Origin of the sequence: Aridibaculum aurantiacum (genome assembly GCF_017355875.1) — a bacterium.
GTDB lineage: Bacteria > Bacteroidota > Bacteroidia > Chitinophagales > Chitinophagaceae > Segetibacter > Segetibacter aurantiacus.
In genome coordinates this window covers 927143-984813 of record NZ_JAFEWC010000003.1, presented here as the reverse complement: position 1 = coordinate 984813, position 57671 = coordinate 927143, and the positions used below count along the sequence as shown (strand labels likewise).

General features: G+C 43.1%; 45 protein-coding genes (1 of these 45 cut by a window edge). 19 read left to right on the top strand and 26 right to left on the bottom strand.

Annotated features, from left to right (window positions below):
* Positions 1–65 precede the first annotated feature (65 nt).
* From J4N22_RS17845 to J4N22_RS17825, 5 genes are all read right to left on the bottom strand, one after another.
* Positions 66–278, bottom strand: coding sequence for a hypothetical protein (locus tag J4N22_RS17845; RefSeq protein ID WP_207496832.1), 213 nt, complete (start codon positions 276–278; stop codon positions 66–68).
* Positions 279–464: 186 nt separating this feature from the next.
* The gene (locus J4N22_RS17840) at positions 465–1115 is read right to left on the bottom strand and encodes an outer membrane beta-barrel protein (RefSeq protein ID WP_207496831.1); all 651 of its coding nucleotides are present in this window, start codon (positions 1113–1115) and stop codon (positions 465–467) included.
* Between the two features lie 295 nt (positions 1116–1410).
* Positions 1411–3315, bottom strand: a complete 1905-nt coding sequence (gene dnaK, locus J4N22_RS17835) for a molecular chaperone DnaK (RefSeq protein WP_207496830.1) — start codon at positions 3313–3315, stop codon at positions 1411–1413.
* 205 nt (positions 3316–3520) lie between these two features.
* Positions 3521–3760 (bottom strand): hypothetical protein, encoded by a 240-nt coding sequence (locus J4N22_RS17830; protein WP_207496826.1) that lies wholly within the window; start codon positions 3758–3760, stop codon positions 3521–3523.
* A 145-nt stretch (positions 3761–3905) separates the two neighbouring features.
* Positions 3906–4781 carry a cyanophycinase gene (locus J4N22_RS17825; RefSeq protein ID WP_207496824.1) on the bottom strand — a complete coding sequence of 292 codons (876 nt, stop codon included), beginning with the start codon at positions 4779–4781 and terminating at the stop codon, positions 3906–3908.
* Positions 4782–5098: 317 nt separating this feature from the next.
* On the opposite strand from J4N22_RS17825, the gene J4N22_RS17820 reads away from it, so the two are divergent.
* Positions 5099–5497 (top strand): SPW repeat domain-containing protein, encoded by a 399-nt coding sequence (locus J4N22_RS17820; protein WP_207496823.1) that lies wholly within the window; start codon positions 5099–5101, stop codon positions 5495–5497.
* 310 nt (positions 5498–5807) lie between these two features.
* Positions 5808–6305 (top strand): DUF2243 domain-containing protein, encoded by a 498-nt coding sequence (locus J4N22_RS17815; RefSeq protein WP_207496822.1) that lies wholly within the window; start codon positions 5808–5810, stop codon positions 6303–6305.
* Here the strand turns inward: J4N22_RS17815 and J4N22_RS17810 are convergent.
* From J4N22_RS17810 to hisG, 5 genes are all read right to left on the bottom strand, one after another.
* Positions 6302–7216, bottom strand: a complete 915-nt coding sequence (locus tag J4N22_RS17810) for an isoaspartyl peptidase/L-asparaginase family protein (protein ID WP_207496821.1) — start codon at positions 7214–7216, stop codon at positions 6302–6304. The two genes, J4N22_RS17815 and J4N22_RS17810, sit on opposite strands and share 4 nt — an antisense overlap.
* Before the next feature lie 65 nt (positions 7217–7281).
* Entirely contained in the window at positions 7282–9960 is a 2679-nt protein-coding gene (gene cphA, locus J4N22_RS17805) for a cyanophycin synthetase (protein ID WP_207496820.1), read from the bottom strand.
* Positions 9961–10320: 360 nt separating this feature from the next.
* Positions 10321–11391, bottom strand: a complete 1071-nt coding sequence (hisC, locus tag J4N22_RS17800; protein ID WP_207496819.1) for a histidinol-phosphate transaminase — start codon at positions 11389–11391, stop codon at positions 10321–10323.
* A gap of 180 nt (positions 11392–11571) precedes the next feature.
* Positions 11572–12870, bottom strand: a complete 1299-nt coding sequence (hisD, locus tag J4N22_RS17795) for a histidinol dehydrogenase (RefSeq protein ID WP_207496818.1) — start codon at positions 12868–12870, stop codon at positions 11572–11574.
* Between the two features lie 9 nt (positions 12871–12879).
* Complete coding sequence (gene hisG, locus J4N22_RS17790) at positions 12880–13731, bottom strand: ATP phosphoribosyltransferase (protein ID WP_207496817.1); 852 nt, start codon at positions 13729–13731, stop codon at positions 12880–12882.
* 264 nt (positions 13732–13995) lie between these two features.
* On the opposite strand from hisG, the gene J4N22_RS17785 reads away from it, so the two are divergent.
* The gene (locus J4N22_RS17785; RefSeq protein ID WP_207496816.1) at positions 13996–16395 is read left to right on the top strand and encodes an alpha/beta hydrolase family protein; all 2400 of its coding nucleotides are present in this window, start codon (positions 13996–13998) and stop codon (positions 16393–16395) included.
* A gap of 337 nt (positions 16396–16732) precedes the next feature.
* Here J4N22_RS17785 and J4N22_RS17780 read toward each other — a convergent pair whose 3' ends face one another.
* Entirely contained in the window at positions 16733–19225 is a 2493-nt protein-coding gene (locus J4N22_RS17780) for a M14 metallopeptidase family protein (RefSeq protein ID WP_242692273.1), read from the bottom strand.
* Between the two features lie 111 nt (positions 19226–19336).
* On the opposite strand from J4N22_RS17780, the gene J4N22_RS17775 reads away from it, so the two are divergent.
* On the top strand, positions 19337–19738 hold the full coding sequence (locus J4N22_RS17775; RefSeq protein ID WP_207496814.1) for a hypothetical protein: 402 nt from the start codon (positions 19337–19339) through the stop codon (positions 19736–19738).
* 98 nt (positions 19739–19836) lie between these two features.
* On the opposite strand, the gene J4N22_RS17770 is transcribed toward J4N22_RS17775, so the two are convergent.
* Positions 19837–21531, bottom strand: coding sequence for a peptidoglycan DD-metalloendopeptidase family protein (locus tag J4N22_RS17770; RefSeq protein WP_207496813.1), 1695 nt, complete (start codon positions 21529–21531; stop codon positions 19837–19839).
* A gap of 128 nt (positions 21532–21659) precedes the next feature.
* The gene (locus J4N22_RS17765; RefSeq protein WP_207496812.1) at positions 21660–25154 is read right to left on the bottom strand and encodes a TonB-dependent receptor domain-containing protein; all 3495 of its coding nucleotides are present in this window, start codon (positions 25152–25154) and stop codon (positions 21660–21662) included.
* Positions 25155–25320: 166 nt separating this feature from the next.
* On the opposite strand from J4N22_RS17765, the gene ggt reads away from it, so the two are divergent.
* Positions 25321–27045 carry a gamma-glutamyltransferase gene (gene ggt, locus J4N22_RS17760; protein ID WP_207496811.1) on the top strand — a complete coding sequence of 575 codons (1725 nt, stop codon included), beginning with the start codon at positions 25321–25323 and terminating at the stop codon, positions 27043–27045.
* A gap of 35 nt (positions 27046–27080) precedes the next feature.
* Here ggt and J4N22_RS17755 read toward each other — a convergent pair whose 3' ends face one another.
* The 3 genes from J4N22_RS17755 to J4N22_RS17745 form a co-directional block, all read right to left on the bottom strand.
* Complete coding sequence (locus J4N22_RS17755; protein WP_207496810.1) at positions 27081–27656, bottom strand: hypothetical protein; 576 nt, start codon at positions 27654–27656, stop codon at positions 27081–27083.
* A 60-nt stretch (positions 27657–27716) separates the two neighbouring features.
* Complete coding sequence (locus tag J4N22_RS17750; protein WP_207496809.1) at positions 27717–28925, bottom strand: porin; 1209 nt, start codon at positions 28923–28925, stop codon at positions 27717–27719.
* 102 nt (positions 28926–29027) lie between these two features.
* Entirely contained in the window at positions 29028–29984 is a 957-nt protein-coding gene (locus J4N22_RS17745; protein WP_207496808.1) for an endonuclease/exonuclease/phosphatase family protein, read from the bottom strand.
* A 117-nt stretch (positions 29985–30101) separates the two neighbouring features.
* Between J4N22_RS17745 and J4N22_RS17740 the strand changes: the two genes are divergently transcribed.
* Entirely contained in the window at positions 30102–30827 is a 726-nt protein-coding gene (locus J4N22_RS17740) for a hypothetical protein (RefSeq protein WP_207496807.1), read from the top strand.
* On the opposite strand, the gene J4N22_RS17735 is transcribed toward J4N22_RS17740, so the two are convergent.
* The 4 genes from J4N22_RS17735 to J4N22_RS17720 form a co-directional block, all read right to left on the bottom strand.
* Positions 30820–31707 carry a DMT family transporter gene (locus J4N22_RS17735; RefSeq protein ID WP_207496806.1) on the bottom strand — a complete coding sequence of 296 codons (888 nt, stop codon included), beginning with the start codon at positions 31705–31707 and terminating at the stop codon, positions 30820–30822. The two genes, J4N22_RS17740 and J4N22_RS17735, sit on opposite strands and share 8 nt — an antisense overlap.
* A 112-nt stretch (positions 31708–31819) precedes the next feature.
* Positions 31820–32581, bottom strand: coding sequence for a polyprenol monophosphomannose synthase (locus tag J4N22_RS17730; protein ID WP_207496805.1), 762 nt, complete (start codon positions 32579–32581; stop codon positions 31820–31822).
* 82 nt (positions 32582–32663) lie between these two features.
* Positions 32664–33434 carry a 3'-5' exonuclease gene (locus J4N22_RS17725; protein WP_207496804.1) on the bottom strand — a complete coding sequence of 257 codons (771 nt, stop codon included), beginning with the start codon at positions 33432–33434 and terminating at the stop codon, positions 32664–32666.
* A 12-nt stretch (positions 33435–33446) separates the two neighbouring features.
* Positions 33447–34805: a UDP-N-acetylmuramate--L-alanine ligase gene (locus tag J4N22_RS17720; RefSeq protein ID WP_207496803.1), complete on the bottom strand. Its 1359-nt coding sequence runs from the start codon at positions 34803–34805 to the stop codon at positions 33447–33449.
* Between the two features lie 221 nt (positions 34806–35026).
* Between J4N22_RS17720 and ytxJ the strand changes: the two genes are divergently transcribed.
* The 4 genes from ytxJ to J4N22_RS17700 all read left to right on the top strand — a co-directional run bounded on the left by ytxJ (position 35027) and on the right by J4N22_RS17700 (position 38930).
* A complete protein-coding gene (ytxJ, locus tag J4N22_RS17715) occupies positions 35027–35359 on the top strand; it encodes a bacillithiol system redox-active protein YtxJ (protein WP_207496802.1) in 333 nt (110 codons plus the stop codon).
* A gap of 86 nt (positions 35360–35445) precedes the next feature.
* On the top strand, positions 35446–36087 hold the full coding sequence (locus tag J4N22_RS17710) for an NAD(P)-dependent oxidoreductase (RefSeq protein ID WP_207496801.1): 642 nt from the start codon (positions 35446–35448) through the stop codon (positions 36085–36087).
* Positions 36088–36300: 213 nt separating this feature from the next.
* Entirely contained in the window at positions 36301–37509 is a 1209-nt protein-coding gene (locus J4N22_RS17705) for a family 1 glycosylhydrolase (protein WP_242692272.1), read from the top strand.
* Between the two features lie 128 nt (positions 37510–37637).
* Positions 37638–38930: a bifunctional folylpolyglutamate synthase/dihydrofolate synthase gene (locus J4N22_RS17700; RefSeq protein ID WP_207496800.1), complete on the top strand. Its 1293-nt coding sequence runs from the start codon at positions 37638–37640 to the stop codon at positions 38928–38930.
* A 145-nt stretch (positions 38931–39075) separates the two neighbouring features.
* Here the strand turns inward: J4N22_RS17700 and J4N22_RS17695 are convergent, their stop codons facing one another.
* The 3 genes from J4N22_RS17695 to J4N22_RS17685 form a co-directional block, all read right to left on the bottom strand.
* Positions 39076–40152 carry a spore photoproduct lyase family protein gene (locus tag J4N22_RS17695; protein WP_207496799.1) on the bottom strand — a complete coding sequence of 359 codons (1077 nt, stop codon included), beginning with the start codon at positions 40150–40152 and terminating at the stop codon, positions 39076–39078.
* Positions 40153–40238: 86 nt separating this feature from the next.
* Complete coding sequence (locus tag J4N22_RS17690) at positions 40239–40739, bottom strand: hypothetical protein (protein WP_207496798.1); 501 nt, start codon at positions 40737–40739, stop codon at positions 40239–40241.
* A gap of 10 nt (positions 40740–40749) precedes the next feature.
* Entirely contained in the window at positions 40750–41910 is a 1161-nt protein-coding gene (locus J4N22_RS17685; protein WP_242692271.1) for a zinc-dependent alcohol dehydrogenase, read from the bottom strand.
* A 287-nt stretch (positions 41911–42197) separates the two neighbouring features.
* On the opposite strand from J4N22_RS17685, the gene J4N22_RS17680 reads away from it, so the two are divergent.
* The gene (locus tag J4N22_RS17680; RefSeq protein ID WP_207496797.1) at positions 42198–44123 is read left to right on the top strand and encodes a UGSC family (seleno)protein; all 1926 of its coding nucleotides are present in this window, start codon (positions 42198–42200) and stop codon (positions 44121–44123) included.
* Between the two features lie 419 nt (positions 44124–44542).
* On the top strand, positions 44543–45091 hold the full coding sequence (locus J4N22_RS17675; RefSeq protein ID WP_207496796.1) for a hypothetical protein: 549 nt from the start codon (positions 44543–44545) through the stop codon (positions 45089–45091).
* 2021 nt (positions 45092–47112) lie between these two features.
* On the opposite strand, the gene J4N22_RS17670 is transcribed toward J4N22_RS17675, so the two are convergent.
* The 3 genes from J4N22_RS17670 to J4N22_RS17660 form a co-directional block, all read right to left on the bottom strand.
* Complete coding sequence (locus J4N22_RS17670) at positions 47113–48609, bottom strand: glycogen-binding domain-containing protein (protein WP_207496795.1); 1497 nt, start codon at positions 48607–48609, stop codon at positions 47113–47115.
* Positions 48600–49565: an aspartyl protease family protein gene (locus J4N22_RS17665; protein WP_207496794.1), complete on the bottom strand. Its 966-nt coding sequence runs from the start codon at positions 49563–49565 to the stop codon at positions 48600–48602. The genes J4N22_RS17670 and J4N22_RS17665 overlap by 10 nt, the downstream gene beginning before the upstream one ends.
* 164 nt (positions 49566–49729) lie before the next feature.
* On the bottom strand, positions 49730–50839 hold the full coding sequence (locus J4N22_RS17660; protein WP_242692270.1) for a flavin monoamine oxidase family protein: 1110 nt from the start codon (positions 50837–50839) through the stop codon (positions 49730–49732).
* A 393-nt stretch (positions 50840–51232) separates the two neighbouring features.
* On the opposite strand from J4N22_RS17660, the gene J4N22_RS17655 reads away from it, so the two are divergent.
* The 7 genes from J4N22_RS17655 to trpA form a co-directional block, all read left to right on the top strand.
* On the top strand, positions 51233–52660 hold the full coding sequence (locus tag J4N22_RS17655) for an anthranilate synthase component I family protein (protein WP_207496793.1): 1428 nt from the start codon (positions 51233–51235) through the stop codon (positions 52658–52660).
* A 170-nt stretch (positions 52661–52830) separates the two neighbouring features.
* Entirely contained in the window at positions 52831–53409 is a 579-nt protein-coding gene (locus J4N22_RS17650) for an anthranilate synthase component II (protein WP_207496792.1), read from the top strand.
* A gap of 51 nt (positions 53410–53460) precedes the next feature.
* Positions 53461–54462, top strand: a complete 1002-nt coding sequence (gene trpD, locus J4N22_RS17645; RefSeq protein ID WP_207496791.1) for an anthranilate phosphoribosyltransferase — start codon at positions 53461–53463, stop codon at positions 54460–54462.
* Positions 54462–55259: an indole-3-glycerol phosphate synthase TrpC gene (gene trpC, locus J4N22_RS17640; RefSeq protein ID WP_207496790.1), complete on the top strand. Its 798-nt coding sequence runs from the start codon at positions 54462–54464 to the stop codon at positions 55257–55259. The genes trpD and trpC overlap by 1 nt, the downstream gene beginning before the upstream one ends.
* Positions 55249–55896: a phosphoribosylanthranilate isomerase gene (locus tag J4N22_RS17635; protein WP_207496789.1), complete on the top strand. Its 648-nt coding sequence runs from the start codon at positions 55249–55251 to the stop codon at positions 55894–55896. Before trpC ends, J4N22_RS17635 begins: the two co-directional genes overlap by 11 nt.
* Before the next feature lie 67 nt (positions 55897–55963).
* Entirely contained in the window at positions 55964–57166 is a 1203-nt protein-coding gene (gene trpB / locus J4N22_RS17630; RefSeq protein WP_207496788.1) for a tryptophan synthase subunit beta, read from the top strand.
* 23 nt (positions 57167–57189) lie between these two features.
* Positions 57190–57671: the 5' portion of a tryptophan synthase subunit alpha gene (gene trpA, locus J4N22_RS17625; RefSeq protein WP_207496787.1), read on the top strand. Its footprint extends 286 nt past the window's final position; only the first 482 of its 768 coding nucleotides appear in the window; it begins with the start codon at positions 57190–57192; its stop codon lies beyond the right edge, outside the window.

The window sequence follows — 57671 nt, the reverse complement described above, 5'->3', positions numbered from 1 at the left end:
GGCTTGTATTCCAGCATTGAAGTTTGGCTAAACTAAAAGTACCTGCCAGGGCAGGTACTTTCTAATTATTCGGCTAATGGATTTCTCCTGGTTGGAATTACTGTTAGTTCGTCTTCGCTTAGGTAAACCCAAAAATCGTACAGGGTGTAAATATCACCCGGCTCTTTTGGAGCACCGTCAGCTACATATCTTTCGTAAGGACCAAGCAGCTCGCCATCATATTTTATTTTGTCTAGCTTTTGATCCAATGTCAGCTTTTTGAAGCTATCTATATCCATGTTTACATTTTTTTCGTGTTGGCAAATATATACAAGTTCATTTCTTATAAATCAGTGTCTGCTATAGAAGCCCGGATGTTTTTGTACCTGCACAGATATCTTATTATACAATGGAAGAAACATCTAAAAGAAAAGCCCCGCCGATAAGGGCAGGGCTTGTAACAGTTAGTTATTGGTCAACAAAGATTATTCTCTTGAACCGAAAGGAAACCTAACACCTACATTGAAATTGAAATGAGCAGGGATAGGATTTTGTACATAAGCATTTTGAACCTGGTTTGCAGGAAGACGAATACCAGCTTCAGCAAAAATGACAGGAGTACCAATGGTGTACTGTGCACCAACGCCTAGATTTAAAGTAAATCCATTGATCTTTTCAGTTTCCATTTGGTCTTCAGCAGTATAGCCAGAAGGAACATCTTGTTTTGCTTTTTCTTCAACTTTTGCAAAAACAAGAGAAGCGCCCACAGGAATATATCCCTGGAAATTAGACTCGCTGTTACCAACCAAACGATAATGGGTAGCGATAGAAACTGTAGAGAATTTCAGGCGTAATTCAGAATCGATGCTTCTTCTTTCGCCAGCATTGTTGCGAACACTAATGGTTGAAGGTTCAGTGATAGCAAATCCTTTGGTGAAACCTACAGTAAAACCAAGGCGCTCGTACAAACCATAGTTAACTTCTACTTTTACTCCAGGAGCAGAGCGTTGAAGATCGCCTTTGTACATAGTGTAGTCACCAGAGATACCGGCAGAAAAATCTGACAAAGAAATTTGAGCGAAGCTCGCAGCAGACATGATGATGCCTGCACACGCAAGGGCTAGGTGTTTTTTCATAAACAGGGTTGTTGTTGTTTTAGTGGGGCAAATAAAACACTAACATTTATATAAAACCCATATTTGAAAATCTATAATTTTCCACAGCTCCTCCCGCTTTGGGAGAATACTTGCGCTTCCATTTTTGAGACAATTACAATGGAATGAGCTTCCACTTCAAAATCTTCTAAATTGACCCTACCCTATTCCCAAGATTTTATATTCTTATAAAAGGGAAACTGTCTTGGGAAATAGGCAAAAATAAAAAAGCCCACCTGTTGCCAGGCGGGCTCATACTTTATCTTACCTTATCAACTTATTTCACTTCTTCAAATTCAGCATCGGTAACTGTTTCGCCACCAGCATTGCCACCTTGTGGGCCTTGCTGACCATTAGCTCCAGGTTGACCGCCTGCTTCTTGAGTAGCTTTATACATATCCTCGCTGGCTGCAGTCCATGCATTGTTCAAATCAGCCATTGCTGTTTCGATCTGTGCAAGATCCTGTGTTTTATGAGCCTCTTTCAATTTCTCTAAAGCAGACTCAATGTTTCCTTTCTTGTCGCCAGGAATTTTATCTCCGTATTCTTTCAACTGCTTTTCAGTCTGGAATATCAAGCTATCAGCCTGGTTGATCTTTTCAATCTTTTCACGCGCTTCCTTATCAGCAGCTTCGTTGGCTTTAGCCTCATTCTTCATCTTTTCAATTTCCTCTTTGCTTAAGCCGCTACCTGCTTCAATACGGATATTGTGCGACTTGCCGGTTCCTTTATCCTTAGCGGTTACATGTAGTATACCGTTAGCATCAATATCAAATATTACTTCAATTTGAGGAACACCGCGTGGAGCTGGTGGAATACCATCCAGGTTGAACATACCCAGGCTCTTGTTTTGAGAAGCCAAAGGACGCTCACCTTGCAGTACATGAATTTGCACACCTGGTTGATTATCGCTGGCAGTAGAGAAAACTTCTGTTTTCTTAGTAGGAATGGTTGTATTTGATTCGATCAGCTTTGTCATTACACCACCCATTGTTTCTATACCTAAGCTTAGCGGCGTTACGTCAAGTAGCAATACATCTTTTACTTCACCGGTAAGTACCCCACCTTGAATAGCTGCACCTATAGCAACCACTTCATCAGGATTTACACCTTTATTAGGCTTGCGACCGAAGAATTTCTCAACGATCTCCTGCACCTTAGGAATACGTGTACTACCACCCACCAGTATTACTTCATCAATTTGAGATGTAGAATAACCTGCGTCTTTAAGCGCTTGCTCACATGGCTTCAAGCAACGGCTAAACAGGTCATCAGAAAGTTGTTCAAATTTTGCACGGCTAAGCTTCTTTACAAGGTGCTTAGGCACTCCATCGATAGCAGTGATGTAAGGCAGGTTGATCTCAGTTTCAGAAGAAGAACTCAGTTCAACCTTTGCTTTTTCAGCTGCTTCTTTTAAACGCTGCCAGCTCATTGGATCTTTACGCAGGTCAACGTTCTCGTCTTTTTTGAATTCTTCTGCCAGCCAATCCATGATCACCCTGTCGAAATCGTCACCACCTAAGTGCGTATCACCATTGGTAGATTTTACTTCAAATACACCATCACCAAGTTCAAGGATAGAAATATCGAAAGTACCACCACCAAGGTCGAAAACCGCGATCTTCTGGTCGCTGTGCTTTTTGTCAAGACCATATGCCAATGCTGCAGCAGTAGGTTCGTTGATGATCCTGCGAACGTTCAATCCTGCAATCTCACCTGCCTCTTTGGTAGCCTGACGCTGTGCATCATTAAAATAAGCCGGAACAGTAATAACAGCTTCGCTCACCTCTTGTCCAAGGTAATCTTCTGCAGTTTTTTTCATTTTCTGCAGTGTCATAGCGCTTATTTCCTGTGGCGTATATTGACGGCCATCTATATCCAAACGAACGGTATTATTGTCACCTTTTACAATCTTATAGCTAACATGACCCATTTCATCTGTCACTTCTTCGTATTTGTGACCCATGAAACGCTTCACGCTCATGATGGTTTTTTGCGGGTTAGTAATAGCCTGACGCTTGGCAGGATCACCCACTTTCCGCTCTCCGTTGTTCAAAAAGGCAACGATACTAGGTGTAGTACGCCTACCCTCATCGTTGGCAATAACCACCGGCTCGTTTCCCTCCATTACGGCCACGCAACTATTGGTGGTTCCAAGGTCAATTCCTATAATCTTTCCCATTGTTTATTCTTTTAGTTTAAGCTTTAATTGGTCCGTAACAGAAGTCAATCACCATGCCAATGGGAGAAAGGTGAAAAAATGGCAGAAGGCTCTATCTATTGCCTCGCCTTTCAAGGCGAGGAACCAATGAAACACAGGACATAAAAAACGGAGCCTGCTCGTTTAAACAGGCTCCGTAGAAAGTTTTCTTTGTTAAGAGAAAAATCTAATCGTGTCCTTCCAGTTTCACTAGTTTGTTATACAAACCCATGATCAGGATATTGGTTGGCCAGTGACCAACAAAGTTACTTGCCTTTTGTTTTCCGGCTATTTGCAATGCTGCAGAGATAGCCATGAAACCAACACCTATCCAAAGGAATAAATCTGAAGGTAGCTTCGCTGTTTGCTCTTCAATAGCGGTTGCTACTGGTCCTTCTGAATGTTGTGGATTGTTGTTTGTTGCCATACGAACAGTTTTTAGTTATTTAAATTTTTATGAAAGCAAACATTCAATTTCCTTGCCATGGCAAGAGGAAGAAGATGAGGATAATCAAAGCGTTATCGTAGTCATTGTTTCCGATCCTTGTTACTCATCTTTATCACCACCAACCTTATTTATGTGGTGGATTGGTTAGCGGGATCTCAAATTTTTCACCAGCACATAATAAGTGCACACGTATATCGCGGATAGCTATAGGTGTAGTAGGAGAAAAATCTGCAATGTTGGTGCTCTTAATATTAAAACCATCGATGATGGTGATTAGTCCAGATCCAATCACTTCTACATGAGCACCTGCTCTTACAATGATAGCAGTGTCTTCATCTATACCAATACCTATGGATGTAGGATTAGTAGCAATTACCTGGGCTATTCTTACAAACCTGCTGCGATCCACAAAGTGTGTATCAATACATACATCTTTCAAAAACTCAAGGCCTGTTGTTATTTTGATTTCGCCAGCTATTTGTTGTATTTCTTTATTACCTGCATATATCATTGGTGTAGACAAAGCCATAGCACCAGCACTTGTTCCACCAACAACAAAATCGGAGTTAATATATTTTTCCTTTAGCTGGGTAAGAAAAGATGTTCCTCCATATATAGAAGTAAGCAACAACTGGTCGCCGCCAGTTATAAAAAAAGCGTCTGCTTTATCTATACGTTCTGTCAGATCTTCATCCAAAACCTGCTGCCGCACAGTGTGGTGGATCTGTCCAACTTTTTTTACGCCTAGTTTAGTAAAAGCTTCTTTGTATTCACTAAAACTTTCTTCTGGTAAACTCGTGGGAGTGGTTACTACTTCTATTACCGGATCTTTTTTATTTACAAGCTTCACAAAAGTTTCCAGGATCTCCATCCTGTGTTCTTTCTCTGTTTCCTCTGGTCTTTTAACTTCCTGCCCTTTATTTTCCCTGCCGCCTATTATTAATAAAGTTCCTTTGGGAACCGGGCACGGATTCTCAATTTGCTTTACATTTTTTGCCATGCTGTTGTATTTCTATTAGCATCTTCAACTTTTGCGCCTGCTGCTATTATATGGTTAAACAAATAATTCCAATCAAATTGACAATTTCGCAGGTATTAAAATAAATACTGTTCAAATAATTCAACAATGTGCTGAATTATTACATCAACTTAAATTCACTAAATAACTCTGGTAATAATTACGAAATTCAGCAATGTATTATCAATCAACTCATTGATGTTTAATAGTGATTTTTGAATGCTTTTTATTGAATTGAAGGAGCTTCTACTACCACAGGTGGCATATTTATGGTTCTATCTAAGAAAAACGTATATACTATGAGAATGATAGGAACAAAGACCCACGGATATATGGATTATATCATGGGTCTGCTACTGATCGGAGCACCATGGATACTAGGATTTGCAGCTGGCGGTGCGGAAACATGGGTACCTGTAGTACTGGGTGCGGGAGTGATATTATATAGTTTGATGACTGATTACGAATTAGGAACTACCCGCAGTATCTCTATGCGTACACACCTGATGCTGGACCTAATGGGTGGTATTTTGCTGGCGGTTTCACCATGGCTGTTTGGTTTTGCTGAAACTGTTTGGGCACCACACCTGATCTTCGGTATCCTGGAAATTGGCGCATCGCTGATGACCAAGACACATCCTTCGAATGAGCGTACAACGCACACCAGGATGCATCATAGAACTGCAGGTGCGCACTAGTATTAAATTGAATTTAAATTGAGCCCGGTACAGCCGGGCTTTTTTTATGCGCAGGAATAAAAATTGAATAATGATTAATACAATTATCCCGCATGAAATGGATATTCCTGATTTTAGCATGTTTTATTTATTCTTCCTCGTCAGCCTGCACCACCTGTAATTCACCAAATGCAATTGCCATACGCTCAAATATTTTTGGTGAAGACTTTTATTCAAATATTTTAATTACGGTTTTACCATTTATTGTTTTTAGCATCATCGTGATTTTGATATACCGTGGCGGCATTACCAACCAAACTAAAAAAAGCATATGAATTTCAAACCCTTAATAGCTGCAGGTACATTACTAGGAATAGGAATGGGCGGCTTTGTTGACGGAATTGTTTTTCACCAGGTTTTGCAAACGCATAGCATGCTGTCGGCAAAGCTGCCACAAGACGAACTGGTAAACGTAAAGACCAGCATGGTTTGGGATGGTTTGTTTCATGCCTTTACCTGGTTAGCCACTGCCATAGCAATAATATTATTGTGGAATGCAGGTAAGAGAAGTGATGTACCGTGGTCAGGTAAAACTATGTTTGGCGCTTCGGTAATGGGCTGGGGCATCTTTAACCTTGTGGAAGGACTAATAGATCATTATGCACTGCAAATACACCATGTAGTGGAGATCTACGGTTTGTCTATTTACGACCACTTGTACCTGGCTTCAGGTATTATATTCATCATCATTGGGAGGATGATAATCAAAAAGGAAGTGCTGACACCAAAGCTAGGGCCAGCACTATCCAATAACTCTACTTCTGATTAATATATTTCGACTGAACCTTCTTCTGAATTGGATTTCCAGCCGCGGTGCATGCGTTCGCTGTTGAAGGCCATTGCTATGTCTCCTTCTTTATTAATAGCAATCAGCCCCATATCACCACCACTGCCTTTAGCTTTTGTATGAATAAGATAATTTGCTGCATCCTTCAATGGAAGTCCTTTATATTCTACTAATGCAGCTACATGAAACGCCGCCACATATCTTATGTTGAATTCACCATCGCCGGTAGCAGATACCGCACAAGTTTCATTATCCGCATAAGTCCCCACTCCTATCATTGAGCTATCACCAATTCTTCCTGGTGCATTGCATTCTGTACCACCCGTAGACGTAGCAGCAGCAATATTTCCATCTTTATCTAAGGCTACTGCCCCTACTGTTCCATGCATAGAGTTATTGAATCTTTCACCCTGCTCTTCCAGTTCCTGCTTCTTTTGTTCGTACTGCTCATAAGCATGATCTGTAACAAAATAAGCTGTAGGTTCTTTTGGTGTACCTGCGCCCTCTGCAAACATAAGCGCGCCACTATCTCCCAGATAAATATGTTGTGAGTCTATCATTACATGCTTGGCAAGTGTCACCGGGTTTTTTATTTCTCTTACTATTGCCACTGCCCCACTTTCAGCTGTCTTACCATTCATAATGCTGGCGCACATTTCTATGTCTCCTAGAGCATTGATAGCAGAACCGCGACCTGCATTAAATAGCGGATTGTTCTCCAAAATATTTACAGCAGCTTCTACTGCCTCCACTGCTGTTCCTCCTTTTTCTAAAACAGCATAGCCAGCGTCCACCGCTTGCTGAATGCCTTGCTTGTATGCTTCCTGGTTTTGTTGTATGAATTCCGAATCTGGTCCGGCTCCTCCGTGTACTGCTATTGCTATTTTTGCCATAATTAATATCTATAAAAAAGCTGTGCTACCCGTTAGGCCAGCACAGCGTCAATGAAAATCAGTTTTTACATAGCTACATTTTTAAGGAAAGGAAAACGCTGCATAGGTGTAAGCTTTGCAGGCTTACGTTTGATTGATTTTTCCTGCTGCAGGTATTCATTAGCTATCTCTATTGCTTTAAAAATCTTGTCGGTGAAGAAGGCAATGAAATAGCCTTTTTCCGCATTAACAATGGCTGTTCGCAGCGACATCTGTTCATCCGCAATCATTGTCATCTTTTTATTCTTAGTTACGCTTTTCACGCCCGCTGCTATAAGTTCAAAAATCTCATCCTTAGTTCTACCTCTCAGGTCATCATCCATCCGCACTACAATCTCATCAAATATTTTTGCTGCTTCCTGTCCTAATGCCACCAGGTCTTCATCTCTACGATCGCCTACACCGGCAATTACTCCTATCTTCTTAGTTGCTTTTACAGATTGAATATATTTTCCTACTGCACGTATGCCATGAGGATTGTGTGCATAATCGATCATCAAAGTGAAGTTGCTATACTCAAACATATTCATGCGTCCAGGCGTTTGTTCGGCTGAAGGAACAAAAGTGGTGAGTGATTGCCTGATGCTCTCAATGCTAAAATTGCGTGCATAACATGCCAATACTGCACCTAATACATTAGCTATATTGAAATCTGCTTTTCCATCAAAAGTGATCGGTATACGACTGGCACGTTCAACTTTTATCTTATTTTTTCCATCGATCAAGGTGATATAACCTCCGCTGTTCACTGCAGCCAATCCACCTTTACGGCAATGCTGTTTTATGCGTGGGTTATTTTCATCAAGTGAGAAAAAGGCCACTTTGCAAGACAGATCTTCTGCCATTGCATACACAAGGTCATCATCAGCATTCAAAATGGCATAACCTTCTTCTTTTACCGTATCAGCTACCACAGCTTTTACTTTAGCCAACTTTTCAAGAGTATCAATACCATTCAATCCAAGATGATCTTCTGCTACATTGGTGATAACAGCTACATCACATTCATCAAAGGCCAATCCATTGCGCAGCATACCGCCACGTGCACATTCCAGTACGGCCATCTCTACACTTGGATCTTTCAAAATGAATTGAGCAGACCGTGGACCAGAACAGTCACCCTCTACTAGTTTCTCTCCTTGTATGTAAATGCCCTCAGTGGTAGTGTAGCCTGTAGTAAAACCTTCCTGCTGGCACATGTGCGCCAACAATCTTGTGGTGGTAGTTTTACCATTGGTACCTGTAACAGCAATGATTGGAATGGTAGCTTCTGTGCCTTTAGGGAAAAGCATATCAATGACAGGTGCGGCAACATTTCTAGCCTTACCTTCTGATGGCTGCAAATGCATGCGGAAACCAGGGGCTGCATTTACTTCTATTACCGCTCCGCCATTTTCTGTAATTGGCCTGCTGAGGTCGGTAGCCATTATGTCTATACCACAGATATCAAGACCAATAACACGAGCAATACGATTAAACAGCGACACATTCTTAGGATGCACCTGGTCCGTTACATCTGTAGCGGTGCCACCTGTGCTAAGGTTGGCTGTGGTTTTTAAATAACATTCTTCGCCTTTGGCCAGAACTGTATCGGTGGTATATCCTTTCTTCTCCAATAGCTGCAGGGTGGCATCATCCAGTTTGATCTTTGTCATCACGTTCTCGTGACCATTACCACGACGCGGATCTTTATTCACCATCTCTACCAGCTGTGCAATGGTATGTTTTCCATCGCCTACAACGGCTGCAGGTTTACGACGTGCGGCAGCCACAAATTTATAATTTACTACCAGCGCCCGGTAATCATCTCCCTGGATAAAGCGCTCGCAAATAACCGCTCTTGAATAATGTTGCGCTGCTTCAAAAGCCACAGCAGCTTCTTCCCATGAATTGATATTGGTAGTTGCTCCTTTGCCCTGGTTACCGTCTCGTGGTTTTACCACAACAGGAAAACCTATGTCTTCTATTTCGTTTTTTAGTTCTTCCAGGGAATAAACCACGGCACCTTTAGGAACAGGCACTTCGGCAGCATCCAGCACTTTTTTGGTGGCACTTTTATCGCCTGCAAGTTCTACGGCTATACAGCTGGTGGTGCTGGCAATCGTCGCCTCTATCCGTTTTTGATTTTTTCCATAGCCTAATTGCACCAGTGCATTATCATCAAGGCGGATAAACGGGATACCGCGTTTCTCAGCTTCGCGAACAATGGAGTAAGTACTGGGGCCAAGGCGCTCGGAGTCACCATACTTCTTTAGTTCAGCGATATCTTTTGCAAGGTCGTAAGGCTCACCTTTGATCAATGCTTCAGCTATCCTAACGGCTGCAACAGCAGCATACCTGCCGGCTTTAGGTTCCTGGTAAGCAAAAACTACATTATACACTCCTGGCTTACCAGCCTTGCGGGTACGGCCAAATGCGGTAGGCATACCAGCCAGCGATTGGATTTCAAGCGCAATATGCTCTATCACATGGCCCATCCATGTGCCTTCTTTCACGCGTTCTAAAAAGCCGCCTACTTTACCACGAGAACAGCGGTGAGAATAAAGGGTAGGTAGAAGTGATTTTAATCTTGTAAGAAAACCGGGAATTTTGTTTGTAGGTCTTTGTTCCAGTTCTTCCAGGTCTATCCGCATTGCTATTAGCTTCTTCCTGCTAATGGACCAAAAGTTTGGTCCTGAAAGCACGTTAATCTGTTCGATTTTCATATGGTCGTGTTATACCATATAAATGAAAATGTTGTACCGTTTGTGAAGGTATAGATCAAGGATGCTCTTTCTACATACAACAAATGCTACCTACGGAGTTTCATTAACCCTGTTTCTCATATTCAACTACTTCAACATCAGCATCTTTAGGAAAAGAGTATTAAAGCGATTATTTCTGGTTCAGTTAAAAATTACTAAAACTGATCTACCGTATGGAATTCGCAAGGCAGCTTCTTCTACAGCAGCAACCTGTGGACACACCCTTTGTGTGGGAAAAATAAATCACATATAAGTGATCCAACTTACAGGTCATAATTACCTGATAATAATTCACATCTTAGAAATAAGACCAGTTGAATATTAGTTGCTTTTTAATGTGTTGAAGTGCCAATCAGCCAATGCATCCACGAGGTCTGTGTTCTCTTGTTCGGTACCAATGGTAATGCGCAGGCAGTTCTCGCACAGGGTAACATTGCTCCTGTCCCTCACCACTATTCCGCGGTCAAGCAGGAATTCGTACACTTTTCTGGCATCCTTCATCTTCACCAACAGGAAGTTTGCATCTGACGGATAGACCTTCTCAATGAAAGGTATTTTTTCAAAAACACCTTTCAGCGCCACACGCATTTGCACCAGTTCTTTTATCATGTCATTCACCTGTCCTACTTCTTCCAGCGCTTTTAGTGCAAGGTCTTGCGTAGCCTGGTTGATGTTGTACGGCGGCTTCACCTTGTTGAGCGTGTGGATGATCTCTGGGCTGGCGAACGCCATTCCCAATCGAAGGCCTGCCATTCCCCATGCTTTACTAAACGTTTGCAACACTACCAGGTTTGGATAATCAATCAACTCAGCTGTAAATGATTTATGTCGGGAGAAGTTGATATACGCTTCGTCAACCACCACAAGTCCATTGAAGTTGTTGAGGACAGCTTCTATATCTGCACGATCCATTGAATTGCCGGTTGGATTGTTGGGCGAGCAGATCCAGATGATTTTGGTATGCTCATCCACCAGGTTCTCCAGGTGAACAAGATCAAGTTGAAAATCATCGAGCAGCGGTGCCCTGCGCACCTCCACATCGTTGATGTTGGCGCTCACCTCGTACATACCGTAGGTTGGTGGGCAAATGACGACATTGTCTTTGCCGGGATTACAGAAGCAGCGGTACAGCAGGTCAATACATTCGTCGCTGCCGTTGCCCAAGAAGATGTTTTCAGCCGGAACAGATTTTACTGCACTGATCGCCTCCTTCACCTTTTGCTGGTGCGGGTCAGGATACCGGTTGTACCACTTTATCAGCGGTGAACCGATAGAATTCTCATTAGCATCTAAAAAGACTTTGGCCTCCCCGCTAAACTCATCACGAGCTGATGAATATGGAGTAAGGCTTTTTATATTTTCCCTGGTAAGGTTCTCTATATTGAAAGACATGAATTTGGAGTTTCTGGTTTCTTGTTTCTGGTTTCTAGCTTCTACTTGCTATTTCTGGTCTGTGGTTTCTGGTTCCTGGTTCCTGGTTGTGGATTGATAATCAATTGCTCTCGCTGATCTCTGATAACTGATCTCTAAACTCTGATTTCTAATCACCAATCATTATCTCTGAGCACGCCCTCACATCAAATTCTCCACCCGCATATCCAGCCGCTTAGAGACTGCATTGGCGTGTGCTTCTAATCCTTCGGCTGCGGCCATCAGTTGAACAGCCTGCCCAATGTTTTCCAGTCCCGCTTTGGTTAGCTTTTGAAATGTGATCTTTTTTACAAAGCTGTCTACACTTACACCACTGTATGCTTTTGCATAACCGTTGGTAGGTAAAGTGTGATTGGTGCCGCTGGCATAATCGCCCACACTTTCTGGCGAGTAGTTACCGATGAAAACAGAACCTGCATTTACCACTTGTTCTGCTATGGCATCAGCATTTTCACAATTGATAATGAGGTGCTCAGCTGCGTACTGGTTTAATAGTTCAACTGCTTCTTTTAGGTCACCTACTACAATTACTTTGCTTTTAGCCAAAGATTGGGCTGCAAAATCTTTCCGGGGCAGCTGCTCCAGCTGAAGTTCAACTTCAGCAGATACTGATGAAGCCACTGTTTCTGAAGTAGTTACCAATAAAACCTGGCTATCAGCTCCGTGCTCAGCTTGAGACAAAAGATCAGCAGCTACAAATATTGGATCGGCTGTTTCATCGGCTAAAACGGCTACTTCGCTCGGACCAGCGGGCATGTCGATAGCCACTCCATCCTTCTGTACCAGTTGCTTCGCACAGGTCACATATTGGTTTCCCGGGCCGAAGATCTTATACACCTGCGGAATGCTTTCGGTGCCATAAGCCATGGCAGCTATAGCCTGCGCTCCACCTGTTTTAAAGATTTTGCTGACGCCAACCAGGCTGGCCGTATATAAAATAGCCGGGTGAAGTTTGCCTTCGGCATTGGGCGGAGAACATAACAGCACTTCTTTACAACCCGCAATAGCCGCAGGAATAGCAAGCATAAGAATAGTCGAAAATAGAGGCGCAGTTCCTCCCGGAATGTATAGCCCTACTTTTTCTATACCCACACTTTTGCGCCAGCACTGTACGCCGGGCATAGTTTCCACCACCTCCTCTTGTACCAGCTGCTGCCCGTGAAACTTCTCAATATTTTCTGCTGCTTGCTTGATGGCTGCTTTTAAATCGTCGCTTACCAGCTTTTCTGCTTCAATGATTTCTTGCTGAGAAACAGCCAGTTCATCTACAGTCACCTTGTCAAACTTCAAAGCGAAATTGCGGAGCGCCAGGTCGCCGTTTGCTTTTACGGATTCTAATATTCCTGTTACATTGGCCTCCAGTGCTGCTGTATCCATTGTAGGTCGCTGCAACAGATTTGGCCACTCAGCTTTAGGAGGATTATTATAAATAGTGAGCATGCAAAGTTTTTATACAATCATTTTTTCGATAGGAACTACCAGTATGCCTTGAGCGCCGGCAGCTTTCAGTTTTTCAATGATGTCCCAGAAATCATTTTCTGTAAGTACGCTGTGTAGGCTACTCCATCCAGATTCAGCAAGTGGTAACACAGTAGGGCTTTTCATGCCTGGCAGTAGTCGAATGATCTCGTCCAGCTTTTCGTTAGGTGCATTTAGCAAAATGTATTTGTTGTTTTTTGCCCTGCGCACCGCGTGAATGCGAAACAGCAGTTTAGCCAGTAGCTCTTCCTTTTCCGGTGAAAGGTTTGCGTTCTTGATGAGTACAGCCTGCGACTTCAGTATTGTCTCCACCTCTTTCAGGCCATTCATAAATAAGGTAGAACCGCTGCTCACCAGGTCGCAGATGGCGTCTGCCAATCCTATACCCGGAGCGATCTCTACACTACCGCTGATCTCGTGTATCTCGGCGGTGATATTGTTCTTATCTAAAAACTGCTGCACCAACACAGGATACGTGGTAGCAATCTTCTTTCCCTGCAGGTAGTTTACATCATCATATTCTTCGCGCTTGTCTACTGCAATGCTCAGCCTGCATTTGCCAAAGCCTAGCTGCTCGGCCACCTGTACTTTCTTGTTCTTTTCAAAAACAACATTTTCGCCGGCGATACCAATATCAGCCACACCGTCTTCTACATATTGCGGAATATCATCGTCGCGGAAAAAAAAGATCTCCAGCGGAAAGTTGCTGGCTTCTGCCTTCAGCTTATTGACGCCGTTGGAAATGTCGATACCGCATTCTTTCAACAGCTTGAGGCTGTCTTCGTTCAACCTGCCAGATTTTTGAATTGCTATTCGCAGCATAAGTTTCTTTTGAAATGAATAGTAGGTAAAACAAAAAAGCTTACCAGAGGTAAGCCTTTCATGTTTATATCATTATACACAATACAACACCGGCCTACCTTTCGGCAAGAGCATGATGATGGATGTGCAGGTGTAAATTCATGGGCGCAAAGATAGGAGCAGAAGTATTGCTGCCAAAAATATTTGTTTTACCTGCTGCCGCAGAGTGGTTTTTAACAGCAGTTGGTGATGCTGCTATCATTAACTTCGGAAAAATGTTTAACCATGAGAATAACAAAAGTAGCAGGTGCTATGCTGGTAAGTTTGTTGCTTACCCAGGCATCTAAAGCACAAGATGCAGTTACTTATCAGACGCCGCCAAAAGCCATTGCTGACCTGGCTTTAGCTGCACCTACTCCATCTGTAAGTATAGATGATAAAGGGCAGTATATGCTGCTGATGGAGCGCAGCCCACATCCTACCATTGAAGAATTGGCGCAGCCAGAACTACGCATTGCTGGTCTGAGGATCAACCCAAGAAACTATGGTCCGAGCCGGGCAAGTTTCGTTTCTAACTTTAAGATCAAAGACCTTAAGACGAATAAAGAAACGCAGGTAAAAGGACTACCTGCCAATCTTAAAGCAAGTACGCCTACATGGAGCCCGCAGCAGACAAAGTTTGCTTTTACCAACACCACTACAAATGGTATTGATCTGTACGTGGTAAATGTGCAGGCAGCAACTGCTACCAAATTCAACAAAAGCTACCTGAACATGGTGCTGGACGATCTAAGCTGGGAGGATGAGAATACCATTTGGTACCCAGCCACTACAAAACCTGCATCTGCAGCACCGCCACAGCCGCTGGCTCCCAAAGGACCGATCGTGCAGCAAAATCTTGGTAAGGCAGCCCCTAGCCGCACCTACCAAGACCTTATCCGCAATCCATATGATGAAGCCTTATTTGAATTTTATGGTACAGCTCAATTAGTGCGTAATAATAATAGTGTAGAAACAAAAGTTGGTGCACCTGCTATTTACAGGAGCATCTCTATTTCTCCTGATAAGAATTATGTATTGGTGAGAAGGATCAATAAACCATTTTCTTACCTGGTGCCGGCGAGCAGCTTTGCATCTACATATTCTATACTTGACAAAACCGGCAAAGAGCTGAAAGTGCTGGCTAAGAACCCAAGTGGCGAAACAGCTCCGACTGGGTTTGACAACATACAGAACATACCACAGCGGTTTGCATGGAGAGCAGATCAGCCTTCTACCATTTATTGGATGCAGCCACTAGACAGCGGCATGTATGCCAACAAAATGGAGTACCACGATGCGGTGTATACACTTACTGCTCCTTTTACAGGCACACCTAAAGAACTATTAAAGACCAAATACAGGTTCAATGGAATTACCTGGGGCAATGCAACTACAGCGCTGGTATCGGAAGGCTTGAGAAGGCAACAGGTAATGCGGGTGAATAAACTCAACCCATCGACCGGCCAAATGGAACCAATGCTAGAACGCAGCATTAATGATGCGTATAACAATCCAGGTACGCCTGTTACTACTAAAAATCAATATGGCCGGCAGGTGCTTCAGGTAATTGATGGCAACAAGCTCCTGATGACGAGTACGGGTGCATCGCCAAAAGGTGATCTTCCTTTTCTTGCTGTTTTCAGTATGGATGATAAGAAGAACAACATCATCTGGAGAACAGAAGAAGGCACTTATGAGCCGGTGGTAAAAGTGCTGGATGCAGACAAGAAGATATTTGTTACCAGCAAAGAAACGCAGGAGGATGCGCCTAATTATTACATCCGCAACCTGCAAAATAATACAGCAGTTGCTATTACCAATTTTGCTGATCCGCAGCCGGCGCTACGCCAGGTAAAAAAGGAGAAAATAAAATACAAGCGCCAGGACGGGATCGATCTTACTGCCACTTTATATACGCCTGCAGGTTATGATGCTGCTCGTGATGGCAGGCTGCCTGTGTTGATGTGGGCTTACCCGCGTGAATTCAAGAATGCAGATGATGCAGGGCAGGTTCGCGGTAGCCAGAATACATTTACGCGTATCAACTATGGCTCACCAGTATTTTGGGTAACGCAAGGTTATGCAGTAATGGATGCTACAGAATTCCCAATAGTGGGTGAAGGTGATGTACAACCAAATGACAATTTCATTGACCAGCTAAGCTGGAATGCAGAAGCTGCCATCAATAAAATAGTGGACATGGGTATTGGAGATCGCAATCGAGTAGCTGTTGGAGGACATAGTTATGGCGCGTTCATGACAGCTAACTTGCTTGCTCATACCAATCTTTTTAAAGCAGGACTGGCACGAAGTGGAGCATATAACCGCACACTTACTCCTTTTGGTTTCCAGAACGAGGAGCGTACGTACTGGCAGGCACCGCAGATATATAATGCTATGAGTCCGTTTAGCCATGCAGATAAGATCAAGACGCCAATCCTGTTGATACACGGTGAAGCGGATAACAATTCAGGAACCTTCCCTATCCAGTCAGAGCGTTTGTACAATGCCATTAAAGGTCATGGCGGTACAGTAAGATATGTAGTGCTTCCTTTTGAAAGCCATGGCTACAGCGCCAAAGAAAACCTGCTTCATATGCTGTGGGAGCAGCACCAATGGCTGGAGAAGTACGTGAAGAAGTAAATAAAATATGAACTATGAATGATGAATGATGAATGATGAATGATGAATGATGAATTATGAATTATGATCTAAGTGATGATTATCGAATAAATTCAGGACTAGCACAAGCTTCGTTCTAATTTTTAATTTTTCATTTTTCATTTATAAAAAAAGCACCTCTTCGTTTGGAAGAGGTGCTTTTTTTTTGAGTAATGAGCGGGAACTGGTTTCTGTTTCCTGGTTCCTGGTTTTTTGTTTCTTGTTTCTAGTTTCTAGTTTTTTTTTCTGCTTGGCCGGATTCACTTTAGCTTCCTGATTTCTGAAAGCTGACTGCTGATAGCTGAAAGCCGTCAGCTACCTACTGCCCCACCAAAAAAACAGCATTAGCAAACAACTGTTTTCCATTTTCCCAGAAGGCGCGGAATAATGGATCATCTACAAAATATATAACTGATCCGCGGCCCATTTCCTGTACGCCAAAGTTCAATCCATCCACCAGCCTGGCCTTTACGTTTGTGCCAGCAAACCCTGTTACATAATTATCACGTTTGAAGTAGCCAACATTCCAGCCATCCTTCATGTACTCGTACACATCACCATTCAGTTTTAAGCTGTAATAAGTACTGTCGTAGCCAAAAGCAAGCGGGTGTGTTCTATCCAGGTGAACCCGGTAGATAGCACCTGGTATATGATCAGTCAATCCTTCCCTTTCACGGTTAGCATATGTGCGGAGGTTAGCATACGTTGATTTTTCTTCCGGCTTTTCCTCCCTTTGCTTCAGCCCCCAATCTTTCCCAGCCATCAACTGCACCGCATTTTCCATTGCTATTATTCTACCACCGCCACGTACATAATCTTTCAACTTATTGTTGGTGCTTTCCTCTCCAAATGCCTTGAAATAACCATCAGGAAAAATGATAACATTGAAATCCTGCAGGTTGGCTCTTCCTATATCAGATGCATTGATAAGCGTAACAGGATAATTTATCTGCTGTTCGAAAAAGTGCCATACCTGGCCTGCAGATAAGGAAGAAACCTGCTCGCCAGTTACAAGCGCTACACGTGGCGTTTGCACATAGCGCATATACGGCGAGCCAACATCAGGACCTTGCTCCATAAAACCTGAACGTAAGGGATCTATCTCTACTACATTGGTACGTGCAAGTCGAGTAAGTGTTTCATGCAGAGCTGGCTTATTGCCCTGCACCAGTACGATCATCGTTCCACGGCTGTATTGCTTGCCTTTGTAGGTAAATGGCTGCTCTGCATAACGGATGCGGATGCCTTCGCGGAGCAACTCGCTCATCATACGAACACCAGCTACAGAATTATACTTGATGAGATAGCCATAGCTTGAATTCTCAAAAGCCTGCGCCTCACCCCAGGCTCCTGCAGGTTGAATAGGCAATGCTTCTCTTACGGCATAGGCATCTACCCCATGTGCATAAGGAAGTGCCCAGGCAGTGATGTCGTAAGTATTAGAATCAGGCAGAGCAGTATGAGGATCTAATAAAACTTTTGCCAGCACCGAACGTGGCTGTGCCGTACTGACTGCTATGTGGAAACGCTTCAGGTTTACGTTTTCCATCTTGCTGTTGTTGTAGTTCATGCCGCGAACGCCGGAAGTCCTGGTGGAGCCATAGCTAATGCCATTAAGCGTAAGCAATTCAGCCAGCTTGCGAAGTTTTTCTTCGTTGTCGCTGGTCATAATGTAAGTCTTGTACTGGTTGCCTTTGCCGCTTCGGCTATCGTCAAAGAACTTTTTAAACTCATTTACCAACTGACCCGCGTGCTGCGATGCTACTTCCACTGTAGAGATAGAAGTGGTAAAATGGTGCTGTGCACGATCGACCAGCGTAAGCGTATCACCTACATCTGTTCGTATAGCAAGTCCGCCCCTGCTATGGCCTGCCTGTTCGTATGTCATACCAATTGCACCGTTGTAAGTAGGATAAGTATCGCCATAAGATGGGTACAACAGGTCGAAGCTTTCTTTGGTAAAGAACAACCAACCCTGCTGATCGAAGTAGCGTGCATTGTTTATACCGATAGTAGTCTGGAACGAGCGCTGCCATGGAGTGATCACCTCGTGAAATGGTTCTGCAGCAGGGGCAAAATAATAAGGGTTGTTGTGAAACTGTTCGTGAAAATCTACGTGAACATGCGGCATCCACTGGTTATATTTTACAATGCGCTGCCGTGTTTCCACCTGCGTTTGCCATGCCCAATCGCGGTTCAGGTCAAAGTTGTAGTGATTGCTTCTGCCGCCTGGCCATGGCTCACTATGTTCACGCGCCTGTGGATTAGGATCTGGTGTTTTGGCAGCCACTGAAGAATACCAATTCACATAACGATCGCGGCCATCAGGATTTAGACATGGATCAATGATAACAACTGTATTTTCTAAATATTTCTTTGTTTGTGTATTGGTAGGATCTACCAAAGCATGCAATGCCAACATTGCTGCTTCCGAAGAAGATGGTTCGTTGCCATGCACATTGTAACTCAACCAGACAATAGCCGGTGCATTGGCCAGCGGTGCATTACCATTTGCCAATCCTGCCAGTTGCAGGTTGTTTGTGCGGATGGCTTCAAGCCGTTGGATATTGGCAGCACTACCTATGTATGCCAGCAAAAGGTCCCGTCCTTCATAGGTCTCTCCATATTTCTCCACTTTTACCTGCGACGGCACAGCCTGGGCCACAGACCGTACATAGGCAACAATCTTATGATGAGGCGTGAACCTCGTTCCTACTTTATAACCTAAAAACTGTTCGGGACTTTGTAATGTTTGTGCTGAAACACCACTTGCCAGCACAATAGAAAAGAATACTACGACGATATTTTTCATAAAGACTTTTAGTGCCGTGAAAATAAGTTGGAAAAAGCACATGCTGGATCTATGCCCCGTATAAATAGATTAATTACTTACATTCAAAGCTCCAAAACCTAACTAACTGAAATGAAAATTTCCTTTCTTTTTTCTCTATTGCTGCTATGCCTCCTTGTTACCGGCTGTAAAAAACAAACTGAATTTATTGTAAAATTCGAGATCACTTCCACAGCTCCAGCCACTGCGCCTTTCAATTTGGTAGCTACCAAAATAGGTTTGCAAGAAATTGCGTCTATCCCTGGATTGTCGGCAGGATCAACTTCCTGGGACCATACTAAAACAGTCAATACAGAATATAGGCCACTGGATATCTATATGGCCCCTGCAAATATTTACCTCACTGCACCGGGGAGTGCTACATTGAGAATTTCTATCAATGGGGAAGTAAAAGCAGAAAAAACATATTCATCAACAGATTTACAGGGACAGAATATGGTATCTACTGTTGGTTTAACATATACCATAAAGTAGTTGATAAAAAGGTTCAGCTAAGAAATAATTACAGGTAATCGTAATTTTACATCTTATGTGACGGAGAATATTTTCGGTAAAACAGCCTGTAATATTTCTTATTGCTTCACCACCGTGTGTCGATCCACTACTTCATTTCGTACCCGAACAATCAACTGGTATACACCACGTGCCAATGAAGCAGCATCAATCTGTATATAGCCCTGCTGCAATTGTAGCCTGTCTTTCTGCCAAACAACCTGTCCATTCATGTTTACCAGTTGCAACTGCGCATCCTTCAGGCGCTCTTTTACCTGGAGTGAAATACTCTTGATAAAAGGATTACCGGCTACAGATGTGAACATTCCTTCCATAATCATCTTCACCTGTCTTACATCTGAATGTTTGATGATACCATCTTTATCCACCATTTCTAGCTTGTAATAATTTGTACCTGCAACAGGCTTCTCATCCCTCCAATTATAATGATTAGCCACTTCGTTGCGTGCTGCCAATTTTCCAACGGAATTATAATTTCTGCCGTCGGCGGAGCGGAGAAGATTGAAATGGGAGACATTGGTTTCATGCTGCGTAGACACATCAAGTTTTACAACTGATCCTTGTCGTGTGGCATTGAATGAAATAAGCTGCAATGGCAGGATAGTATTCACTGCAAAGTCAGTTACCTGCTCGGTGCCGTTGTAGTTTACTTTATACTTCCAAACGCCAGAAGGTGCAGCACCTGGAAGGACAATAGAATAGTACCAATAAGAAAAGTTATAGGTTGTGGCAGCCGTTTGCGTCCATGTTTGATAGACGGTATTATCTGGCCGTAGAATGGTGTGAACTGTCTGCTGCATGTTCTGCTGATCGCGGTAATAACTTCCAAGGTAAACGGTCTGGCTGTTGACGAAATTTACCTGTTCATTCACCACCTCATTAGCCGGGCAGGAACCTAATAATGGTGCAGCGCCATGTGTCATTATTTTATTTAGCGTAGAAACGCGGTACGGCTCCTGGTTTTGCCACCAGCTGGTAGTACCATTCATGCTGTTGCAGTTGCCACCATATGGATCTACAAGCTGGTCGTAGTTAGTGTTGGTATATATTTCCAAATGCAGGTGAGGCCCGGTGCTATTTCCAGAACTTCCCACAACACCCAAATATTCTCCAGCTGCCACCGTTGTACCAATTGGTTTGCTGGTGAGGCTGTTATTCTTCAGGTGGCCATACCATGCTACAGAGCCATCGTCGTGTATAATGTAAACGGCATTCCATTGGCAGCTACTCGTACAGAAAGCACAGTTCAGGTCGTAGTTGCCATTCATTTTGCCAACTATGGTTCCTGCGGCAGCGGCTACCACCTCTACTGCTCCATTTGACATCTTCTTCCATGCAAAGGGCCAGAGGTACATATCCGTTCCTTTATGATTATAGCCTGAGCCCATGTCGTATGTACGGTTGCCACATTGGTAATCGAGCAGTTGGTTAGGAACACCAGGGTTATGATCTACAAAATAAGATACTCCAAAGAAGCCATTGTCGTTGAAGCCGGCCTTTTGTCGTAGCGGCGGTTGAAAAGCAATAGAGCCAGGGCGCTGCGTTGGCGGCTGCAGGAGACCTCTCTCCTTTAGCATTTGCTCATTGGCTTTTAGCATGCGTACTATTTCAGCCCGTTGAGCAGGTGTCATTTCATCCTGGTGTCCTTCAAAAGAGAAAGCACCACCACCATCAGGCAGCCTTTCCAGCGGGACCTGTGCAGTAATCATACATGTACTGCCCAGCGAAAACAGTAGGATCAATAATTTTTTCACAGTAGTAGTTTTGGTAGTGGCAGTAAAATAGAAATAATTATTCAACTAAAACAGAGGCAACAGCAGCCTGTATTTAAAAGAAAAAGCAGCCCCTTGCGAGGCTGCTTTCTCATTAAAATATCATTGAATTATTTGATGATAATTACTACTCTCCTGTTTTTCGCTCTGCCTGCAGCGGTTTTGTTATCTGCAATTGGTTTTGAAAAACCATAACCAGTGGTAGATATTTTATCTGCGCTTACACCTTGAGACACCAGGTAGTTTTTAACTGAAGCAGCCCTATCCTCGCTCAGCTTTTGATTCAGTTGCTGACCGCCGGTATTATCTGTATGTCCTTCAATTTCCACTTCCAGGCTTGCATCGTTTTTTATGGTTGTAGCAATATCATTCAATGCACCATATGATGATGTAGTAAGCCTTGCACTTCCTGTTACAAACAAGATATGTTTTGCTTTTACATCTACTTCCTGCTGTACCTCTTCTTTTGGTTTTGCAGGACATCCATTGTTTGCAATTAAACCTGGAACAGTAGGACACTGGTCGTATTCATCGTTTACACCATCACCATCAGTATCAGGTACAGGACAACCATCGTATTTAGCTACGCCAAATACATTAGGGCATTTGTCTTTTGCATCTTCAATACCATCGCCATCAGTATCAGGACAGCCCTGGAAAATGCGGATTCCTGCAACATCAGGACAACGATCGTCTTTGTCTGCTACTCCATCACCATCACGATCAGGACAGCCTTGCAGGCTTGCAGGACCAGCCTGGTCAGGACAAGCATCTGTTGCATCAGGTACACCATCGCCATCACGGTCAGGCGCCGGAGGCGGTGGCGGTGTAGCTTTTACAGGTGCTTGCGGCACTTCTTTCATCTTCCTGTTACGCTTAATATCTGTAAGGTCAAAATTCAGGTTGGTATAATAGTAACCACCGTTGAAACCAAACTGCGTTGCATTACGGCTGTATACAAATCTTCCTTCACCGGTATTAGCTGCATTACGAATAGGATCAGGATAAACATCAGCTATATTGTTTGCACCAATTGTTATATTCATCCAGTGGATCGGTCTTACCGAGATGCTTGCATCTGTTACCACTTTGGCGCCAAACGTTTCATCACGTCTTCTATCTGTACCATTGAATACAGTTGACACTTCACCAAACCTTGTATTGCGCAGCATGAAACTCATGCGGCCAATGCGGTAGTTAAGGTTCAGCATAAACTTGTTGCGCGGTTGCCCTCTTTCAATGATAGCACGCTGTTCTATATTGAAAAGTGTGTTTGAATTAAGAGAGTCTGCAGGAAGTTTATCTGTGGTTTTTACATTACCTATTACTTCTGTCCTGTTGATGTTACCCGCTAAGGTTACATCCAGTATTCCCCTGCCCATAGCATAATTTCCATTGATGACTACATCTAAACCACGTGTACGAGTATCAATAGCGTTAGCAAAAAAACGTGCAACGGTTACATTAGGGAAAGGCTGCAGCAATTGGTTAACGATGGCATTGTTTCTCCTGTCAAAATCACCGCTTAGAACAATCCTGTCTTTGATCTCTATCTGGTAAGCATCCACAGTGATATTGATATTCTTGTAAGGACGAGAGGTAATTCCAATGCTATAGTTCATCGATTTTTCAGCCTTCAAACCAGGTATTCCAAATGCAGCTGCTATTTCGCTGTCATTTTTAAACGTAGCTGTTTGCGAAGCCACCAAACCCTGTGGCGTGTTTATAAATAGCGTAGCCACATTGTTGAAGAAACGCTGGTGCAGTGAAGGAGCGCGGAAACCATTGCTCACTGTTCCTCTTATAGAAAAGGCATCTGCAATTTTATAACGGGCAGAAGCTTTACCAGCAAAATTGCCACCGAAGTCGCTGTAGTGCTCATAACGTCCTGCCACATTCACCAAGAAGTTGTTGGTGAGGTCAGTTTCAATATCAGCATAACCTGCAGTTACAAACCTGTTTTCATCAACCGCATTAGCTGGTGTGAATCCGGGGAATACCTGTGCTCCTACTGCCCTGCCGCTTCCCGGTGCATAGTCACCATAGCTTCCAAATTCACCCGGCATTATCTGGTAGCGGTCTATTCTTCCTTCGCCACCTACTGCCAGGTTAAAGCTTTTTAGCCCCAGCTGCGAACCAAAATCTTTACTCAGGTTTAGCGTTGTAGTGCTTTGTGCAAAACGAAGTTTACCTGCATAAAATTCTGTTTGTGCATTCAAGCCTTCAGCAAACTGCGAAGCATTGTTTGTATTAGTGATATCGAAAAGAAATGAGTTGGCGCCCCACTGGCTGCCGAAATCCCATCTTACACCACCTTTGGTTATACCGTCAATAGATGCTGCAAGATTGTTATCTCTTATGGTAGAATTGATCAAAGGAAGAAAACCATCAGGATACAGATCTTGTATCACCTGGGTAGTTTGTTTTGGAAAACGATAAAATCCTGCTGATTGTCCCTGGCGGAAATTGGTTCCTGCATTCAGGTTGAAGTTTATCCTGTCAGTAAGTGGAATACCGCTGTTGATCATCAATCCATAATTGTCCACTTTCGAGTTGCCTACCTGCATGGTATTCTTACGGCTCATGCCCCTGCTTTGTATCAAGGCGTTGTCAAGTCGTGTGATACTGTCTCTTACTGCCTGTGATGCACCGCCCGGGATATTGTAGTACCATGTACCTGTGAAGTCACCTGCACGATTGGTTCCTTCGCGCCAGCGTGCATCAGCAAAAACATCTAAAAAACCTTTTTTACCTAAACGAAAAGCTTGTTGTAATGAAGCGCCCAATGTTCTGCCATCACCTGCATAATGCTGTCCGCCATGCAGGTTCACCAATGTTCTTTTGAAATCTCTTTTTAAAACAACGTTGACCACGCCGGCTATTGCATCCGAGCCATATTGTGAAGATGCACCATCGCGCAAAACTTCTATACGCTCAATAGCGGAAGCAGGTATGCTGTTAAGGTCGGTACCTACTGAACCACGTCCAATTGTACCGTTTACGTTTAGCAAAGCTGTATTGTGCCTGCGGCGTCCATTAATCAAAACCAAAACCTGGTCAGGGCCTAAACCACGAAGCGTTGCTGGATCTATATGATCGGTACCATCGGCAATGGTCTGGCGCGATGAATTAAATGATGGAGCAACAAAATTGATCATTTGCGTAGGCTCTATCTGTCCTGTCATCTGTAGTTCACGCGAAGAAAAAACATCCACAGGAGATGCTGTTTGAATATTGGTACGAGGAGTAACAGAACGAGAACCGACAACAGTTACTACTTGTGTAGTTTGCTCTTTCACCAACGTCATATCTACAGTAACTGTTTGATTGGCACCAACCGTTACAGCGCGCCGCTGTTGCTGGTATCCTACAAAACTTATGATGATGGTATATGAACCCGGACGAACCCTGATCTCGTAAGTGCCCGTATTGTTGGTGCGGGTTCCTGCATTTTGTCCTTCAAGAAGTACGGAGGCTCCTTCAAGTGGCATTAGGCTATCGCGTACTGTGCCGCGGATTACAGATTGCGCCATGGCAATACTGCTAATCAACAGAGCAAAAGCAAGCATACCAATAGAACGGAATGATGCGTAGAATTTTCTCATTGTTAGTCGGTTTATTAGGCAAATGATCCGCTATAATGGCATGAGCCACAACAGCTACTGTTTCTCATGCAATAATACATAAGGCACATGATATTGTATAATATATTGAAGCCACTGTTTTAATTGATTTGTTCATCTTTCGCAGGTAAAATATAATTTGCCAAATATGAGAGTGATAGTAGCAGTAACGTGTAGTTTATTATTCATTGCATGCAAGACAGCGGTGCCATCTATTGTTGGTAAAGGCAAAGCAATAGATCCATTCCATTATACTATTAAGAAGAATGAAAAATATACAAGTGGAGCCGTGGTATCAGCGCATCCACTGGGAAGTATGGTGGGTGCAAAAATTTTAAAAGATGGTGGCAATGCCATAGATGCGGCTATCGCTACCCAACTTGCATTGGCAGTAGTTTACCCCGGTGCTGGCAATATAGGTGGTGGTGGTTTTATGGTCGCCAGGTTGCAGAACGGGGAAACATTCACCTTAGACTTCAGGGAAACAGCACCAGCCAAAGCACATCGCAATATGTATATAGATGATAAGGGTGTTGCACAAACTTCTTTATCGCAACGCGGTCATTTGGCTGCAGGTATACCCGGCACCGTAGCTGGTTTATTTGAAAGCATGCCTTATGCTACTAAACCTTTCAAAGAACTAATTCAGCCCGCTATAGACCTGGCCGAATATGGTTTTGTGATTACGGCCATAGAGGCTGACAAGATGAATGAGAACCAGTCAATTTTTAAACAGCATAATACAGCGCCCACAGTTTTCATAAAAGAGAAATGGAAAGCTGGCGACACACTCATACAAAAAGAACTGGCCGCTACACTACGCAGGATAAGAGACAAAGGCAGGGATGGATTTTACAAAGGAACTACAGCTGATCTTCTGGTTGCAGAAATGAAGCGTGGCAATGGAATTATTGATCATGCAGATCTTGCTAATTACCAGCCGAAGAAACGAGAGGCTATCACCTTCAACTACAAAGGACATACGATCATCACTATGCCACCACCAAGCAGTGGCGGCATACTACTGCTTCAAATGCTGAAGATGGTGGAAGATCGGCCATTGGCGAAGTATGGTTTCCATTCTACCAAAGCAGTACAACTGGTAACAGAAGTAGAACGCCGTGCTTATGCTGACCGTGCAGAATATATGGGGGATCCGGATTTTTACAAGGTGCCTACAGCTACGCTTACCAGTGATGCTTATCTCAAAAAACGAATGGCTGATTACGACAGCACGAAAGCAGGCAAAAGCAGCTTGACAAAACCGGGTGTGATTGAGAGTATGGAGACCACTCACATAAGTATAGTTGATAAATGGAATAATGCAGTATCGCTCACTACTACCTTGAATGGAACCTTTGGAAGCAAAACAGTGGTTGGCGGTGCCGGCTTTTTCCTGAATAATGAAATGGATGACTTTAGCATAAAACCAGGTGTGCCTAACATGTATGGTGTTGTTGGTGGCGAGGCCAATGCAATTGCTGCAGGTAAACGAATGCTTAGCTCAATGACGCCTACCATCGTATTGAAGGATAACAAGCCTTACATCATATTGGGAACGCCAGGTGGTGCTACTATACCAACCAGTGTTTTTCAGGTTATTACCAATATTGTAGATTTTAAAATGCAGCCGACTGATGCGGTTTATGCGCCGCGTTTTCATCACCAGTGGCTGCCCGATGTCATACAGGTAGAACACGATTTTCCTAAGAACATTGTACAGCAATTACAACAGATGGGTTACGAGGTAAAAACTTACGGCATTGCAGGCTATGCTTCTACCATTGGAAGAGTGGAATTGATCATGATCAACAATGGTAAGATAGAGGCGGTGGCAGATATACGAGCTGACGACTCGGTTGCAGGTGAATAGTGTACTGACGTAAGTTGGTAGCCAGAATGTTCTAACTACCGGCTTTTAGTATTTTTTCTTTCCATCCTGGTATAGCCCCACAGAATAAGTATGACACATAGTACCAGGCCCACAATGGCTGGAACAATGACAGACTTTCCGGCGTTACCAGCATTGTAGATACTCCAGGATACTTTCCCGGCTGCCATCAGCACTATCACCACTAGTCCCATTACTAAACTTCTCTGCCAGAATGCTATACCCAATACAGTATAAGACAGTGGAATGGTTGCAGCCAGTAAGCTCTTCTCAATGTTCCAATCTTTCATGAGCCATTCCTTTTCAAATGCCAGGAACTCCAGCACCTGTTCATTTACAATCTCAGGTTGATTGAACCAGAACATACTTGTAAATAAGCAAAAGACAGTGATGGCTATTCCTGCCCAGCTACGCCTGTATGCAAAAAAGCAGAACGGTACAAGAAAAAATGGTCTTATATACCAACTTAATGAGTTTTGATGCCTGTGAAATATCCATGTAAAGAATGCTTCATTGGTGATGGCAAGAACAATGAAAAGGATAGTCAGCGAGAAGAAAATAACAGCGATAGCCTTATCATGTTTCTGGAGCATATTCAACTGAAGGCTTTTCACATAAATTGCCTGTCGCCGCAAAGATCAAATATTTCTTTCTTAAAAATTCAGCTGTGCCTGTAAGCGCAGCAACCTGCCTTTCTGCAAATTCTCTTGTCGCCTGAAGTCTTCGAATCTTCTTTCTGAAAAAACATATTCTGCTACAAATTCAAAGTTTTTCCACGGCTGCCATTCAACTCCAATTTCATATTCATTTACATCATAGCTACGTGCATCGAGTTCATGTTTTTTACCCCCTGAATAATGTTGCGCTCTAAAGAAAGGAAAGATGATCTGCTTGTTGGCCTTGATCATATAATTTAGGGTGATATACCCGCCATACAGGTTGCGTAGCTCTATCGAATCTGTATCCTTGTTGAACTCCGGCCCGCGGCCTACGTTATATTCAGCCATAAAACCAAATGGCTTTGGATACATAACCAAAGTAGCCGCCACACGTTCATCACGGTATTCATTTCCCTTCACCACTTTCACTCCTGGTGAAAGTTGGTCTGCGGGTACTACATACCTGCCGGTGTATGCCTGCAATGCCGGCTCCAATGTTTGGTCGCCAATTTTAAAAGGATATGCTACTCTACCTACCACATGTAATGAATTATTCTGCTCCGGCCTGTTAGCTGTCTGTCCATTAAAAGCGCCAAAAGCTATCACACCATAATCTCCTTCTCCTTTATAACCTTCATTAACCAGCGACGAGAACATGCGACGCTTATCTTCTGGCGCCCAATAAAAAAACACACCAAGGTCGCGCTCATTTGACAAGGCACTATTCAGAGCATCATTACGGTCGAGCGGCAATCGATTCTGGCTTGATTGCATATTCTCAAAACCAAATGGCACTTTGCTTTGACCAATTCTCACTCGTAATTCGTTTTTACGGTTAAGTCCTACGTCTACATAAGCATCTCGTATCTGTCCAAACTGAAGTGAATTTGTAGAGGCAGAACTGGCAAAATCAGGTTGAACATAAAAATATACCCGCTCATGTACCTGGCCGAAAAAGATGACACGCATTCTTCGCATAAAGAATCCACCACCCTCACCTATTGAACGGTCGCACTGCTCACATTTCAGTTGCGGATTGGTTTCAAGCAGCCTGTTATAGCGAGTTTGCATGTAACCACGGATCTGTACATTCTCATACCACTTCTTTTGCTTTGGCGGTTCTTTAGCCTCTTGATTTGTAGTATCGTTTTGTGCGGATGATGCAGTTGTAAAAAATAATAATGCGATCAGTAGTTTCTTCATGCCTGCGTGTGGTGTTTAACAAAATTAATGCTGCCAATGCAGAAGACTACAACCAGAACAAGAAAATGTTCAAAATAACTTAATGTAGAAATATGAGAAATATCAAAAAGAAATTGTAACACTTACACTGCAGTGATCACTTGCAGCAATAGTTTCATTAGAATTGATGATCTCCGGGTAGCGCGATTTTATTAGTGGATGTTGGGCTTTTTTTGATAACCCTTTTCTATTAATAACAGGTAGTACGCCGGGATTAGCTTTTACAAGCCGCTTCGACAACCATACATAATCCAGCTGGCTATACCTGTCTGCCTCTTGTACTTTAGTAGTGTCCCAAAAATGAGTCCACCGCTCTTCTGCCGGCAGGTTCTCCACTACATTGTAAAGCCACTTTGTCTTGAATAGTTTTTCAAGGGAGCTATCCTCAGATGGATAATCATTGAAATCTCCAACAATGGCAAATGCAGCGGTTGACACCCTTCGCTTCAGCCTATCCTGCACGATCTTTAAAATTCCATCTACCTGTTCTATCCGGCGGCTCGCTGAGATCGCTCGTCCGTTTGCAGGATTGCTCATATCAAACATGCTCTTCAGGTGGTTTTTATAAAGAATAAATGGCTTGCCTTCCACCATGAAATCAAGTTCCAGGCAGTCACGCGAAAAGAGCCAGTTCTTTTTGCTGTTGCGCAGGTATTGGTGCGTCATGATCCTTTCAAATGGCAACTTGCTTAACACTGCCACATCAATCAGGCGCGGATCATTGCCATCCACCAGCAACTTGTATGGGTATAGCGATGAAAGATTATTCTCAGCGCAAAAGTTCTTCAGCGTATCCAAATTCTCCACTTCCTGCAGTGCTATTATATCTGCTTTTGTATCTCTGATCACTTTAGCGGTTAGCTTTCTTTCCGGCTGAGGTACTGTAGTAAACCTGGAGCTGTTGATGATAAAACCATTCTCCACTGCCTGGTTCACTTCGCCTGGTGGTAACTTATCACTAAACTTATAACGCCTGAAAAGGTTCTCACAGTTAAAGGTGGCAATGGTTAGTGATGGCATAAGAATTTCTTATTTTCTGTTGAAACTAATCAGTTGTTAAAACAATTGCAATTGGCAGGTGAGGTTTTTCTATATAGCCAGATTGAGGTATTTTAAGGAAGTAAAAAAGGAGCAGTTATGAAGTCACTATCAGAAACATGGTTTGCAGAAGGGTTCATTGATTTTGAATTAAAGAAGTATACACTGCTTGCATATCTACAAGAGGTAAACAAATACTTTAATGAAAACAAGCTTTACCCACAATTAGCCGACGTCATTTTTCACTACAACAACATTGTTGCTTTCAGGGAAAACAAGAAGTATTTGCAGGAGCATTTTCCTAAGCAACTAACGGATGTAAATATGCAAAAGCTGCAACTGGTGTACGAGCAAATGATAGAAGATGACGAACTGATGAAAGAGTTGGAAGATATCATCCAATATTCAGCGACAAAAATAAGAGGCACCATAGAAGCAGGTACGGAGATCTATGAATTTGTTGAGTCAAATCTTTCTATTGAACCTGTAGGCCTTCTTCCACTTGATGTAAATGAAGGATACCTGTTGATGAAAGACAGCCGCTACAACGACACGATCGTTTACCAATACCGGCTTACCATTTTTGAAAAACACGATGAGAGATACAGGGGCATACGTACTGACTACATACAGCAGTGGCGTAGAACAATCAGCAATTCGCCGGAGAATATTAAGCGCATGCTAATAAAAGAAAGGAAGGAACTGCCTAACCCGGCAGTGTATCATATAGAAAGTAAACTTGCCTATCCACTGGAAGAAACTTTACTACCTATAGCCAAACGATCTTTTGTAAAATACCTGGCAAAAGAAGAAGGTGCTAGCTAATGGATGTTCCTTTTTTGCGGCTTCTTACCACCCGCATCATCTGTAGTACCACGGCACCAAGTATAAGCGCAAAGCCAAGGTAAAACCCATCACTCAGGTACTTGTTTTCTTTATACACAACAAAAGCCAGGATGATACCATATACAGGCTCAAGGTTGATGGTGAGGTTTTGTGTAAATGCAGAAACCTTTTGCAAAGCCTGCAACGATAAATCCATTGCTAAAATGGTGCACAGCCAGCTCAACAGGAACAACCACATCCAATCGCTGCTGGTAGGCAATAACTGCTTAGTAGGAAATGCCCACAGGTAAAAAGGCATAGCCAGTGACAGTAAAAGAATTCCCCCACTCAGCTCGTATAGCATCATGGTTTTGGGTGCTGTAAACGAAACCTGGTTCTTGTTTAAGATGGAGAAAATGCAACTGAGCAAAGTACAGATCAAGCCTAATATGATGCCGGTGCTATAGTGTGGATCGAAATGAAAGATGAGGTAAATACCTGCTATACCTATCAGCCCAAGCAATATTTCAATTGGAACAAATTTCTTCCGTGTCATTACCGGTTCCAATAAAGCGGTAAATAAACCTGCTGAGGATAGACAGGTTAGTGCTATGGAAACGTTAGCATATTTGATACTGCCATAGAAGAAGCACCAGTGCAATGCTATCAGGCCACCAATACCAAATAACTGCATCCGCTGCCTGCGTGGCACCGTTTCCAGTTCTCCCTTTACCCGCATCAAAACATACAATGAAACTACCGTTATGAGAATGCGGTACCATACCAGCAAACCTTCATTAAGGGATATTAATCTTCCCAACACTCCTGTAAAACCCCATAAGAACACCGCTGCATGCAGCTTTACCAACGCCTGTTTCATAAAGGCCGCAAAGATGGCACTATTAGCATACACAGCAATTGCTATAAATCAATTAGCCGCAGTTTGACAAGATTATAACGAACGAGAAGTAATAGGATTAGATAAAAGAGAATTAAACTGTAACAGGCTCAGATGCTTTTTTTACCCGGTTGCGATAGTTTTTAAAGAGGCTTTGCCATTGGATCTTAAGCACACCCAGCACACCTTCTTTCAATATGCCTTTGTTCATTTTAGAAGAACCATGTTTGCGGTCAATAAAAGTAATAGGCACTTCTTTAATCTTGAAACCAAGTTTCCACGAAGCAAATTTCATTTCTATTTGGAATGCATAACCAACGAACTTGATTTCATTAAGGTTGATCGTTTCCAACACTTCTCGTTTATAGCAAACAAAACCAGCGGTAGGATCGTTAACCGGCATCCATGTAATGAGCTTTGTATACATAGCGCCGCCTTTGCTATAGAACCGCCTGTCCCAAGGCCAGTTCTCAATTTTTCCACCGGGAACATAGCGGCTACCTACGGCTACGTCGCCACCTTCATGTTTACATGCATTATACAATCGTATAAGGTCTGTAGGCCGATGCGAGAAATCGGCATCCATTTCGAAGATGTAGTTATAGCCTTTGTGGATGCTCCACCTAAAACCGTGGATGTAAGCGGTACCTAAACCTAGTTTGCCTTTACGCTCTTCAAGAAATAGCTGACCAGCATAATTAACCTGCAGTTCTTTTACGATTTGTGCTGTGCCATCTGGTGAACCATCGTCAATCACCAATACATGAAAATCTTGCTGTAGCGAAAATATAGCGTCCAGTATGTTCGCAATATTTTCCTTCTCGTTGTAAGTAGGTATAATAACTATTTTTTCCAAAGAGGTTCAGCAGGTTTTGAGAGAGCCGAAAATACAATATTACCGCCTAGTGCAATAACCTTTTATTGAAGATAATATACCGTTACACTTTCTTTAACAGTGCGCGGTTCATGATCTCTGTAAGTTTTTGTTTGGTATGCATAGGAAAGTCACCTTTCATCATCCAATCGTAGTATTGAGGCTCCATGCGCAATACATCTTCTACAGGCCTTCCTTTGTGCTTTCCAAAGTTGAAAACTTCTTTACAATCTACTTTTATGAACCTGCGTGCAAAGTCTACAAAGTCTTCTTCGCCGCAGAATTTACAGATAGCTTCCAGCGTGGAACCAATTTCAGGATAACGCTCTACCTGTGCGCACAATATTTCAAACGTAGCCAATGCATCTGCCTCGGCACCATGCGCTCCTTCTAATATTTTATTGCAGTAAAATTTATAGGCTGCACTTAATGTCCGCTGCTCCATCAGGTGAAACACGCGCTGTACATCTATTAGTTTACGTCCGTCTACAGAAAAATCCTGCCCTGCTCTTAGAAATTCTTCAACCAACAATGGTATATCAAAACGATTACTGTTATAACCAGCAAGATCAGATCCATCAATGAACTGCCTTACTTCGTTTGCCACCTGCCTGAAAGTTGGTGCATCCTTCACCATCTCGTTGGTTATACCATGCACATCACTTGCACCTTTAGGTATAGGCATCTCCGGGTTAATAAGCTTACGCTTTACCTGGCGCTGACCATCAGTTGAAACTTTTACTATGGCAATTTCTACTATACGATCTGTAGCTAAATTGGTACCTGTAGTTTCAAGATCAATAACGGCTATAGGCCGGTCTAACTGTAATTTCATGTTTTTGCGGGTTTACTTGGCTACTGCATTTGCAATAGCATTTACATCTAATCCATCATAATTGCCACTACTCATAAACACAAGTGTGGCGTTGGTATACTCCTGCTTTTGAAGCCAGGCTTCCAGTGTTTCTCTGTCAGTTATAACCTCAAGTCCTTCCTTATTAAAACCTTTCTCTACTACTTTCTTTGGCAGAGGTGGCATTCTTTTCAGTTCCAGTGCATGCTGCGAGTAAAAAACAACCGCGGCATCGGCTTTATCCATAGCACCTTCATACTCGCTCATAAAGTTTTCATTCAGGCTACTGAAGGTATGTAGCTCCAGTACGGCTACCAGTTTCCTGCCTGGAAATTGTTGCTTAACTGCTTCTATGGTTGCTTTAACCTTGCTGGGTGCATGGGCAAAATCACGGTAAACAGTTGTGGTACCAGTTTCCGCTATTTTTTCTAACCGCTTGCTGGCACCTGTAAAACTGCTGATTGCCGTTACAAAGGTGGCGGTATCTACCCCTAATTCATTGCAAACATGATATGCAGCATGAAGATTTAACAGGTTGTGGTCGCCAAAAACCTGCAAAGGCTGGCTGCTACCTTCAATGGTGATGATGGTTTTCCCGTTGGCTATTTCATGCCCGGGAACTGCATACGGCTGGTATCGTATGTCGTCTCGCTTATTTTCCTGCACCAGTTTAGTGAGCACAGGATCAGTTTCGTTGAATATGAGGATGCCACCTTTTTCGATCTTATTGATAAAGATGACAAACTGCTCCAGGTAAAATTCCCAAGTTGGAAATACATTGATATGATCCCAGGCTATGCCGGTAAGAATAGCAATATGTGGAAACAGGAAGTGAAACTTTGGACGTTTCTCAATTGCACTCGCCGGGTATTCATCGCCTTCACACACTATCACCGGTGCATCTGTTATGTTCACCGATTGGTCAAAACCCTCCAGTCTCGCCCCTACCAGGTAATCAAATTCCTTTTGTGCAATTTTTAACACGTGCATGATCATGCTGGTTGTGGTGGTTTTGCCGTGGCTTCCACCCACTACTACCCGTGTCTTTTGTTGGCTTTCTTTAAAGATATACTCAGGGAACGAGTAAATAGGAAGCTGCATTTCCCTTGCCTTAACCAGCTCAGGATTATCATCTTTTGCATGCATTCCCAATATGATAGCATCAATATCCGGGATTATAAGATCTGGTTGCCAGCCCATTTTTCCAGGCAATAAACCTTCATTCTTCAGGTTGGTGCAACTAGGTTCAAATATTTCATCGTCTGTACCTGAAACCTTGTAACCCTTTCTTTTGAGCGCAATAGCAAGCTGGTGCATCACGCTTCCTCCTATGGATATAAAGTGAACTTTCATTAATATTGTAGCTTCAAAAATATCGGTGCAAAATAACCGTTTATTTGTCGTAATAATCTCAAGTATGAAAAAGACATTCATCGTAATTATCCTTCTTGCATTTACCCTTGCATTAGTTTCTTCATGTGTATCTCGCAGAGGTGGTTGCCCTTCTCATAACCCACGCTACTTCCGTGCATAGGCACGTTTTTAGTACGCTTTTGAAGAGAAACATCTAAATCATGAATTGGATTCCGCTAACCGATGAAAGTCAGTTGCAGGATATTGTTCTTAAATCGAACAGTAAGCCGCAAGTGATATTTAAGCATAGTACCAGGTGCAGCATTAGCAGCATGGCTAAAAGCAGACTCGAGAGAAGCAGCGTACCTGAAGATGCAGATTTTTATTATCTAGACCTTATAGCCTACAGGAACATAAGTAATAAGATAGCCCAGGATTTTAATGTTTACCACGAAAGTCCGCAGGTGCTTGTTATCCGCAACGGCGAATGTGTTTACGATGAAAGCCATGGATCTATTGATATGGAAGAAATCCGTGAACAGGTAACTATATAGCCTGCTACCTATAATCATACTAAGCATCCAACCGGATGCTTTTTTTGTGCCCTTTGAAGAGTAAATTCACTCCTTAATTACCTGCAATGACAATAACTCTTTTTGGCGCTACCGGCATGGTTGGAAAATACATTGTTCGCAAAGCACTGGCGCAGGGCCATACTATAAAGGCCTTTGGGCGAAATGTACAATCGCTTATAGATGCGGACTTGCGAAACACAAAACTGGTGGCGGTTAAAGGATATGTTTTTGATGAAGGCGATGTATATAAAGCTATCCAGGGAAGTGATATGGTTATATCAGTTTTAGGTGGCGCTTTTAATGGCAAAGACAAGTCAAGGTCGTTAGGCATCAAGAATATAGTGGCCCAAATGAAGCGGGCACAAGTAAAAAGGATAGTAGCTCTCGGCGGTAAAGGAATTTTGCTTTCTGAAAATGATGAGTTGCTGCTTGACCTCCCGGATTATCCTGAAGAATACTTACCCGTAGGCAAGGAACACCTGCAGGCGTATTTATACCTTAAAGAAAGTGACTTGGATTGGACCATCATTGGTGCACCAAATTTGGTGGATGAAGATGGCTCCGGCCATTATACCACAAGTAGTGAATATCCTCCCCAACCAGACAATGGTTTTATACGTGCCGGCGACCTTGCTGAATTCATGCTAAAAGAGGCAACCGCAAATAATTACCTGCAACAACGGGTAGGTATTTCTACTGTATCATAGATCAGCAAATTTTTTCAGGAAGTTACCTGCCACCTACTCTTTACTCGCCTTCTCATCCATCGGCAGCATGCCAGAAACAACTTCCTCATGGCAAAGTTATTGATGCTTCTGCATCTTGTATTTGGAAGCTGCTAAACCTATTGATGCAGCCTCCATTATATATGCATTGCTGCCTTATACTCAGATCATTTAACCAATCTTACAAAGAAACACATGAACAAGCATCGATTTATGTTTGCTACGGGTATAGAAAATAGTTATCCCAACATTACCTTACCAGATGGCACCATCAAACGAGTAGATGAGATGGAAAAGACCGGGCACTACAAGTATTGGAAAGAGGATTTTGCCCTTGTAAAAGAATCGGGAATGGATTACCTGCGTTATGGTCCTCCGTACTACCGCGCTCATGTGGGACCAGGGCAGTACGACTGGAGTTTTTCTGACGATGCTTTCAAGGAACTGGAAAGGCTGGAAATAACCACCATTGTAGACCTTTGTCATTTTGGTGTACCCGATTGGATTGGTGATTTTCAAAACCTGGACTGGCCGGAATATTTTGCTGAGTACGCGTATGAATTTGCGAAACGTTATCCGCACCTACAGTACTATACGCCGGTAAATGAAATTTTCATTGCCGCTATGTTCTCCGGCCAGTATGGCTGGTGGAATGAATGTAAGACCAGTGACCACACTTATGTGACGGCTCTTAAAAATCTTTGTAAGGCAAATGCCCTGGCGATGCTGGCTATCAAAAAGGTTCGTCCTGATGCCATTTTTGTGCAAAGTGAATCAAGCGAATATTTCCACGCAGAACATCCAGGAGTAAGGCCACTTGCTGATTTCCTGAACAAAAAACGCTTCTTATCGCTCGATCTTACTTATGGGCATGAACTGGATGTGACTATGTACAAGTACCTGCTGGACCATGGCATGACAGAGAAAGAGTATAACTGGTTCATCGATCAAAGACTGAAGAAGCAGTGCAATTGCATCATGGGTAATGACTACTACATTACCAACGAACATATGGTGCATGAAAACGGAAGCACCTCGCCGTCAGGAGAAGTGTTTGGCTATTATGTGATAACGCACCAATACTTCCGCCGGTACAAACTGCCGGTGATGCATACAGAAACCAATATAACCGAACCACTGTCAGTACACTGGCTAAAAAAACAATGGGCAAACGTATATAGGCTAAAACAAGATGGCGTACCTATTCTTGGTTTTACGTGGTACAGCCTGATAGACCAGGTAGACTGGGATAGCGCGTTGCGCAATGACGCAGGCAACATCAACTCGCTGGGCATGTACGATCTTGATAGAAAAATTCGGCCACTTGGAAGGGAATACATCAACCTTATCAAACAATGGAAAGATGTATTGGACACAGAGGGTTATGGAGTTCCTTTAGTATAAATAAAGTCAATTTTCATGTACAGGGAAATGCGGGATCGGCTGCATTTCCCTGTTCTTTTTTACCGCATTTTGTGCCAGAGATGCAGGAGCGTGAATGGCAATAACTACTTTCGCTTTTTGCTACTACTATGAACTACCAGCAAACGCTCGAATACCTGTTTACCCGCCTGCCTATGTATAGCCGCATAGGGGCAGCTGCTTATAAAGAAGATCTTACCAACACCATCACGCTCTGCAATGCGGTTGGAAACCCGCAAAACAGTTTCAAATCCATTCATATAGCAGGCACCAATGGCAAAGGTTCCACAAGCCATATGCTTGCAGCTATTTTACAATCTGCAGGTTATAAAACAGGCCTCTACACCTCTCCTCATCTAAAAGATTTTAGGGAACGCATCAAGATCGATGGTAAAGAAATAGAAGAAGATTTTGTTGTAGAATTTACTCATAGACTACAGCCGCTGATGGAGGAGATAGAGCCTTCTTTTTTTGAAATAACAGTGGCAATGGCTTTTAAATATTTTAAGCAACAGCAAATAGATATAGCAGTGATAGAAGTTGGATTGGGAGGCCGGCTCGACAGTACCAATATCATTACGCCTGAAGTGTCTGTCATTACCAATATAGGGATGGATCACATGAATATGCTGGGAGATACAATTGAAAAAATAGCATCGGAAAAAGCAGGGATAATCAAACCTAATATACCTGCAGTTATTGGAGAAACAACAGAAAAAACAAAACCTGTTTTCATAGATAAGGCTGCTACTGTTGGCGCTCCTGTTTCCTTTGCATCGGAAGCAAGATGGGTAAATGATTGGGCGCATGAAAAGCACCAACTGGTAGCTACTGTCGCACATCATCAACTCGATAGCGACAGGCAAACCTACAGTCTCGACCTTACTGGCATTTACCAGTTAAAGAACCTGCTGACAGTTTTAGAAACAGTACATGTATTAAAACAGCAGGGATGGAAGATTGAAGAGGAACATGTAAAACATGGACTGGCGCATGTAAAAAAACTAACCGGCCTTCATGGCAGGTGGGAAGTAGTGCACCAGCATCCAACTGTAGTGCTGGACGTAGGCCATAACGAAGATGGAGTAAAACAAATAGTGCAGCAACTGGAACATGAGACGTTTCATAAGCTGCATATTGTAATAGGTATGGTAAAAGATAAAGAGATTGAAAAAGTGCTGAGCCTGCTACCAACCCACGCTACCTATTATTTTACCAAAGCAAGTATTCCTCGTGCATTACCTGAAGATGAATTAGCATCACAGGCTGCGAAGTACAACCTGCATGGGCAAACATTCCCGGAAGTAAATGCAGCCGTTCAGCATGCCTTAGCACATGCACATAAAGATGATCTTATACTGGTATGTGGAAGTGTGTTTGTGGTAGGAGAAGTAGAAATTTAGGCGGTTGGGCTTTAGAGATTAGGCTTTAGATGATAGATTAAGCATGATTCTGGATACTCGATACTAGATCGATGATGACGTTTTAGCTACGAGAAACCAGAAACTAGCCTACACCAATCCGCAATCGAAAATCTAAAATCTTCAATTAGAAAGCGTACCTGATCTTGCAGTAAGGCATCTTTTCATGCACCATATCTACCAGCGTATCTACTAAATCCTTTTTCAATCCTCTTTTGTACCTCACATTGCGGCCACCGGTCTGGCTATATTTTACTTCTTGTATATCCGGTTGCCACAGCACCTCTTCAGCCTTAGGATGCCAGCCCATATTTACTTCGTGTAGTTGTTCGTTGTGGGTAAGAAAAATGATCTCTGCCACCATTTGCTTTTTGGCTTTATCATTCACCTTATCATTTATCTCATCTATCAGTATATGCCAGTCATCCTGCCAACCTTCATAATAAATAACCGGTGAGAAATTCACATTCACCTCGTATCCTGCGTCCACAAAATCATTGATCACATCTATCCTGTCGCTGATGGGTGATGTGCGCACATCCACCAGCTTGCTCATCTTATGCGGCATCAGGCTAAAACGAATGCGTGTTTTATGCTGCGGATCATAGGTAAGCATTTCACGGTTTACGAATTTAGTAGCGAAGGTCAGCTTAGCATTGGGTATTTCTTTAAAGAGGTTCATCATATCCTTCACATTATCACAGATGCCTGCGTCTGCTGAGCAGTCACCATTCTCCCCTATTTCGTACACCCAATACTTATCATCTACATGATCCGGCTGCAGCAGTGGCCCTTGCTTAGCGGCATGACGGCGCAGGTAATTACATATTTGCTCAATGTTTACAAAAATGCTGATTGGGTTAGCATAACCTTTTCTCCGAGGGACATAACAATATGAGCACGACATGGTACAACCATTGCTTTGCGACGGTGCCACCCAATGCGAACTGCGTGAATTAGGGCGTGCAGCCAGTGACTTCTTCACACCCAACACCAGCACGTTCTTTTTGATCTTTGTCCAATCTTCTATACTTCCTGCAAAACCATGCAGCTCAGGAATTTTCCAATGCGAAGGCACTTCTATCAAGTTAGCACCTGGATATTTTGCAAGGATATCCAAACCACGCTGGTACTTCCTTATCTCCGGTTCCAGGTATATCTCCTTTATGTTCAAAAGATCATCGATGGTCTTGTTGTGTAGCATGTAGAAGTATGGTTACTGGGAATAAAAACAGATAGCGGAGCAATAGCTAACAGCTATGCATCCGCTATCAATAGAACAACAATCAACTACTTTGAATGTTTGGTCCGGCTTCTAATAACAAAGAAAGCAGTAACAGCCGCTGTGGCAGCAGCCGCAATGGCAGCGTTGGTAAGCATTCCTTTGCGGTTGTGTTCCCATTCTGCTTTCCATCCCCGTTCTTTTACAACGTTAGGAAAATGGCCATGCAGCAGGTCATCAATCATTCCTTCCCATACATTTATTCTATCGGCCAGTATCAATGGTAGCCAGTGGCCCCAGCTGCCTTCACCATATTTAAATGCTTGCCGCCTGATCATGCCACTAAGTCCGCTGGGAGGTGTAGATGTACCAAATACAGCTGATACAGTTGGCCGTTCATTCGAGTGCAATACTTCTATGTCTACCGGCTGCTGCGGCGGCCGTTCGTAATTCAATCTTTTATGATCGTCACCATTCCATTCTTTCATTGGATAAGTAGGATCATTTTCAGGATTGGCATCTATGCCCCATCCTGGTATATGTGCAAATTTGCTTTCCAGATTTTCCATAATTAATAGTTTATGCTCTCGCAGTTGAAGGAATGAGAACAGGCTTGATGATACCATCCAGCTTACGTGAAAACAGGTGGTAACCTTCAGCTACCTCTTCCAATGGTATACGATGCGTAATCATCTCTTTTGGACTGATTACACCATTTTTCACATGCTCTATCAAACGTGGCAACATACGCTTCACCGATGCCTGGTTAGCACGAATGGTAATGCCTTTGTTAACTACGTTCCCTATCGGTACCAGGTTGCCTGTAGGACCATATACACCCACTATAGAAACGATACCACCTTTCTTTACTGAATTAATAGCCCAATGAAGTGCAGTAGCGGAGCCAGCTTGCAGCAACATCTTTCTTCCGGTAAGTGTTTGCAGTGCACTACCTGCGGCCTCACAGCCCACAGCATCTATACAAACATCTGCGCCGTACCAGCCTGTTTCCTTTTTCAGAAATACAACCGGATCGCTAAGCGACAAGAAATTGTACGCTTCGCAAAAAGCAAACTTCCGTGCAAACTCTAGCCTGTACTCGTAATGATCGATAATGATTACACGTGCCGCACCAAACAACCATGCACATCGAGCAGCCATGATACCTACAGGCCCGGCACCAAATACCACCACTGTATCGCCTTTGCGAATACCACCCATTTCTGCGGCCTGGTAGCCGGTAGGAAATACGTCAGTAAGCATCACTGCATCGTCAGGATCCATCCAGTCGGGAATTACTTCAGGACTTACATCGGCATATGGCACACGCACATATTCAGCCTGTCCGCCATCGTAACCGCCGGCAGTATGCGAGTAGCCAAATATGCCTCCTACAGCTGTGGATTGCGAGTTGGATTCATGACAGTTGCCATACAGCTTTTGATTACAAAAATTACAGGTACCACAGGCCACGTTAAATGGCACCAACACCTTATCTCCTACTTTGAGTTTCTTTACATCAGCACCTACTTCTTCCACCACACCTATAAACTCGTGGCCGAACGTCATACCTACACGGGTGTCGGGCACCAGGCCATGATACAGGTGAAGGTCAGATCCACAGATACAAGAACGGGTAACTCGTACAATGGCATCACCAGGATGCTTGATCTCAGGGTATGGTTTCCTGTCGGCCCTTACCCTGAAAGGCCCGCGAAAGTTCATTGCAATCATAGACATCAGTTTATTTTTTAACTTGTAAAACTTCTTCACCTGTAATTACAACCAGGCTCACCAGTAGCTGATACCGGTATAGAAGCAATTGTTGTAAGAGCTATAAAAACTATACCTATAGCAAATAGTTATAATAGACCTTAAGCGATAATGTTTATTGGCAGCAAGGAGATAGAAGGCATCTATATAAATCTACATCCTCTTCAACCATGTGGTGATAAACAAAAGAATAATACAGCTGCACTTAAACATTCTATTTCATTCTCAGTCTCGAGAACTACAGCCAAAACAAAATGAAAAAATATTACCTGAACATGTTCGCAGCCATGTTGCTTAGTTGTGCTGCGCTATCTCTCTCCTACAGCCAGGAAATCAAAGCGTCAAAAGAAGAAGAATGTATTGATGACTTATGTGTAATCCCTAAAACAAATGAAGGTGGCGAACAAGTATTTGGTGTTGTGGCTCCTGTTGGTCATCATGCAGTGAAAATGATAACCCAGGCACCACGCTTGAATACTTTGGAAGGAAAAACCATTGCACTTGTAGGCGGAAGCTTCAATACCTCTATCACACATGCTGAATTGAAACATTTGATCTTACAAAGATATCCTACAGCAAAGGTGTATGTACTATCGGAGGTGGGATCAGCCGGACAGTATTATGCACAGAGCCGGCAGGTGAGAACCTTCCAAAGTAAACTAAAGGAATTGGGTGTTGACGCCATTATCTCTGGAAACGCAGGATGCGGTATCTGTACACTGAAAGAAGTGGGAAACTGTATAGCCGCCGAATATATTGGCATTCCCGCAGTTACAGTGGGTGCTCCCACTTTTGTCAAACAAATAAATTCTACAAGCGTAAACCAGGGCGTGCCGGCGCCACGATCAGCTGTATATCCCGGTGCATTCTCGGCGCATACGAGGGAAGAACTTATTGAGAATGCCAGGAAAGTTCTCTTTTCTCAAATCATAGAAGCACTGACAAAACCTATTACCGCGGAAGAAATAGCTCAACACAGCAAAGCCGGGATGGTTGAGCCGAAAGAATATGTATTTACCGGCTCTTACAACGAAGTGAATACTTTTTTTATGGACAATCGCTGGTCGGATGGACTGCCCATAGTTCCGCCCACCAAAGAAAGGATTGAGGAATTTCTTAATTATACTGATTATGCATGGGACCATGTTATTGGTGTAATTCCACCAGGGCAAAGGAAAACGCTGGTTTGGCATGTTGCAGCCAATGGCGTCATGGCAGGCTGCCCACCAGAGTTTATGCCCTTGCTGATTGCCTATACAAGAGCTCTGAGCAATGGAGACTTCAGGCGCCCTTTGGCCAGCACGCATGGCTGGACACCCTACGGCTGGATTAACGGACCAGTGGCAAGGCAGTTGGGTATCGACGCAGGACAAGGCATGATCAGCGAACCCAAAAACATGATGCTTGGCCGGTTTATCAACCTTGCGATGCTGAACCTTGGCGGCTATAACGTGAAAGAAAACCGGATGGGAACCTTCGGTTACCTTACACCATGGACATTTACAGAGGACGAAGAGGCATGCCTGCGTATTGGCTGGCAGCCTTACCATGTGCAAAAAGGATTTGGCCTGAATCAAAATACGCTGACAGCAGGCTCAGCGCTTATGTGGGGCAATAATCTTACACCTGCAACACCAGACCCTGGAAAGATAATGGAGCTAGTAGCGTGGGATATAACTGAAAAGCAGCAGAACGCATTGGGCGCAACTAACCCTACAGTTCATCGCACCATATTTATTACCGAGTTTGTAGCACGTGACCTTGCTAAAAAATATGCATCGAAAGATAGCCTTGAGTATGACTTGATAAAAACCGCAAGAAGACCTGCATATATGCGTGCTTATGCCAACTACTGGGCAAATCCCGGCAGCCAGCAATTCGACAGGTATACATTTAATCAATACCTCGCCAATACCATTCGCAGGGAAAAAGCCGAATTAACTAATCTGCCACCATGGTTTCCTCCGCAGGCCAATGGCGAAACTAAGACGCAAACAGTAGCTGTAATGGAAGCGGGAATGACGCCTATACTTGTAACGGGTGACCGCAACCGCAACAAAGTGCAGGTGATGCCGGGTGGCGCCTATGTTACCATACAAATTGAACTTCCAAAAAACTGGGACGCCTCAATGACAGAACTAGGTTATGCTCCGCTTAGCAGCTTTTACCTGGAACGTTGAAAGTGAATATTGTCCTGACTTTATCAGGAGAAAGCAAAGTCTGAAGTTGTTTGAAGTGAACCAGGATATTAGCTACCCCTGTTGGCTCCGTTGGTAGAGCCATCTTTTGATATTTTAGTTGTTACTTATTTAACCATTTGCACAGGTTAGTTTAAAATCATTTGAAGAGCCGATGGCAGCGGCAACAGGCTTTAACGTGGCCTGCTCATAAGATAATCAACAGTACAAGTGTGCGACGCAACGGCTGATGCCATGAACGTTAACAAGCTGAATGAAAGATCATCAAGGACATGAAAACTTCTTCCACAACAACAATCCTGGAAATATCTGCATAAATGATAATTACTTGAAGCTGGTGGAAGACTATAGAATAATAAACATTCTAAAAAAGCGTTCTCTTCCTACACAAAATCAAGATGATGAAATCAAAACTTTTCTTGCTTGTACTTCTCGTATCGTTGATGGGTACTGTACAATCACAAAAATATCAATCTGAAGAAAGACCAGGTGCTGACGGATTAATAGTAACCTATAACATCACTCATTCTTTCGAACGCGGCGGGCAGGATGCTTTGCTGCTGCACGTAAAGCCTACAGTTGAATCAATTGATAAAATCATTTACCGCAAGAAAACTTATCCTGCGTCACATTTTCCTGAAGACGTTATTCTATCAGTTAATAAGTTTTCGGTTAAGTCACCAGGCATTCATTTTGAGATCTATAACGGCGACAAATTGCTCAAAACTGGCTTTACCCGTGGAGCTGCCAGTAACTTTCCATGGACTATCCTTCTAGATAAAAAAGGGGAAGCAGGCAATTACCAATCTGTTTTGCAAGCAAAAGCTGAGGCAGCCAAAGAGGGTGATGCAATGTTGCGCGCCGGCACCTTAAAATTAAAGATCACAAAAATTGATTTTGTAGGTTCCTATGATGATACAAAAGTGGCAAAGTTCTTAACTGGCAAATAACCTGTTTATGAAGGTCTATAGGGAGCTTGAAGTTTGAGCTATCCCCTTCTTCAAGCTGTTAACTATGGTTCTAAATTAATGAAATACTGTAGGCGTTGTATGACCAGCATCCTGGTGTATACAACGCCTATAGTATTTAGCTATAGCTGGTAAATACAGCTTCAACAATGGCTTAATCCTTTATGGTTGTTATATATGCAATCTGCTTCACTTTCATCTGGACGATTGGGCATTTTACACAAACACTAGAAGATTTTCTTGGGCTGCTTCATCTTTACAATATCAAGAAGGTTGTAGATGTTCGACATTTTTCTGGTTTTCAAACACTTTTTCAGTAATAGACGGTTGGTCTTGTACAACCTTCCTTTTTCGTTTATTAGAAATTATGGCGGCTACAAGCATTGGTATTGAAATCAATAGAACTGAATACCATTTTTCGTGATGTATGAAAGCTATTTTTAGAACAACAGTATTTATAACTAATAACAGTACGAGAAACAACTTAACAGTAGAAGGCTCTTTTACTTCTTGATCAACTTTTTCAATTCTATGTAACATTGCTAGTTTATTTAAAAAGGCTGTAGGAATGCTGAGAGATACAAGCAACAACCTTTAATTAGAAGGAATTAAATTTTCTTACGCACACGATATGTGCCATTTCAACTATTTAAGATCAAGATTGAAGTATGTGCATTTGGATCAGCCTTACTTCTATCTATCTGCTATAACATAAGCTACTATAGATGAGATTGACCACAAAGCAAGAAGCTTGACGACGCAGATTTTGAAAAATAGTTGAAACCAATAAACATCCCCGCCCCGGAGAACTTAGACGGGGATAATAGTTTTAAAGTCCTTGAAACTAGAGTAGTAATACATCGCTGAATTGAAAGGAAGAAACTCAGTGAAAGAGCAGGTAAAACAATTTCGTGTATCCAGTACTGCGTAGTACCTGGAAATTGTAAAATGGTTAATATTAATTGTCTTACCAGACATAACTCAAACTTAACATAAATTTCAATATAAAATTTATTTTAAATAAATTATTATAGCATCAGGATTTATGTGCACCCAACGGATAAGAAAACTACAATCAAAGGCAGTTAAATTGTTTCCCATTAGCAATTTGGTATCTGTCTGTTAATCTGTAAAAGACCATCAACAAGTGGACAACTACTTATTTTATTTAAAACTCAATTCAAAATAAGTATTTGAAGAAAAGGTGTTCAAACCTGTGCTTTTGAGTCGCGCTAATATTAGAAGAGAATTCAGTCTCCCTTAACAATTTGTGTCACCGCCAAAAAAGTATAGAAAAAAAATCAGCTTTCAGAAGATTGATATTGATTGGGACTGTACAGGTTGATAATGAAAAGAAGTTGACCCAGTTGAACTGATTGTGCTTAAGCTAGCCAATAAAATCAAGATTGTTAACGACGATTTATTGAGCTATCATAGATGTTTAAACTCACACGGTACAGGTAGATGTTGGTGGTAGTTCTTACACTACCATCCAAACTACTTTGTGATCATCTTTATCCATTACTATGCAGGTGCCCATTGTAAGTGGACAGAAGGATTATATACCAGGAGGTGAAATTTTTCGCCACAGCATTGGCAAGATGGTTAGGGTTATTAGCTACCCCTGTTTGCACCTGTAGATCTAACCTTCTTTGTTGGTGCAGACGACTTAGAACTACCAGTATTCCCCTTAATGAATTTGGAATTCTGTGCTGTGCCTTTTTGATTCTTATTTGGTAGACTATCGTTCTTTTTGTTGTTGGTTGGTAGAGCCATTTTTTAAATTTTTAGTTGTTACAAATCTAACCAATTGCGCAGGTTATTAAAAATTCATTTGGAAGAGCCGACAACAGCGGCAAAAGATTTTACGTGCTTTGTTGATTAAAAAATCAATAGTACAAGTGTGCGACGCAACGGCTGATGCCATGAAAGACAAATGGATGGTCCATAAAAAATACTATCAAAATTCCCGGAGGTTGAAGACAGTGTGTATCCTTTAGTTTCTATTGTTTTGCTACAGGCATGTTTATATTCGGATCGATCCAGATGATCGAGTTGCCATTGCCATATTCGTTTTGCTCCCACAACTTATTGCCGGGGTCAAGTATCCAAACGCCATCTACTATAAATTTATACCTGTGCTTGCCGGGGCCAAGGAACACATCAAACACCCAGTCGTCGCCTTCGCGGCGCATTTGTTGGCTGTTACTACTCCAGTTGTTGAAATCACCGGCTACAAACACCGCTTTTGCATTCTTCCTGTTTTTGAGCCTGAAGGTGTAGTTAGCACCAATGGTCAGGTAGGAGTTTTTTGAGCCTTCAGCATTGCTTACCGAAAGTTGGTTGGCAGGATCCGTGATCCATTTACCATCAACAACAAATTTGTATTCGTAGTTACCATGGCCCAACGCGTAAGGCAGCTCCCAACCTGTTGCCGTTTTCTTCATAGGTAGTTCGTGGTGCTTCCACCCATTGAAGTTGCCTGAAAGCACCACCTGGTTTGCATTGGTAAAACCATCCAGTTTAAACAGGTGCTTCTTACCTTTTTCTACCACACTGTTGTAGCCACCAAACTCATCCGGCACACGCTTCGGATTTTGTTCATCGGTTTGCCATTTGCCATCTACAACAAACTTGTAGGTATGCGTACCATCAGCAAGGTATAAAGGCAAGATCCACCCGGATGCAGTTCGCTCCATAGGCAGGTCGCGCTGGCGCCAGTTGTTGAAACTGCCCGCTACGAAAACCTTGGCTGCATTGGGAAAAGCAGTAGTAAAGAAGTTGGTATTGGTTTTAAAATATACCGAGTTCATATTGCCAAGCCCATCATTCTCCCTGAGTTGGTTATCATGATCTATTTGCCAATTGCCATCAATCACAAACTTGTACCAGTACTTACCGCTGCCTAGTTTCACATTTGCTATCCAGCCACTATCTGTTCTTCGCATCGGCAGCACTTGTGAATCCCAATTATTGAAGCTTCCAGCCAGCATCACCCGCTGTGCCCGTGTATTGTTCTTTAGAAAAAAAGTTACAACGGAATCCTTAACAGCAAAAGGATGTTTATTTCTAAACCTGTTGTAGCCAAAGCGAACACTACTGCTAACAGCCGGGAACATCAGCGCATTATTTGCAGCATCTGCAAAATTCACCTTATCGCTCGGGTGCTTAAAAGACTCCAATTCAGCAAATGGTTTGGTAAGAACATAAACTCCATCTTTCAGTTGTAGTTGCCATCCTGCCTGCTTCAGAGAATCTGGTCTGGATGACTTTATGAGTTGCATCAAACCAAGTTGGTGCAGGTTGAATTTGTTGATAAAGGCATCGAGCAATGCCGGCGGCAGATCGCGGCTAAGCTCTATATGCATTTTGCCGTTCCTGATGGTGTATATTTTTACCGGCTCCTGCGCATAGGAAGTCCCCATAATACATAGCATAGCTGCCAGTATCACTAATCGTACTGCAGCGCGTATGCTTTGTATGCTAAAGGTTACTTCCATATATACATTTTGTTGCTCACAAAGTTAAAGGCCAATTTCCGTAGCGACAGGTATTCGAACCCAAGGATGCCATTGATACAGCCGCCGTAAAAGAAACATGTTTTCTCCAGATTAGTTATGACAACGGGCAATGTTCCAATAGAAACAGGACCGATCTTCATTTCGGCAAGGTCGCCGGATACTGCTTCCACTTTTTTATTGCCGGTACCAGCCAGCATCACTCGCCCTGTAATCACGAAATTATCCATCACCTTGCCCGGCAATTTGTTGTCAAGAATATTGGTTTCGGCACCGCTATCTATAATGAACTTTAGATTTTTGCCTGCCATCTCTGTGCTTACTGTTATCCTGCTATCCAGCATTTCAATGGGCACTTCCGTATACGTGTCGGTGCCATTAAACAATTCACTCTTGAAGTTGCGGGCTCCTCTCCTGTTGATATAGCACAATCGAATAACACTGTTCTCGTAATCGATCATCATTTCACATTGCCTGAAGAGTGACATGCCCAGCAAGCCAAGTATCCTGATGCCTTTGCTATTTTCAAGATGACCCAGGCTAATAAGATCAGCTTCGCATTTAGCATAATCAAAACTGCCTACCTGCAACATCTTAATGGTTGCTTTTGCAATTCCAGCTCCCACACCGGTTATGCCTGTTTGCATCATATCAGGATCGGTACTGGTGGTGTAATGCCTGAAATATGTTTGATTGAGCACCAGGTGAGGCGCACCCGTATCCAGGATGAAGTTTCCCTGTATAGTATCTACAGTGGCTTTAATGATGATCAGGTTGCCAACCTTTGTAAAAGGAATGATATTGCCCGTGCTATCCGTTCTGTTCCTAGGATCAGGTGTATAATTTACCTCGATCTCTGTGTTCTTGATCTTGTATACTGGTGACGTTGGTAAAGGTTTACCAGGATCAGCCAGGGCTGCATGTGCAAGCAGCATCATGATGAAGGCAAGGACGATATGAGGAAATTTGCAAGCCAGTGTATAACGGTTAGTTCAGGTTACAAATGTCAGTACAATGCCATAGCAGCATTTACCGCTCATCTATATTTAGAGCAAAAATAACCGGCAAGGGACGAATAAGAGAGGGTTACTTATGCATGCATTTAAAGAATTTGATCGGCTATCCTGGCTGCAGCCTCTATGGCTCCTTCCATATAACCAGGAAATACTGTTGCTGTTTCCGTTGCGCCGAAAAATAGTTTTCCGTCCATATATGATTCCTGCAATAATGGGTGGCCATTATTCTGGTGTGGGCGTTCAATCAAGGGAGAACCGGCCACTATAAATTCATCATTCCAAACTTTATCAAAATAGGCTGTAGGATTGCCGGCTTCTTCGCCTAATAAACCTACCAGTTGTCGCAGCACATTCTCTTTGCGAACCTCCTGGCTAAAACCTGCGGCACCACCATTCAAAAAGCCTGTAAAACCATACTTGTTTTCTTCAAAATTTGTGTGGTCATACATTTCTACTACGATATCTGCATGGCTGTAAAGCATACCTGAATAGCCATTCATCCGCCAGAATGGTTGCTCATATTCTATGGTAAATTTGATAGCTCCAGCCATCCATGTCTGCACGGTTGGTAAAATGCTACGCAGGTCAACTGGCAACCCTGGTTCAAACTGTATTTGAGTGGCAGCTAATTGCGGCGGAATACAGATTACAACCTTACCTGCTCTTAATTCTTCACCATCTGCTAATTCTACTACCAAAGCATTTTCTATAGCTCTTACAGCAGTCACTTTAGCATTGAGACGAATAGCACTGCCGTTTAATTTTTCTACTAAAGTATCCGTAAGCACTTGCGTACCGCCAGCTATTCTATAAGATGGTTCTTCTGCTTCAGGCACAAAGAACTGCTGCGGTGGCTCAAATGATTTTGTTTGAAATAAGGCTATGCCTTTGGAGTACTGCGGGTACTTCTGTAATTGCAGTTCATTCACCAAAGATGTTAGATGCCGATGTTTATCAGCAAACCAGGTTGCACCCATTTCTAAAGGCGTTCCTAACTTTCCTTTTACGGTTTGTATCCTTCCTCCCAATCGTGGTGAGGCTTCCAGTATCAAACTCTCTATTCCTGGTTTCTGCAACAGGTAGGCTAATGTCAGTCCACTCAATCCGCCACCAATAATGATCAATTCCTTTTCCTGCATCCCGCGAAGTTCGTGGTTGAAACGAATGTTCCAACAAACAGCGTAACCGCGTACCAAAGTAAATGTTGTCTTGCAAGCCGTTTTTATTACGCGCTATAAAAGTGGAAGAAAATTTATGCATCTACTTTGTTCACTGAATGCACATTACCTACAGCCTATGCATCAACAAGACGCGCAACTGTGAAGATCCAATAGCGGCGCGGCCTCCACATTTTCAGTGGCTTTAACATCTGCAGCAGAAAATATTTTTTCAAACTAAAAATCTCACCCATATTTGCAGCACAATGAAAGCAATTTCTCTACAAAACAATTGGTGGCACATCTTCTCCTTCCCGGGGTAGCTGTGTTATTACAATTGATGTATCACAATATTCAACCCCGGCAGAAGCTGGGGTTTTTTGTTTGCAGGAAGAGAAAGCAGAACTGGATTAAAAATTTACAATAACAGGCATGAGACCAATACAAGTAGAAACGGATTGTAAAAAAATGCTGGCCGATGTATATACGCCCGTTGGCATTTACCTGCGGCTACGCGACCGCTTCCCGGGCAGCGTGCTGCTGGAAAGCACAGATTTCCATGCAAGCGAAAACAACTTCTCGTTCATCTGTATTCAACCTATAGCTGGTATAGAAGTTACCGATAACAAGTCATTCGAGTTTAAGTACCCGAACGAGCCGGTAATCCGCAAGAAGCTGTCGGGCAAGCAGGCTGTGGTAAACGAGCTGCACCAGTTCTTACAGCGGTTTCAGCCGGTAAGCAAATGCGAAATACCGGTAGCACAAGGTCTGTTTGGTTATACCACTTTTGATGCCATCCAGTTTTTTGAAGAAGGAGTAGCAAAGCATTTTGAAAAAGATACTTCAGATACAGAAACTGCTATTCCGCTGATGCGCTACCGTATGTACCAATACGTGGTCGCCATCAATCATTTTAAAGATGAACTGTACCTATGCGAGAACAAAATTGCCGGACTGGAGAGTGACAGGGAGGCTATTCTTTCGCTGATACGCAGTAAAGATGTGCCGTCCTATCCTTTTGAAGCCAAAGGAGAAGAAACATCAAACATGACTGATGAGGCTTATATAGAAATGGTGAAGAAAGGCATCAGCAGCTGTCATCGCGGCGATGTTTTCCAGGTGGTATTGAGCCGCCGCTTTAGCCAGCAATTTACTGGTGATGAGTTCAACGTATACCGTGCGCTGCGTACCGTCAATCCAAGTCCTTACCTGTTTTATTTTGATTACATCGATTATCGCCTAATGGGTTCCTCTCCGGAGAGCCAGCTGGTGATCAATAAAAACAAAGCCGTTGTTCACCCTATTGCCGGAACATTTAAGCGCACTGGTAATGATGAGCAGGATGAGCAATTGGCCGCAAAATTATTAGAAGATCCAAAGGAGAATGCTGAGCATGTAATGCTGGTGGATCTTGCCCGCAACGATCTTAGCCGCCATGCCTCCGATGTGAAAGTGTCGAGCTTTCGCAAGGTGCACTACTACTCGCATGTCATTCACCTTGTAAGCGAAGTGCAGGGAACGGTGCAGGCAGATAGCAATCCTTTTGAACTGTTAGCATCTACTTTTCCAGCAGGTACGCTGAGTGGCGCGCCTAAAGTTAGAGCCATGCAGATCATAAAAGAACTGGAGCCAACACCGCGTGGATTTTATGGTGGTGCCATTGGTGTGATAGGTTTTGATGGTGATGTAAACCATGCTATCATGATACGCTCATTTTTGAGCAAAGGCAACACCTTGTACTCTCAGGCCGGCGCCGGAGTGGTAGCAGCATCCAATCCTACCAGCGAACTGCAGGAAGTAAACAATAAATTGAACGCATTGAAAAAGGCAGTAGAAAGAGCGGGGGACATTGAAGAATAGAACGACGATTTTGGGATTTTGGGATTTGGGGATTTTGAGATTGGCGATTGCAGATTTCGGATTTTAGATTTTAGATTTTCCCAAGCCATAGTCCCCCACCAAGAACAACCGCCTTTTGATTTTTGATTTTTGACTTTTCACTATTGACCATTGACCATTGACTAAGAACCATGAAGATCCTGATAATTGATAACTACGACAGCTTTACATACAACCTGGTACACCTGGTTGAGAAGATCACAAATACAAAAGTAGATGTATACCGCAACGACCAGGTAACGCTGGAAAAGATCGGTGAGTACGATAAGATCATCCTTTCTCCCGGCCCGGGGATCCCATCGGAAGCAGGACTGCTACTGGATGTGATCAGGAAGTATGCAGCTACAAAATCAATATTAGGTGTTTGCCTGGGACACCAGGCTATTGGTGAAGTTTTTGGAGGTAAGCTGGTAAATTTGGATACGGTCTATCATGGCATTGCTACTCCTGTTCGCCTGACACCCTCAGTTGCTGGTGAGCATCCATTGTTCAAAGGTTTACCTAAGACTTTTGAAGTAGGCCGCTATCATAGTTGGATAGTTGCCAATGAAGATTTCCCTGAACAACTGGAAATTACAGCCGTAGATGATAACAACCTGGTAATGGCAATGCAGCACAAAGAGTTTGATGTACAGGGTGTACAATTTCACCCGGAAAGTATTTTGACACCTGATGGCGAGAAGATATTGAAGAACTGGCTTGAGAAATAATCACCTGCACAACACATCAATCTCATTTACCACAACAACGCGTACTACGAAATGAAGAAGATATTACAAAAGCTTTTCGAACATAAAACATTATCCCGCGCAGAGGCTAAAGAAGTGCTGCGGAATATTTCTGCCGGCTTGTACAACGAGCACGAGATCACATCGTTCATGACCATCTACCTCATGCGCAGCATTACCATCGAAGAGCTGCAAGGTTTCCGCGATGCACTGCTGGAGCTTTGTGTAAAGGTGGATATGAACGGGCACAAGGTACTTGACATAGTAGGTACCGGCGGCGATGGTAAGAACACCTTCAACATTTCAACGCTTTCTTGTTTCATAGTGGCAGGCACCGGGCAGAAAGTGGTAAAGCATGGCAATTACGGAGTAACATCTATCAGCGGCGCTTCTAACGTAATGCAGGAGCTGGGATACGTTTTCAAAAATGACAATGCTCAATTATTGGAAGAAGTAGAAATTGCAAATATCTGTTTCCTGCATGCACCCCTCTTCCACCCTGCTTTAAAAGCTGTAGGAACCATTCGTAAAAATCTTGGCGTTAGAACCTTCTTCAATATGCTTGGTCCATTGGTAAATCCTGCACTGCCGGAATACCAGCTGGTAGGCGTTTACAATCTTGAGATGGCGCGCATCTACAACTATATGCTGCAGCAAACCGGCAAGCCATTCACCATCATTCACAGCCTTGATGGCTACGATGAAATATCGCTTACCGACGACACGAAAGTGATAACCAACAAAGGTGAAAAAGTGATGACACCTGAACAGGTTGGAAAGCGTATGGTTCAGCCGCAGGATATATATGGCGGCAACTCAATAACAGAAGCGGCTAAATTATTTGTCAAAATTTTGAAAGGCGAAGGCTCATGGGCACAGAGCTCAGTGGTATTTGCCAACGCGGCAATGGCTTTGCACTCTACAGGTAATTATAAAAGTTATAATGATGCTTTTGATGCAGCAATCGAAAGCCTGGAAAGCGGCAAAGCTTATAACTGTTTCCAACAATTGATCAGCATGCAAAAAACAGCCTAATGAACATTCTTGATAGAATAATAGAAAACAAAAAGGCAGAGGTAGCAAAAATGAAGGAACTGGTGCCGGTGAGCGAACTGGAATCCTTTCCTTATTTCAAAAGCACCTGCAATTCGCTTGTCACATCATTGTTAGTGGAAAGCGGTACAGGCATCATTGCAGAATTCAAACGCAAATCACCTTCTAAAGGAGTGATCAACGACCAGGTGCAGATAGGTCCTGTTGTTACGGCTTATGATAATTATGCAGCCGGCATTTCCATTCTCACAGACGAAGTGTTTTTTGGTGGTACTAATGACGATGTGCTGTACGCACGTGAAATGGTTCATGTGCCTATACTTCGTAAAGAATTCATCATTGACGAATACCAGATCTTAGAAGCCAAGGCTATTGGCGCAAGTGCAATACTATTGATAGCAGCATGCTTATCTCCAAGGCGTGTGCAAGAGCTGGCACTTTTTGCAAAGCGAAATGGATTAGAAGTTTTACTTGAGATACATAACGAAGAAGAGCTGGAGCACATCAGCAACGAAGTAGACATTGTAGGGGTGAACAACCGCAACCTGAAAACATTCACGGTTGACATCAATACCAGCATAGAATTAGCTGCAAAAATACCAGCAGAAAAACTGAAGATATCGGAGAGCGGCATCAGTGATGTGAACACCATCCTGTTATTGAGAAAGCATGGCTTCAAAGGATTTTTGATGGGAGAGAATTTCATGAAGCATCCTGATCCTGCACTTGCTTTTGGCAATTTTGTACATGAGCTAAAAGAACGAGAAGATGAAGGTTAAGGTTTGCGGCATTACTTCAATCGAACAACTGCACCAGTTAGATGAACTGGGTGTAGATTATGCCGGCATGATCTTCTATGAAAAGTCAGCACGCTATGTAGCTGGTAAGTTATCGGCAGATGAAGTACGCACTCAAAAACTGCAACTGAAAAAAGTAGGTGTATTTGTAAATGCACCGCTGGAAGAAGTTTTAGAACAGGTAGCAGCTTATGGCCTTGACCTGGTGCAATTACATGGAAAAGAAGACGCAGAATATTCCCAACAACTGCAGCATCATATTCCTGTTGTAAAAGCACTACATGTAGGCAAGGATGAAACACCTGCCACAGATGAATATGCAGCTGCTGATATGCTGTTATTTGATACTGCCAGTAAAGAATATGGTGGTACAGGTAAAAAGTTCAACTGGCAATTTTTTGAACAAACTACCATAGCAAAACCTTTCTTCCTAAGCGGTGGAATAGCACCCGGAGATGTAGAAGCCATTGCTTCTTTTGCAAGATCTGGGGCTGCAGAAAAATTGTATGCTATAGACATCAACAGCCGTTTTGAAACAGCACCCGGAGTAAAAGATATGGATGCAATAAGTAAGTTTTTACAAGAACTAAAACAGCAACATGTCCTTAAGGAACACTAAGTAGTGAAGCGTAGTATAACAACAAGAAACGAGAAACCAGGAACTAAAAACCAGCAAACACACGATCATGACATCACATAAAGAGCCGAACAACCAGGGATATTTTGGAGCATATGGCGGTGCATTCATCCCGGAGATGTTGCACAAGAATGTAGAAGAGTTGCGCAGCCAGTATTTAGATATCATGGCCGAAGACAGGTTTCAGCAGGAGTTTCAGCAACTGCTGGCAGATTATGTTGGCAGGCCAACGCCGCTCTATTTTGCAGAACGACTGAGCAAACAGTACAACTCAAATATTTACCTGAAGCGTGAAGACCTTTGCCATACTGGTGCGCATAAGATCAACAATACGATAGGGCAGATATTACTGGCTATTCGTTTGGGTAAAAAACGAATTATAGCAGAGACCGGAGCAGGACAACATGGTGTAGCCACTGCTACTGTTTGTGCACTGAAGGGAATAGAATGCGTGGTGTACATGGGCGAAAAAGATATAGAACGCCAGGCGCCAAATGTAGCGCGCATGCGTATGTTAGGTGCTACTGTAGTGCCTGCTACCAGTGGAAGTCGTACGTTAAAAGATGCTACCAACGAAGCTATCCGCGGCTGGATCAACAGCGGGCATGATACACACTACATCATCGGCAGCGTGGTAGGACCACATCCTTATCCTGATATGGTGGCGCGTTTCCAGAGTGTCATCAGCAAAGAGATGCGTTATCAACTGAAAGAGAAGACTGGTTCCGAACTGCCTTCACATGTGATTGCTTGTGTAGGTGGTGGCAGCAATGCAGCAGGTGCATTTTATCATTTTATTGATGAAGAAACCGTAAAACTGGTAGCAGTAGAAGCCGCAGGTTTTGGTATCAACAGTGGCATGAGTGCAGCTACTACACAACTAGGCCGTGCAGGTATTTTGCATGGCAGCAAAAGCCTGGTAATGCAAACAGATGATGGACAGGTAGTGGAGCCGCATAGCATATCTGCCGGTCTTGATTATCCTGGCATTGGACCTATGCATGCACATTTGTTCGAAACGGGTCGTGCACAATTCTTAAGTGTAACAGACGAAGAAGCACTGGATGCTGCATTTGAGGTTGCCAAACTTGAAGGCATCATTCCTGCGCTTGAAACAGCACATGCTTTCAGGGCGGTAAAACAACTCTCGCTTTCACCTAATGACAATGTAATTATTTGCCTGAGCGGAAGAGGCGACAAAGACCTGCAGACTTACATGAATGCAATGCAGAAGCAGGATCAAAAACATTAAAGAGACCATTAAGCCAAACATACATGAGCCGGATCAAGGAGCTATTTCAAAAGAAACAAAAGAACATCCTGAACGTATACTGCACTGCAGGCTTTCCTAAGCTTGATAGCACAATAGATGTCATAGAAGCCCTACAGGAAAATGGTGCTGACCTTATAGAGATCGGCATGCCCTACAGCGACCCGCTGGCTGACGGTGAAGTGATACAGCAAAGCAGTTCCGTAGCACTTCAAAACGGAATGAACATAAAGACCTTGTTTGAACAACTGGCGCAGGTAGAAACGAATGCTCCTATTATCCTGATGGGCTACATGAACCCTGTACTGCAGTATGGCTTTACTAAATTTTGTGCAACCGCAGCCGAGGTAGGCGTAGATGCACTCATACTTCCTGACCTGCCTATTTATGAATACGAAAATGAGTTTGGTCCTATCATAAAAGCATTTGGTCTTGACTTCATTTTCCTGGTAACACCCGATACTTCTGAAGAGCGTATTCGTAAGAT

Excerpts from the sequence above, each read along its gene's own strand:
- ytxJ (WP_207496802.1), top strand. The coding sequence starts at position 35,027 with ATGAATTGGATTCCGCTAACCGATGAAAGTCAGTTGCAGGATATTGTT.
- J4N22_RS17690 (WP_207496798.1), bottom strand. The coding sequence starts at position 40,739 with ATGGAAAATCTGGAAAGCAAATTTGCACATATACCAGGATGGGGCATA.
- J4N22_RS17845 (WP_207496832.1), bottom strand. The coding sequence starts at position 278 with ATGGATATAGATAGCTTCAAAAAGCTGACATTGGATCAAAAGCTAGAC.
- J4N22_RS17700 (WP_207496800.1), top strand. The coding sequence starts at position 37,638 with ATGAACTACCAGCAAACGCTCGAATACCTGTTTACCCGCCTGCCTATG.
- J4N22_RS17710 (WP_207496801.1), top strand. The coding sequence starts at position 35,446 with ATGACAATAACTCTTTTTGGCGCTACCGGCATGGTTGGAAAATACATT.
- ggt (WP_207496811.1), top strand. The coding sequence starts at position 25,321 with ATGAGAGTGATAGTAGCAGTAACGTGTAGTTTATTATTCATTGCATGC.
- J4N22_RS17740 (WP_207496807.1), top strand. The coding sequence starts at position 30,102 with ATGAAGTCACTATCAGAAACATGGTTTGCAGAAGGGTTCATTGATTTT.
- J4N22_RS17785 (WP_207496816.1), top strand. The coding sequence starts at position 13,996 with ATGAGAATAACAAAAGTAGCAGGTGCTATGCTGGTAAGTTTGTTGCTT.
- trpD (WP_207496791.1), top strand. The coding sequence starts at position 53,461 with ATGAAGAAGATATTACAAAAGCTTTTCGAACATAAAACATTATCCCGC.
- J4N22_RS17675 (WP_207496796.1), top strand. The coding sequence starts at position 44,543 with ATGAAATCAAAACTTTTCTTGCTTGTACTTCTCGTATCGTTGATGGGT.
- J4N22_RS17725 (WP_207496804.1), bottom strand. The coding sequence starts at position 33,434 with ATGAAATTACAGTTAGACCGGCCTATAGCCGTTATTGATCTTGAAACT.
- hisG (WP_207496817.1), bottom strand. The coding sequence starts at position 13,731 with ATGCTGCGAATAGCAATTCAAAAATCTGGCAGGTTGAACGAAGACAGC.
- J4N22_RS17650 (WP_207496792.1), top strand. The coding sequence starts at position 52,831 with ATGAAGATCCTGATAATTGATAACTACGACAGCTTTACATACAACCTG.
- J4N22_RS17745 (WP_207496808.1), bottom strand. The coding sequence starts at position 29,984 with ATGCCATCACTAACCATTGCCACCTTTAACTGTGAGAACCTTTTCAGG.
- trpB (WP_207496788.1), top strand. The coding sequence starts at position 55,964 with ATGACATCACATAAAGAGCCGAACAACCAGGGATATTTTGGAGCATAT.
- J4N22_RS17705 (WP_242692272.1), top strand. The coding sequence starts at position 36,301 with ATGAACAAGCATCGATTTATGTTTGCTACGGGTATAGAAAATAGTTAT.
- J4N22_RS17810 (WP_207496821.1), bottom strand. The coding sequence starts at position 7,216 with ATGGCAAAAATAGCAATAGCAGTACACGGAGGAGCCGGACCAGATTCG.
- J4N22_RS17755 (WP_207496810.1), bottom strand. The coding sequence starts at position 27,656 with ATGCTCCAGAAACATGATAAGGCTATCGCTGTTATTTTCTTCTCGCTG.
- J4N22_RS17665 (WP_207496794.1), bottom strand. The coding sequence starts at position 49,565 with ATGATGCTGCTTGCACATGCAGCCCTGGCTGATCCTGGTAAACCTTTA.
- J4N22_RS17670 (WP_207496795.1), bottom strand. The coding sequence starts at position 48,609 with ATGGAAGTAACCTTTAGCATACAAAGCATACGCGCTGCAGTACGATTA.
- J4N22_RS17695 (WP_207496799.1), bottom strand. The coding sequence starts at position 40,152 with ATGCTACACAACAAGACCATCGATGATCTTTTGAACATAAAGGAGATA.
- J4N22_RS17655 (WP_207496793.1), top strand. The coding sequence starts at position 51,233 with ATGAGACCAATACAAGTAGAAACGGATTGTAAAAAAATGCTGGCCGAT.
- J4N22_RS17825 (WP_207496824.1), bottom strand. The coding sequence starts at position 4,781 with ATGGCAAAAAATGTAAAGCAAATTGAGAATCCGTGCCCGGTTCCCAAA.
- J4N22_RS17830 (WP_207496826.1), bottom strand. The coding sequence starts at position 3,760 with ATGGCAACAAACAACAATCCACAACATTCAGAAGGACCAGTAGCAACC.
- trpC (WP_207496790.1), top strand. The coding sequence starts at position 54,462 with ATGAACATTCTTGATAGAATAATAGAAAACAAAAAGGCAGAGGTAGCA.
- J4N22_RS17735 (WP_207496806.1), bottom strand. The coding sequence starts at position 31,707 with ATGAAACAGGCGTTGGTAAAGCTGCATGCAGCGGTGTTCTTATGGGGT.
- J4N22_RS17780 (WP_242692273.1), bottom strand. The coding sequence starts at position 19,225 with ATGAAAAATATCGTCGTAGTATTCTTTTCTATTGTGCTGGCAAGTGGT.
- J4N22_RS17685 (WP_242692271.1), bottom strand. The coding sequence starts at position 41,910 with ATGTCTATGATTGCAATGAACTTTCGCGGGCCTTTCAGGGTAAGGGCC.
- J4N22_RS17720 (WP_207496803.1), bottom strand. The coding sequence starts at position 34,805 with ATGAAAGTTCACTTTATATCCATAGGAGGAAGCGTGATGCACCAGCTT.
- J4N22_RS17635 (WP_207496789.1), top strand. The coding sequence starts at position 55,249 with ATGAAGGTTAAGGTTTGCGGCATTACTTCAATCGAACAACTGCACCAG.
- J4N22_RS17820 (WP_207496823.1), top strand. The coding sequence starts at position 5,099 with ATGAGAATGATAGGAACAAAGACCCACGGATATATGGATTATATCATG.
- J4N22_RS17840 (WP_207496831.1), bottom strand. The coding sequence starts at position 1,115 with ATGAAAAAACACCTAGCCCTTGCGTGTGCAGGCATCATCATGTCTGCT.
- J4N22_RS17775 (WP_207496814.1), top strand. The coding sequence starts at position 19,337 with ATGAAAATTTCCTTTCTTTTTTCTCTATTGCTGCTATGCCTCCTTGTT.
- J4N22_RS17750 (WP_207496809.1), bottom strand. The coding sequence starts at position 28,925 with ATGAAGAAACTACTGATCGCATTATTATTTTTTACAACTGCATCATCC.
- hisC (WP_207496819.1), bottom strand. The coding sequence starts at position 11,391 with ATGTCTTTCAATATAGAGAACCTTACCAGGGAAAATATAAAAAGCCTT.
- hisD (WP_207496818.1), bottom strand. The coding sequence starts at position 12,870 with ATGCTCACTATTTATAATAATCCTCCTAAAGCTGAGTGGCCAAATCTG.
- J4N22_RS17765 (WP_207496812.1), bottom strand. The coding sequence starts at position 25,154 with ATGAGAAAATTCTACGCATCATTCCGTTCTATTGGTATGCTTGCTTTT.
- J4N22_RS17680 (WP_207496797.1), top strand. The coding sequence starts at position 42,198 with ATGAAAAAATATTACCTGAACATGTTCGCAGCCATGTTGCTTAGTTGT.
- J4N22_RS17815 (WP_207496822.1), top strand. The coding sequence starts at position 5,808 with ATGAATTTCAAACCCTTAATAGCTGCAGGTACATTACTAGGAATAGGA.
- cphA (WP_207496820.1), bottom strand. The coding sequence starts at position 9,960 with ATGAAAATCGAACAGATTAACGTGCTTTCAGGACCAAACTTTTGGTCC.
- dnaK (WP_207496830.1), bottom strand. The coding sequence starts at position 3,315 with ATGGGAAAGATTATAGGAATTGACCTTGGAACCACCAATAGTTGCGTG.